This is a genomic window from Pseudoalteromonas sp. APC 3691 (assembly GCF_030408135.1).
Classification (GTDB): domain Bacteria; phylum Pseudomonadota; class Gammaproteobacteria; order Enterobacterales; family Alteromonadaceae; genus Pseudoalteromonas.
In genome coordinates this window covers 1-57,671 of sequence record NZ_JASDCB010000022.1, presented here as the reverse complement: position 1 = coordinate 57,671, position 57,671 = coordinate 1, and the positions used below count along the sequence as shown (strand labels likewise).

Here is a 57,671-nt window from a genome sequence, read left to right as displayed (position 1 = left end):
CCTTAATGACCAACTCCCTTTTAAAAGCTGCATTACCCTTAAGTCTAATTACTATTTTGTCGGGCTGCGGCTCTGATGATAGCTCAAGCTCTACAGGTTACATCCAATTGTATAACGGCTCTTACAATAGCCCATACACGCGTTTGTTTGTTGAAGAAACAGAGCGTTCAGGCGCTGATTTTGCCGATGTAACTACTCGCCATAACTACAGCACAGGTACTTATGATGTAAGTTTTGAATACCTAGATGCTAACGACAGCTATATAACAATTAGCGACCAAGAAATTTCTATTAAAGGTGACAAAACACAGTTAGTAGTAATGAGCGGCAACTTCGATGAACCTACATTTACAGAGCTTAGCGTACCTATCACAAGCGATACGGGTGAGTTTAACTTAGGGTTTTATAATATTGCAGGGGAAGACACTAACTACGATATTTACTTAGCAACTGATGATGGCGTATTTGAAAGCGCGACACTTTTTTCATCGGCTCAATATTTAAGTGAGTTAGACCTGCAAAGCATTGATGAAGGTTATTACACTATTTATATAACTCAAGCGGGCAGCAGTGATGTTGTGTACGAGTCGTCATCTGTTTATTTATACGACGAAGCAAGCTATGTAGCAATGATCCGCCCAAGTTATGCAACAGAAGAAGGCGGTATTACGCTTGATGTAGTAACCGATAATAATTACGTTACTGAGCTTAAGCACCAATCTGCGTTGGGGCAATTACGTTTTATAAATACGATTGATGACTACTCGCCAGTTAGCTTTTCGGCTACACGTGGCACAACTGTAAATACAACAAATACAGTCGCTAGTGATTCGTATACAGACTATGTTGAACTTTCGCCTAATAGTTACAGCGTAGCGATGTACGACGAAGAAGGCACAAAGCTTGCCGATAACTTTTTAATGACGCTAGAGCGTGAGCAAAGTGCGGTGGGTATTTTTTATAACGACGTTGATAACGGTCTACGTATGATGAGCGTTGAAGAAAACCTAACGCCAAGTAGTTACAGCCATACGGTATCGGTTGTAAACCTAATTGAAAGCTACGCAGGACAATCGGTTTCAGATGTTGATGTGTACTTTACACTTAACGGCGAAACGGTAGACGATACCAGTAACGTAGTTGATGGTTTAGATAGATACGATCAAGAAGAGCAAGTTGTAGATAACGAAATTTACACTGTTTATGCTGTATATGAAGACAACGGTCAGCAAATTGTGCTTATTCAACAAAGCGATATGGACTTTACACAAGAGGGTAATTACATATTGATTTTAGAGCATGATGAAACAACAAGCTCAGGTTATAAAATGACCCTAGAGCGCACTATCACCGATAGTGTTGAATAACCCTAAATATATTAAGTAGCGTAAAGCCTAAGTACTTTAAGTGCTTAGGTTTTTTTATCGAACAAAATTTACCTACTTATTAATAATTAGGTACACTCAGGGCATAATAATTAATAAGAGTGTGCCATGGATGATTTAGTTGGGTTAGCCGTTATAGTAATACTGGTTGTAGTTGCCGGTGCTATTTGCGGCTTAATAGCGCTAGTGCAGTTAAATGGATTAAAACAAGAAGTTGCTGTTTTGAGGGCCAAAGTAACACACTTACAAACACATAAACCGATATCGCAAAGTGAACCTCAAAGCGAAGCATCTACTGCTCAGGCAGCGCTTTCAAGGTCTGAGCCAATCGCTTATAAAGCACGGTCAAACTTAACGCCCCAAAGCGTGTCACCACCTGTAATAAATCAGCCATCAGCACCTCCTAAAAAAGCCAAACCAGCTAAAGCATCAGCCATAGAATTACTCTTTAATAAACTACGCGCAGGGTTTGAAGAGAACTGGATGACCTGGATAGGCGCAATAGCGCTTGCTTTTGGGGGCATATTTTTAGCTAAATACAGCCTAGAAGCTGGATTACTATCGCCTGTAATGAGGTTGAGTTTAGGCGGCTTATTTGGGCTTAGCTTAATTGCAGCCGCGGCTTATTTACATCATAAACGCATTGTATTTGAAGGCTTTAATAATTACATACCCGCAGCGCTTGCAAGCGGCGGGTTTATTACCTGCTTTGCTTTAACGCTTTTAGCTTACAGTAGCTACTATATGCTTAGCCCTACCGTGGCATTTTTTGCACTGGCAGTTATTGCGATTAGTGCAAGTGCAATGGCGCTTAGGTTAGGCCCATTATTGGCTGTATTAGGTATTATTGGTGCTTATAGTGTACCAATATGGGTTAGCACTGGCAGTGGTAACTTGTTTACATTATTTATGTATGTTGGCTTTGTAAGTTTGTCGGCTGCGTTAGTTGCACATAAAGTACAGCGAGCTTGGTTGTGGTATTTATTATGGGCAGGGCACATTGGCTGGTATTTAGTTGGTTTTACGCTACTTAAAATTAATACCGTTTGGTTGATGGGGACGTTTGCTTTACTTAGCATTGTAGGGTTAATTGCTATACCGCGATTGGGCTTAAAATTGAGTGTTATTGAGCACCGCCCGCACAGTTTAAAACGCTTAATTAAAGTGCTTCCTGATCATGCATTATTACTTGCCTTTATAGCGCCCTTAATATTTACCATGCTAATAAGTCACTTTGATATGCCGTGGCAAACAATCGGCGTGTTATGTATTGTACTGATGCTATTTTTAGTACTTAAAAATAGCCGCTGGGATATTTGGCAGGGCGTAGCGTTAGTTATTTCAACGCTATTAGTGATAGGCGCTGAACGCACGCATCTTTCGCCAAACCTATTTGATGACGCACTCTTTATATTCAAAAATGAGTATGGTTTGGGCTTATTACTCGGATTGTTACTTACCGCTTTTGGACTTTATTACGGTAAACAACAGATTAAGCGTTTAGCATTTCATGTTACGGGAGCATTTAGCGTATTTGTAATGATAGGGACCTTATATGCACTTATTCCTAATTCTGCGTTAAGTACTGCATATCCACTCTGGGCCGTTGTATTGTTTGTAGTGGCGGCTATTTTAATAAAGCTCGCGCAGCATAATACAACGCTATTTCAGCGTTTTACTTATTGGGTAGGCGCTAATGCCAATATTACGTTAGCAATTACCATGCTACTAAGTGACAGCGGTTTAACTATTGCACTTGCTGTACAAGTATTACTTATAAGCGTACTTATTAAACGCTATAGCGTGCCTATGCCGCATTGGCCTATAAAAGCCTTGGTTGCTGCGTTATTACTGCGCCTTACGCTTTCACCTTGGACGCCAAGCTACGATGCGCTAACAGTATTTGGTTTGCATTGGAGTATTGTGGTTTATCCGTTATGTATCGTGTTATTTTTTGCCGCAGCTAAGTGCTTTGACTCATCAAAACTTAAAATATGGCTGGAAGGTGCGGCGCTTCATTGTTTAGCGCTTTTTATTACCACCGAAACAAGTTATCAGCTAGTAGGGCATTATCCGCAATTTGATTCACTTAACTTTTACGAACAAATACTCCTTACCTGTAACTGGCTGGCATTAGGGTGTGTGTACTTACACAGAGCAAAACTTGCCGGTACTTTAGCTAAGTTATACCAAGTGGCGGGCTTTACACTTGCGGGGTTAGCAGGGCTTTTTGCTATTAAAATACTGCTTGACGACAACCCATTATTTGAATCACTTTACATAGGTGAGCTGCCAATATTTAACTGGTTATTACTATTGTGGCTAGTACCTGCAGGATTAACGCTTTGGCTGGCCAAGCTTGTAAAACCAATAAATGCTAAAGCTACGCCATTTATATTGGCCGTTGCGGGTGGCTTTATATTATTGGCAATAAACAGCTTTATTCGCCAATACTGGCAAGGTCCTTACATTTACTTATCAAAAGGCGCAAGTAACGCCGAACTTTATAGCTACTCTGTCATTTGGTTAGTAATGGGTGCGAGTACTGTTATTTTTGGTCATTTAAAAAACCAGTTATTAATACAAAAAGTAGGCTTAGGCTTACTAGCTGCAGTTATTGTTAAAGTGTTTTTAATTGATATGGCTAATTTGGAGGGGTTGCTTAAAGCGCTTTCGTTTATTGGTTTAGGGCTTTCGTTGGTGGGGCTAAGTTGGTTGTTCCAAAAGCTTAGAAGCCGAGTAAATCCAGTTTAACTTTATGAGCACTTTATAAAGCAAAGCCCAGTGAAGATACTGGGCTTTTTGTTTTACGCTATTACTTGATAGCTTTTAACTAGAATACTTTTAACTAGATCACTTTTTACTAGCTTATTATGTACTGTGATTAAGCAATGCTTTTAGTTTGCCCGGTTTAATTGGCTTACTTAAATAATGAATATTAGCAGCTTTAGTTTCTTGCTTAAGCTCGGTGTCGCGCACTGCGGTAATTAAAATAGCGGGTACCTGGCTTTGCCAAATTTCGCGCAGGGTTTTAATTAGCGTTATGCCATCGCAATCACTACCTAATTGATAGTCCATTAAAATAACATCGGGTGCGCGGTTTTGCTTAGCATGCGCCAGTACATTATCTACGTTATCAAACAAGGTGTAATTAGCTTGCCACTTTTTAAGTAAGCTTGCCATTGCTGCTAGGTTTTCAGGGTCGTCATCCACGGCAACAATATTAATGGCTGCACGGTTTTCTATTAGGCTGTTTGTCGTACTTTTTTGTTGCACAAACTGCTCATCGCCATAAGGTACTTCAATGCTAAAACGGCTACCTTTATTAGGCTCAGAATGCACATCAAGCGGCAAACTTAATAAGTCAGCCATACGTTTTACAACACCTAAGCCTAAGCCTACGCCTTTGTTATCGCCCGACTCAACACGGTAAAAGTCATTAAATATTTTAGCTTGCTCAACTTCGCTAATACCTGGGCCTGTATCCCATACTTCTATTCGTAAATTGTGTTTACGGTTTCTACAGGCAATTAATACACGGCCGTTATCGGTGTATTTAACTGCATTAGAGACCAAGTTTTGAATAATTCGGCGCAAATAGGTTATATCGCTGTGCACAATTTGTTGGTGTGAACGCACACTAAGTTTAAGCCCTTTATCACTTGATAAAATAGCGTATTCACTTTGCAGTGGCGCTAAAATATCTTCGATATAAAAGTGGCGAGGGGTTGGGGTCATAGCGCCTTGTTCTAGCTTGGCTATTTCAAGTAGTGCCGACATTAGATGCACGGTTGAATCGAGACTGTCGCCTAATTTTTCAAAGCTGTTTTGGTTAGTGCTGTCGAGTTGCTTTTCGTCAATGGCAGCAAGGTATAAACGTGCTGCGTTTAACGGCTGTAAAATATCGTGGCTCGCCAGTGCTAAAAAGCGCGTTTTACTGTCGTTGGCTTGCTCTGCTTCTCGTTTGGCTAAAGTCAGTGCTTGCTCGGTTTGTACACGGCTATCTATTTGAGCTTGTAAGTCTCTATTAATGGTTTGCACTTCTTGAGTTCGCGCTTCTATGCGGTTTTCAAGATCCATGTTTACTTCTTCAAGCGCATTTTGCGTACTTATGTGATTGGTAATATCCGAAAAGCTGGTAACAAATCCGCCATCGGGCAGCGGATTACCAATCATTTCGTATACTTGGCCATTACGACGGTGGCGAATAAAGTGATGCGAGCTGCCGTATTTTAAATGCTGCACACGTTTTTCTACTTGGCGCTCTATTTCGCCAGGGCCACATTCACCACGGTTAGCGTTGTATCTAATAATATCTTCTATGGGTTGGCCTACTTCTAAAAACCCTTCAGGGTAGCCGAACATTTCGCTGTAGCGCTTATTCCAAGCTACTAGCTTTAAATCTTTATCGACAACCGAAATACCGTGGCTTAAATTTTCGAGTGAGGTAAATAACAGATTTTGATTAAATTGCAGCGCTTGTGTGGTTTCGTCAAAAAAGTTTACAACTTCTTCAAACGCCATGCGCTTACCCGACGATACCGTGTGTATTAATGCTTGAGCCGACGATGCGCCCAGCACGCCTGTTAAAGCGCGTTCGCAGTAGGCTATAAATTCAGGCTCTGGGTGTGCGTTATTATCGCTTAAGTGATGGGCGAGTGCGTAATGGGCCAATACTTGTTGGCTGCGCTGAATACCTAAAAAGGTTTGTAGGAGTATTTTAAAGTCGTAAACAGTGGCTTTTACGTCTTTATTTAAGCGCCTTGATAAAATAGCCTGATCTTTAGGATTAACAAAAGCAGCTGCCTGAATTTTATCAATTAAGCGCTCCTCAGCCCCTAGTGAAAAACTAATATAACAACCAATATTTGCAAACAAAGCTATTAAGGTTCCACGCGTGATAAGTGTTTGTTGTAGCTCGCTATCAAGGGTTGTGCCGGCATCGAGTATTGGCAGCATTAGAAATAGTATCCAGCAAATAAAGCCAGCCACTAAACCTGCATAAACCCCATAAGCATGACCTTTTCGCCAATATAAACCACCCACAATAGAGGGCAGTAATTGTGTAACAAGTGAAAAAGCCACCAAGCCCATACTTGCCAGTGCACTGCTGTGGCCAAACCATTGTTGATAGAAATAAGCCAAAATTAATATGCCTGCAATAGCAAAGCGCCTTACTAGTAAAATACGAGACTTATAACTGGTGGTAATTAAGTTGCGTTTAAATTTACGACGTAGCATTAACGGTAATACCACATCGTTTGAAATCATCGTGCTCAACGTTAGCGTGGCTACCACTATCATTGCAGTAGCGGCAGATAAACCGCCTATAAATACAAAGGTGGTTAAAAAGGCATTGTCGTTAATTAAAGGTAGGGCAAGTACAAAGCTGTCGGGTGAATAGCCACTGCCAATTTCAGGATGAATAGCCGCTGTGGCAATAGGTAAAATCATTGCGGCGGTTAATAGTAAATACAGCGGAAAAGCCCAGCGAGCGGTAAGTAAGTGACGTTTATTTTGATTGTCGACCACGGTTACATGAAACTGACGTGGTAAACATATAATAGCCGCCGCAGCCATTAAAGACTGACCAATAAAGTTAAAACTAAAAAAGTTAAAGTTAGTCCAGTGATCCCAAATCGATTCGGTTACCTTATTTGCAGCGGTTTCGGGCAAGTTAAATAGTGTAAATACTGCAAGTCCAGCAACAGCAATAAGGGCAATCAGTTTAATCATTGATTCAAATGCAACAGCAAGCATTAACCCAGAACGATATTCAGTTACATCAACCTTGCGTGTACCAAAAAATATGGCAAACAAAGCCATAATTAATGTGGCAGAAAGCGCGAGCATATCACCGGATATTTTAGTACTACTTTGCAGCAGTAAAAAGCTGGTACTGAGCGCTTTTAATTGCAGTGCAATGTAGGGAATAGTCGCTAGTAACGCGATTACAGTAACCATAATCGCCGTAGTTTGGCGTTTGCCGTAACGAGCTGAAATAAAATCGGCAATAGTGGTTATATTTTGCTTTTTGCTTACTAATACCAGTTTACGTAAAAACCCTTGGCCGAAAAAAAACAACAAGGCAGGGCCAAGTAAAATGGGTAAATAACTCCAACTGCTGGTGGCCGCTGTACCTACCGAGCCGTAATAAGTCCACGACGTACAATAAATGCCTAATGACAGTGAATATACAAAAGGATGGTGGCTAATACGCTTTGCCAAAGGTGTTGTTTTATCGCCCCAGTTGGCAAGCCAAAACAGCACACCTATATAACTTAAAGCAACAATAATTAGTACGGCAGTCATGTTGTTATTAAACCTTATTATTTTAAATAGTTCCTCAACCCTATGAGGAATTAACACAATACCAGAACTCCTAGCGAGTGTGCGTGCAGATTTTTATTTCTAAATGGTATTTATTTTTTAAGTTGTTGAATTTAATTGGTTAAATTTAAATTTGTAATTGTATTAGACTAATGTCGCAGTATTAACTAATTTGTAACATCTCCTGTATTTTAAATATCCATAAATGATTAACTTTATGTAATTAAAAGGTTTTTGGTTTTTTAAATAAAATTCAATCTGCAGTTTACGTAAACGTTAACAAGCTGTTACGACTATGGTCTCAATTCAATATTTAACCAGCGTTGCTAAATTGGTAAGCGAAGATAAAAAACCACTCATCGCGATATTGCGGTGCTTAAAGGGGAAAACAAAAATGGCTTTTAAAGATGAAGAACAAGCAAAAGCTTATTGGGCAGAAAACATTTCACTGTTATTTAAACTATTAGCAGTGTGGTTTATCGTGTCTTTCGGCTTTGGCATATTACTGGTTGATGTACTTAATGAAGTACGTTTTTTTGGGTTTAAACTTGGCTTCTGGTTCGCCCAGCAAGGCGCGATTTATACCTTTGTTGCTTTGATTTTTGTGTACGTTTTCAAAATGAATACGTTAGATAAAAAATATGGCGTAGACGAATAGGAGCTAAGCAATGGATGTTCAAACACTCACGTTTTTAATTGTTGGTTTAAGCTTTGCGCTTTATATCGGCATAGCAATTTGGGCCCGAGCGGGTTCAACTAAAGAGTTTTATGTAGCAGGCGGCGGCGTACCTCCTCTTGCTAATGGTATGGCAACAGCCGCGGATTGGATGAGCGCCGCGTCGTTTATTTCAATGGCGGGTATTATTTCCTTTGCAGGTTACGATGGCAGCGTTTACTTAATGGGGTGGACTGGTGGTTATGTACTATTAGCTATGTGTTTAGCGCCTTACTTACGTAAATTCGGCAAGTTTACCGTGCCTGACTTTATTGGCGACCGTTACTATTCACGCACCGCGCGTTTAGTGGCAATTGTATGTGCCATATTCATTTGTTTCACTTACATTGCAGGGCAAATGCGTGGCGTAGGCGTGGTGTTTTCACGCTTTTTAGAAGTAGAAATAGAAACCGGTGTTTACATTGGTATGGTGATTGTATTTTTCTACGCCGTACTAGGCGGCATGAAAGGCATTACCTACACGCAAGTAGCGCAGTACTGTGTACTTGTATTTGCATACCTTGTACCAGCCATTTTTATCTCGATGATGATGACGGGTCACTTCTTCCCACAAACAGGTTTTGGTGCCACATTAATTGGCAGCGATGGCGTGTACGTACTTGATAAACTAGACGGCTTAAGCGCTGAGCTTGGTTTTGCACAGTACACCGAAGGCTCTAAGAGCATGATTGACGTGTTCGCTATTACTGGTGCATTAATGGTAGGTACTGCGGGTTTACCACATGTAATTGTTCGCTTTTTCACTGTACCTCGCGTAAAAGACACGCGTATTTCTGCAGCATGGACTCTTGTGTTCATCGCGATTGTTTATACCACAGCACCAGCGGTTGCCTCGTTTGCTCGTGTAAACATGATTGATACCATAAACGGTAAAGATGGCAGTGGTACAGAGTATGCAGAAGCACCAGGGTGGATTAAAAACTGGGAACGCACAGGTTTAATTACATTTGATGATAAAAACGGCGATGGCAAAATGTTCTACACGGCGGGTAAAATCACCGATCCGAACAGTGCTAACGAAGTAAACGTAGACCGCGACATTATGGTATTAGCTAATCCAGAGATTGCTAACTTACCAGCGTGGGTAATCGCACTTGTAGCTGCGGGTGGTATTGCCGCTGCACTGTCTACAACAGCAGGTTTACTACTGGTTATTTCAACCTCTGTTTCGCACGATTTACTCAAGCGAACTCTCAAGCCCGATATTACCGACAAGCAAGAGTTACTTGCAGCGAGGTTGGCAGCCATGGTCGCTATTGTTATCTCCGCGTACTTTGGTATTAACCCGCCTGGATTTGTGGCATCGGTAGTGGCATTTGCATTCGGCTTGGCGGCAGCGAGTTTCTTCCCAGCAATTATTATGGGTATATTCTCTAAAACAATGAACCGCGAAGGCGCAATTGCAGGCATGGTAACGGGTATTGGCTTTACCGCTGCGTATATCATTTTCTTCAAGTTTGTTAGCCCAGAGCTAAACAGCCCTGAAAACTGGTTCTTAGGTATTTCACCTGAAGGTATTGGCTTAATTGGTATGATTATTAACTTTGCAGTAGCTGCAATTGTTCTTAAGTTTACTAAACCTACACCAGTTGAAATTCAACTAATGGTTGAAGGTATTCGTAACCCTAAAGGATCGGCTGAAGCGCATGACCATTAGCCACAATTTATAAGTTACAGTTTAGAAAACATAAAGCACCAAAAGCCCGACTTTAGTCGGGCTTTTTATTTGTTTAATAAATAAGTACATTGGTGTTGTGTATACTTTTTAATGAGTACAACAATGAGTGTAGAGCAACAAGAAATAGCCCAATACGTTTGTTTGCAAGCGCCTTTTACACTGCTTGATAGCAGCGCATACGAATATTTTGTAAATCATCTTGATATTATTTACCTCACCCGCGAAAACCAAACGCAGTGGTTACAAAGTGAAAACCCTAAACTATTTTTAATTCGCTCTGGTTTGTACGACCTAGTTGATGGCAAGGGGGATGTTGTTACACGCTTAGCGCAAGGTGATTATTTTGGTTTTCCGTCGCTGTTAACCGGCGAAGCAATTCAAAATAGGTTAGAGGTACAAAAAGAAGGCATAGTGTATATGCTCTCTCAAACGCATTTTGATTATTTACGCCGAGAATACAAATCGTTTGAGCAATATTTTGTACGCGCTCATGCTAACCGGTTGTTGTCATCGCATTATAAAAGTAAAAACGATAGTTGGTCTGAACGTAAAATATCAGAGCTGATGACCCGCACAGCAATTACACTTTCGCCCGATGCAAGTATTAGGCAAAGCGCTAAAAAAATGAAAGAGCATGGTGTCTCGTCAATAATGATAACGCAGCACGCACACTTAGTGGGAGTTGTGACTGACCGCGATTTACGTAATCGAGTACTTGCTGACGAGGTAGACCCACAAGATGCAGTCAGCAGTATTATGACCGCCAAGCCCAAGTTTATATTTGAAAATAACCGGGTGTTTTCGGCGCTGCACTTAATGCTTAAATACAATATTCATCATTTGCCCGTGCTCGACGAAAACCATAACCCGATAGGAATGATAACCAGCACCGATTTACTGCGCCAACAAAAAAGTGACCCCGTACAGCTTATTGGGCGCATATACAAAGCGCATACTGTTACTGATTTAAAACGCTACGCAAAAGAAATCCCCGAACTTTTGCGTGGTTTTTCGTACAACATTGACGACATATCGCTAATTGGTAAATTACTCAGTGGTTTAACTGATGCGCTTACATCGCGCCTTATTCATTTATTTCAAGAAGAGCATGGCGCAGCGCCAACCAGCTTTAGTTTTATTTGCTTTGGCTCGCAAGCACGCGAAGAGCAAACTCTGCATTCAGATCAAGATAACGGCTTATTACTTCCAAACGACTTAACTCCCGAGCAACACGCTTACTTTAAAAGCATGGGGGAGTTTGTATGTGAAAACTTAGTTGAATGCGGCATTAGGCGTTGCCCAGGTAATATTATGGCAAGCAGCGATGAGTGCCGTATGAGCGTAAACGACTGGAGCGAGCGATTTTTTAAATGGATAAAAAGCCCAACGCCTGATGCAATGCTTAACTGTAAAATATTTTTTGACCTGCGATTTATTGAAGGCTCAAATACTTTATACACCGCTTTTTGCGAGCAATTAATTCGTATATCGCGTAACGACTTATTCTACGCCGCAATGGCAACCGACATAAGCAGCAACAGCGTGCCAATTGGTTTATTTAATAAATTTAAAACCGAAAAAACAAATCAAAATAATAAATATATAGATTTAAAAAAACGCGGTGTCGTAATTATAAATGACATAGTGCGGTTATACGCTTTAAAAGCGGGTATTAGGCGCGCCAACACACAAGAGCGATTAGACGCACTACTAAAACATAAACTGATCAGCAAAGAAGATATATATAACCTAAAAGACTGCTGGCGGTTCTTAACGCAGCTTCGCTTGAGTACACAAATAAACGAAGAGGGCTTACCGAGTAACTGCATTAACCCTAATAAATTAAACTCACTAGAGCGCCATCAACTAAAAGAAGCGTTTTACCTTGTTAAACAAGCGCAGCAAGCCGCCGCGTTTAAGTTTGCTCGCGGCAGTTTATAATGATGGATTACTAACATGGTAAAAAAGCTGCTCACTCGGTATTTAAAGCGCCGTAAATTACTAGGCAAAAATGCCTTACAACAACGTTATTTGGTGATTGATTTAGAGCTCACTGGACTTGATGCAAAACAGCACGAAATTGTATCACTAGCGTGGGTGATAATAGATAACCAATGTATAAAAATGAGCGAGTCGCAACACCTGATAAATAAAGACGTAAAAAGTTTAGCTCAAAGTCCTGTTTTTCATGGGATTAGTGATGATGCTATAGCAAAAGGGCAAAGCCTAAATAGTATATTAACGCAGTTAAGCAGACATTTTAGCGACTGTATTTTAGTGTTTCATAATGCCATGCTCGACTGGGGATTTTTAAAAATAGCGCTTAAAAATGCCAATATAACCACGCAACCTAAACTTATACTCGACACACTGCATATTGAGAAAAAACGCTTACTTCATCATTCAACTGAAATAAAACAAGATGATTTAACCCTTAGCATGTGCCGCACACGTTATGAGTTACCAAGCTATCATTGTCATCATGCTCTTACCGATGCACAAGCGACCGCCGAGTTACTGCTAGCCCAGTGCCATCAAATAAGCCGTGGCAAAGAGTTAAAAGTAGGCGAGTTGACGTAGGTTGGCTGTAGGCGGGGCTTTATGCCGCGCGAGATAAACTCCCGCCTACAATAAAGAGCAGTTTACTTTTATTGTTATCCGTATAACTATAGGTACAGTTACGTAATCATTATTTACTAATTACTTCAAGGAACGAACATGAAACTCATCACTACTATTTTCTTAACCTTATTCCCACTTATCACTTTTGCTAATTCAAGCTTGCCTGCTAATCGCCATATTGCAGTGCAGGGTACTGCAGAGGTATTAGCAAAGCCCGATATGGCTAAGATTTCTTTTGAAGTAATAAGCTTTAAAGACAAATCACTTGATGCTAAACGTGATGTTGATGATCGAGTAAATTTGTTACTTAAAGGATTAAGCAAGTACGGTGTTAAGGAGATGGATGTTTCTGCTACAAGCCTGTTAACTTACAATGATGACGACAAGTTTAATGTCGAGAGCGGTACAGCAATTAATGCAGGATATGTAGCAACAAGAACACTTAAAGTAACATTAAGAAATATTGAAAAGTTGAATGATTTTATCGATTTTGCATTAAGTGTAAAAATTAATGAACTGACGAATATTGAGCTTATGTCTTCAAAAGCCGCGCAGTTAGAAGCTGAAGCAACACAAGGCGCAATAGATAACGCTATAGTTAAAGGGGGTAAGCTTGCTAAAGCATTTGGCGCAGAGCTTGGAAAAATTTACAGCATTAATTCAAATTCTAACCGTTCAAGTTATGGTTATGGCGCAGATAATTTTGAGAGAATAGTTGTAACCGGTTCTAAAGTTACTAGAAATCCATTTGAGCAAGGTAGATACCTGCAAGAAACTATTACATTTAAATCATCAATAAACGTGGTGTTTGATTTAGAAGTAAATGAATAAGTTAAAATTTTCATTTCAAATACATTTTCATAATGTAAGCTGGCTTTAAGTTTTTGATTAATTTAAAGGTAGCCATATTATGAGCGATGAAAATAACACGTTAAAAGCACAAACTGAGGCAAAAATAGCAGCAGGGCGTAAAGGTAATCCTGATTTTATGAAAGGTGTTGATGAAACGATTGCACAGGCAAAAGCGTTTCAACAAGGTGCTAATGCACTTGATTTAAACCAAAGCGCACCAAGTTTTGAGTTACCAAATCAACATGGTCAATCGGTGCAGTTAACCGAGTTACTTGCTAAAGGACCTGTAGTTATTACCTTTTATCGTGGTAGTTGGTGTCCGTACTGCAATTTACAGCTCAAAGCGCTTCAAGTACGCTTGCCTGAAATTCACGCATTAGGCGCACAATTGGTGGCTATTAGCCCGCAAGTACCCGATGGCTCAATGAGCGATGATGAAATAAGTAAAATGGATTTTTTAGTGCTGAGTGATCAAAATGCCGATGTAGCAGCAAGCTACGGCGTAGCATGGCAAGTACCTACATTTTTACTAGAGCATATGCGAGTAGACCGAGGCCTAAATTTAGAGTCGGTTAATAATGGCAATAGTCGTGTTTTACCGATCCCCGCCACCTTTGTTTTAGATAAACAAGGTAAAGTGACTTGGCGTTATGTTGATGTTGATTATCGTACTCGTTCTGAGCCAGAAGATATAATTAGCGCATTAAAAAATTTAGTATAAAAAACTTAATTTAAAAAGTCAGAACCATCAAAGAGCTTGCAATGCGTAAGCTCTTTAACCTTAATTTAAAGTTTCTAATGCTTCCCTCTTATAATCAGATGCAAGGTCGATTACAATACAGACATCTAAAAGGCGTATTGCCTTTATCTGCACGCTAAGAGAGTGGATTTTATATTTCATGGCAATCAAACTTGCAATTAATGGTTTTGGTCGTATTGGTCGAAATATTGTCCGCGCGTTATACGAGTCTGGTTTGAGCGACGATATAAAAATTGTTGCGATTAACGAACTTGCTGATCCTGAAGCTATTGCTCATTTATTAAAATACGACACATCCCACGGTCGTTTTTCTTTTCCTGTAAAACTTGGTGAAGACACCATTAGTGTTGCAGGCGATACCATTGCACTTTTTTGTGAAGAAAACCCAATTGAATTACCTTGGCAAACGCTCGATGTAGACGTTGTACTTGAATGTACGGGTGTTTATCACTCGCGTGAACATGCGCAGCTACATATTACTGCAGGCGCTAAAAAGGTGTTGTTTTCACACCCGGCTGATAACGATGTTGATGCTACGATTGTGTATGGCATTAACGACGATGAGCTTAAACGCGAGCACACAATTGTGTCTAACGGCTCGTGTACAACTAACTGTGTTGTGCCGGTTATTAAAGTATTAGATGATGCATTTGGTATTGAGTCGGGCGCTATTACAACGATTCATGCGTCGATGAACGATCAACAAGTGATTGATGGTTATCATCATGATTTACGCCGTACTCGCGCTGCAAGCCAATCAATTATTCCAGTTGATACAAAGCTCGCCCGTGGTATAGACCGTATTTTACCTAAATTTAAAGGCCGTTTTGAAGCCATCGCCGTACGTGTTCCTACTATAAATGTAACGGCAATGGATTTAAGTGTAACGGTTAATACCGATGTAGATTTAAACGCAGTAAATAACGCACTTAAAGCACAAGCAAAAGACCGCTTAGAAGGTATTTTAAGTTATACCGAAGAGCCGCTTGTATCGGTTGATTTTAATCACGACCCACATTCTTGTATTATTGATGGCACACAAACACGTGTTAGTCACAAACGACTGATAAAGTTATTGGTATGGTGTGATAACGAATGGGGTTTTGCTAATCGCATGCTCGACACAGCGCGTGCTATGATGGCAGTGAATAAGTAATTTATTAATATAATAATTTTAAACGTATTTTTCAGGTTCAGTATCGTTAACTAAGGAGATGTTCATGTCGGTCATAAAAATGGCAGATTTAGATTTAAACGGCAAACGCGTATTAATTCGTGAAGATTTAAATGTACCAGTTAAAGCAGGTAAAGTGACGTCAGATGCGCGTATTCGTGCAGCACTACCTACTATTAAATTAGCGCTTGAGATGGGTGCTAAAGTAATGGTTATGTCACACCTTGGCCGTCCTACGGAAGGGGAATATGATGAAGAGTTTTCGCTAGCACCTGTCGCTGATTACTTAAACGATGCCCTTGAGCAAACTGTACGTTTAGAAAAAGATTACCTAAACGGTGTTGATATTGCTGATAACGAAGTTGTTGTTTTTGAAAATGTGCGCTTTAACAAAGGCGAGAAGAAAAACGACGAAGCCTTATCTAAGCAACTTGCAGCACTGTGTGATGTATATGTAATGGATGCATTTGGTACGGCTCATCGTGCACAAGCATCTACCCATGGCGTTGGCTTATTTGCTGATGTGGCATGTGCAGGTCCATTGTTATCAGCTGAGCTAGAAGCGTTAGGCAAAGCACTTGATAACCCAGCGCGTCCATTAGTAGCGATTGTTGGTGGTTCTAAAGTATCTACTAAGCTAACCGTTTTAGATTCACTTTCTAAAATTGTTGACCAATTAGTTACTGGCGGCGGTATTGCAAATACCTTTATTGCTGCATCAGGTAGCCCAGTTGGTAAATCGCTTTACGAACCTGATTTAATGGATGAAGCGAACCGTTTATGTGCAGCAGCGATTGCTAATAATGGTGAAATTCCGGTACCGACTGACGTAGTTGTTGGTAATGAGTTTTCTGAGTCTGCTGTAGCTACGCTTAAAGATGTAAGCGAAGTGACAAGCGACGATATGATTTTTGATATTGGTCCTGATACAGCGAGCAAGCTTGCAAAAATTATTGCAAATGCGGGCACTGTTGTATGGAATGGCCCTGTTGGCGTGTTTGAGTTTGACCAATTTGGTAATGGTACTCGTGCTATTGCTCAAGCAATTGCTAACTCAAATGCGTTTTCGATTGCTGGTGGTGGTGATACCTTAGCCGCAATTGATAAATACGGCATTGCCGATAAAGTTTCTTATATTTCTACTGGTGGTGGTGCGTTCTTAGAGTTTTTAGAAGGCAAAAAACTTCCAGCAGTTGAAATGCTAGAGTCGCGCGCTAAGTAATTTTAGTAGCGTAAGGTGAGGGTTAATAGCCCTCACCGACAATTAATTATTAAATACCTCTCACCCTAATTTAATAGTTAATTTAGACGGAATATTACTGCAAAGCAGTGGTTTTTCGTGGCGTTGTTATAACGCCAAACTAACACATCCGTTCAAACTAGATGGTAGGGAACTACTGTCGATAAATTGGAGAATACCCAATGGCTTTAATCAGTATGCGACAACTTTTAGATCATGCAGCAGAGCATGGTTACGGCGTACCTGCTTTTAACGTTAACAATCAAGAGCAAATGCGCGCAATAATGGAAGCGGCTGACAAAACAAACAGCCCAGTAATCGTTCAGGGATCAGCTGGTGCACGTGCTTATGCTGGTGCTCCATTTATTCGTCATATGATTTTAGCAGCCGTTGAAGAATGGCCACATATCCCCGTTGTTATGCACCAAGATCACGGCACATCGCCAGGTGTATGTCAGCGTTCAATTCAGCTTGGTTTTTCATCAGTAATGATGGATGGCTCGTTAATGAGCGACGGTAAAACCCCTTCAAGCTACGAATACAATGTAGAAGTAACGCGCGAAACTGTTGCTATGGCGCATGCCTGTGGCGTATCGGTTGAAGGCGAGCTAGGTGTGCTTGGTTCACTAGAAACAGGTGAAGCTGGCGAAGAAGATGGTGTTGGCGCAGAAGGGTTACTAACCACTGAGCAAATGCTAACAGATCCTGAAGAAGCGGCTGACTTTGTAAATAAAACACACGTTGATGCACTTGCAATTGCCTGTGGTACTTCACACGGTGCTTATAAATTTACTCGCCCACCAACCGATGACATTTTAGCGATTGATCGTATTAAAGCGATTCATGCGCGTATTCCTAACACGCATTTAGTGATGCATGGTTCGTCTTCTGTTCCACAAGAATGGTTAGAAATTATTAATCAGTATGGTGGCGAAATTCCAGAAACTTATGGTGTGCCGGTTGAACAGATTGTTGAAGGCATTAAGTTTGGTGTTCGTAAGGTAAATATTGATACCGATTTACGTTTAGCATCTACCGGTGCAATTCGCCGTCATATGGCGCTAAACCCATCTAATTTCGATCCACGTAAATACCTAGCTGAAGCAACTAAAGCAATGACAGAGATTTGTGTTGCACGCTATAACTCGTTTGGTACTTCTGGTCAGGCTAGTAAAATTAAGCCAATTTCACTTGATGAAATGCACCTTAAATACTTAAGCGGCGAACTTGATCCTAAAATTAGATAATAAGTCTATTTTAAAATAAATAGTTTAAAAGCCAGTAACCCAGTTGCTGGCTTTTTTAATGCCTGTACTTTTATATTACAGGTTACTGCCTCTGTTGATCAGATCACTGTATTACCAATACCTTACTTTGGGATCACGCATTTACTAACACAGCCTTTTCGGATCATTACTTTACTAAGCCAAATACACTTTTGCGCTATTTTAGCCTCTGAGATAATTTGATCGTTATTTATTTGTACAAACAATCAACAACTTATGGCTTTGACTAGGTACAACTCTGATCTGAGAGTAGATCGGCTTGGTAAAAATCTGATCCTTTATTTGGGGCTTAGTAAAATTTAGATCTATTTTTAAACGTATTGATTGTTACACAGGCGGGTTTGTTAATTTTAAAATAGCTTTAAAGTTACTTTTAAACGATCGATCTGTAAAAAAGTATTGGTTAGTAAAACAATGATCCCAGCTAATTTTGTATTATTTAATGATTTAACTAGCGACAAAAAGTAGATAATTTCAAAAATTAGCTATTTTATAAATTTATCGTAAATCTCTAATTATTACGTTAAATATTAAAAAGGTTTTAAAAATATGACGTTAATGAGGTTTTTTGTCACTAATTTGTGTTTTTTTTACCACCATTTTAATTTACACGTTACACTTTCATAAAAATGTCATACTTAGTCATAATAATGAAAACTAATTCGATAGCGTAAGAGATAAATTGGAATGTCACGTAAAGTACTAGTCGTAGATGACGAAGCTCCTATCAGGGAGATGTTGGTTTTTGTTTTAGAGCAAAATGGATTTCAAGCAATTGAAGCAGAAGATTACGACTCTGCTATTGCAGCTATGGTTGAACCTTACCCAGATATGGTTTTACTTGATTGGATGTTACCAGGTGGAAGCGGTATTCAAATTGCTAAAAAGTTTAAGCAAAACGAACACACCCGCCAAATCCCAATTATTATGCTTACAGCCCGTGGCGAAGAAGAAGACAAAGTACGCGGCCTTGAAGTAGGTGCTGACGACTACGTCACTAAGCCATTTTCTCCTAAAGAGCTTATGGCACGTATTAAAGCGGTTATTCGCCGTGTATCGCCAACCTCATTAGAAGAGGCTATTGAAGTACATGGCCTGCGTTTAGATCCTATTTCGCATCGTGTTACCTCAGAAGGTAACGAGCTTGATATGGGGCCAACCGAATTTAGATTACTGCACTTTTTTATGACCCACCCAGAGCGTGTTTATAGTCGTGAACAACTGCTTGATCACGTATGGGGAACTAACGTTTACGTAGAAGATCGCACGGTTGATGTGCACATTCGTCGCCTACGTAAAGCAATTGGCCCACTTGGACACGACCGTTTAGTGCAAACTGTACGTGGTGCTGGGTATCGTTTTTCAAGTAAGCTGTGATCAGCTTAAAGCTTAGCTAATGTGTGAAATATGCATGTATTACTACTCTAAGGTAAAGTGAGTGTATGTATCGAGTTGTTAATAAGCAGGCGTTAGTAAAGCGCCTGTTTATCTATTTTTTACCCTTACTATTAATTGGTGTGCTGGTTGGCGCGCCATTTTTACTTTTATTTTTAGGATCTTTTTCCCTCCTTATTTGGCACTACCATCAACTTTATCGTTTGAGCGATTGGCTACTTAATCAACGTAGCTTTAATCCACCAGAGGGCGAGGGTGCATGGGAGCAAGTGTTTGAAGGTATTTATCATCTGCAGCACCGTAATCGTAAAAAACGTAATGAGCTTGCTGATTTAATTCGTCGCTTTCGCGATGGAGCTGAAGCAGTACCTGATGCGGTTGTGGTATTACAAAACGATTTAAGTATTGTGTGGTGTAATCAATTAGCGCTTAAAGTGCTTGGCCTGCAGTGGCCAACCGATCATGGTCAGCGTCTTGATAATTTAATTCGCGAACCTAAGTTTGCTAAATACATGCACAAAGGCGAGTTTGATGATGCGCTTGAGCTGGATAATGGTCATAGCGTTGAACAGGTACTTGAGTTTAGGGTAATGCCTTATGCAAGCACGCAACTTATGGTTGTTGTGCGTGATGTAACGCGCTTAAAACAGCTAGAACAGATGCGTAAAGACTTTGTAGCCAATGTGTCACATGAACTACGTACGCCGCTTACAGTGGTTACAGGGTATCTTGAGATGATGGAAGGTGACATGATGCCGCCGCCAGCAATGTGGAACAAAGCGCAAAATACCATGCTTGAACAATGTAAGCGCATGGATAGCTTAGTCAGCCAGTTACTATCGCTTTCACGTATTGAGGGTGCACGGCGTCAAGACAACGATAAAGCTATAAACGTACCGCAATTACTTGGTTATATTCACACTGAAGCAAATTCAATTAACCAAGACAAAGGCCATGAGCTTATTTTTAATATTGATAAAACCCTTGATATTAAAGGCTCTGAGGATGAACTGCGTAGTGCGTTTTCTAATTTAGTATTTAACGCGATTCATTACACAAAACCCGGTGGCAAAGTGGAAGTATGTTGGCAGCGCAAAAACAATAAAGCATGTTTTAGTGTTACCGATAATGGTGATGGTATTGCGCCTGAGCATATTAACCGTTTAACTGAGCGTTTTTATCGTGTTGATAAAGCCCGCAGCAGAACAACAGGTGGCTCAGGTTTAGGGCTTGCGATTACAAAACATGTGCTAACGCGCCACGATAGTAAATTAAATATTAGTAGTGAAGTTAACAAAGGTTCGTGTTTTTCTTTTGAATTTTCAATAGATAAGATAGTTTCGCTAGCTAAGTAATTAGGCTGAAAAGCAAAGTCATAAAAGTGTCATTTAAGAGTAATGTAACTGTCATGTACTCACTTTAGAGTGGGCAGCAGTTAGAAAATGGGACGAACAAACCGGAGAACCCTACATGAAATTTAAAAACTTAGTTGCCGCAATGGGTGTGGCTGTTACAACTTTCGTATCTGCACAAGCAGTTGCTTTAGACCAAGATATTCCTGAGTATCAAAAAATTAGTGGTGTTTCAGGTAACTTCTCATCAGTAGGTTCTGACACTTTAGCCAACATGATGACGTTCTGGGCTGAAGAGTACAAACGTATTTACCCAAATGTAAATATTCAAATTCAAGCGGCAGGTTCTTCTACTGCGCCACCGGCACTTACCGAAGGTACAGCTAACCTAGGTCCAATGAGCCGTAAAATGAAATCTAAAGAAATCGAAGCGTTCGAAAAACGTTACGGTTACAAACCAACAGAAGTACGTGTAGCTATTGATGCACTTGCAGTATTTGTACATAAAGATAATCCAATTGAAGGTCTTCGTATTGACCAAGTAGATGCGATTTTTTCATCTACTCGTAAATGTGGCGCATCAGAGCAAGTTAACCGTTGGAGCGATGTTGGTTTAACAGGTGACTGGGCAGCTAAAGACGTTCAACTTTACGGACGTAACTCAGTATCAGGTACTTACGGTTACTTTAAAAAGAAAGCACTGTGTAAAGGTGATTTCCGTAATAACGTAAATGAGCAACCAGGCTCTGCATCGGTAGTACAGTCAATTTCATCTTCATTAAATGCAATTGGTTATTCTGGTATTGGTTATAAAACATCGGGCGTACGTACAGTACCGCTAGCTAAAAAAGGCGATAACTTTGTTGATGCAACACTTGATAACGTTGCGCAAGGTAAATATCCGCTATCGCGCTTTTTATATGTTTATGTGAATAAACACCCGAATAAGCCGCTATCACCTATGGAAGAACAATTTTTAAGAATGGTACTTTCAAAAGATGGTCAGCAAATTGTAGAAAAAGATGGTTATGTACCTCTTTCTGCAAAGCTAGTAAAAACAGAACTTAAAAAGCTTGGTTTAAATTAATAAACTATAAGCAATAAAAAACCGCTCATTGAGCGGTTTTTTTGTGTCTAAAACTAAAAACTTTAAGGAATTAAATATTACCTAATTTTTCGGCTTGTACTTTACACTGATTGTAGCTCTCAACACATTTACCAGAGCATACTTGTTGCTTTAAGCTATCAGCTGTTGTTTGCTGTTCACATGTACTTTCACATTGGTAATTTTGTTGAGCACACTGATTCATTTCAGGGTTTTCAACTTGGTTTTGGCAACCTACTAATAGTGCAAAAGTAAGGGCGACTACGCTTGTTTTTATTAAAGTGTGCATGCTTCTTATCCTTAAAATGGAGTCGCAATAATATTAAATTTCGACTTGAATATTGTCGATCAATCTAACACCACCAAAATAGGCTGCGGCTAAAATAACAAATTGAGTATCTTCGATTGTAGCAGTTTTTAATGTATCTCGTTGAGCAATCTCAAAATAGTCTGGCTTTAGGCCTGCTTGCTCTAAACTTTGTTTAGCTAAGCTTTCAAGTTTTACGAAGTCTTTATCGCCACTTTTAAGTTGCTCAGCGCACGTATTAAGTGCTTTAAATAATACGGTTGCTGTCGCTTTTTGCTCGTTCGATAAGTAACCATTACGCGAGCTCATAGCAAGGCCAGAAACTTCTCGCATTGTAGGTACACCAATAACTTCAACCGGAATTGATAAGTCGCGTGCCATGGTTTTAATTACTTGCAGTTGCTGAAAATCTTTTTCACCAAAGCAGGCGTAGTCTGGTTGTACAAGGTTAAATAACTTAGTCACTATTGTGGCAACGCCTCTGAAGTGACCAGGACGTGAGCCACCACAGTAACCTAATGAAATATCAGGCACATCTACAAAGCTTTGTGCACCAAGTCCATTTGGATAGATTGTATCTACACTTGGGGTAAATACAATATCAGTGCCTAGTTCAGCAAGGCCTTGCTTGTCTTCATTTAGCGTACGAGGGTAGTTATCTAAATCTTCGTTAGCACCAAATTGCATTGGGTTAACAAAAATACTCACAACGACTTTATCGGCTAAGTTTTTTGCTTTTTCTACTAGCGAAAAATGCCCACGGTGCAAGTTGCCCATCGTTGGCACAAGTGCCACGCTAAGACCAGCTTGGCGCCATGCTTTAATTTGACTACGTAACGATCTAATTTCAGTAATTGACTGCATTATTTAAACTCGTGTTCAGCGCTTGGAAATGCGCCATTTTTAACGTCTGTACAATACTTTTGAACGGCTGCAGGCATATTGCCTGTTTCGAGCAAAAAGTTTTTAGAAAATTTAGGAATGTAACCTGCGGAAATACCAACAAGGTCATGCATTACCAGTATTTGGCCATCAGTTAAGCTGCCCGCACCAATACCAATAGTTGGTATGCTTAGGGCATCAGTAATGCGTTTTGCCAATGCACTTGGAATACACTCGAGTACTAATAATTGTGCGCCAGCAGCTTCTAGTGCTTTTGCGTCATCAATCATTTTTTGTGCTTTGTCTTCTTCGCGACCTTGTATTTTAAAGCCACCAAATACATGTACTGACTGTGGTGTAAGGCCTAAATGCCCACAAACTGGAATACCTTGTTGAGTAAGCGTTTTAATGCTCTCGTAAAGCCATTCTCCGCCTTCAAGCTTAATCATGTTTGCGCCAGCGCGCATAAGTTCAGCTGCATTTTTACAAGTATCACTTACGCTTGAGTAGGTCATAAACGGTAAGTCAGCAATTACAAATAATTCGCGGCTACCAGCGCGTACACAGCGGGTATGATATGCAATATCTTGATTGGTTACGCCAAGGGTGTCATCGCCGCCTTGTAGTACCATACCCAAAGAGTCACCCACTAAAATAACTTCAACGCCGTTATCATGAAATAACTTTGCAAAACTAGCGTCGTAGGCTGTTAATGCAGTAATTTTGTTATTTTCTGCTTTCATTTTATTTAAAGTAGAAACGGTTATTTTAGACATAATATCCTCGCAGGCAAAAGCCTAGGTTAATTACAGAGGTAATTGTTGTAAGTCGTTGAGCGGTAAATTATTTGCAATGGTTTTTAATGCAACGCCGCTAGGTAAAATAAGTTCAGGTGCAAGCTCTAATAGCGGATAAACCACAAACTCGCGATTATTCAAACCATAATGAGGCACGGTTAAGCGCGCCGTATTTATAATTTGATCACCAAATAATAGAGTATCTATATCAAGAGTGCGTGGACCCCAACGCTCAGCTTTTCTTACTCGACCATGCTCAAGCTCAATGCTTTGTGTTAAATCAAGTAATTGCTCTGGCTTAAGGGTCGTTTTAATACACGCTACTGCATTGATATAGTCAGGTTGATCTTGTGGGCCCATAGGCTTACTAGCATAGTAATGCGATACGCTTATAAATTCACAATTGGGCAGCTTTTTAAGCGCGATTACCGCATTATCAAGCTGCTCTTTTGGTAAGTTTAGGTTGGCACCTAAACCCAAATAAACACAGTACATGTTATTACTCAGCTGGCTTTTTAGTAGGTCGACGGCGCCTTCGCGGCTTAGGACCACCTTGATGACCTAAGTTTTTAACCATCTCTTTTTGGCCGTTTATATCTTGGCTTAAGTATTGTGTCCACCACTGGGCAAGCTCAGTATGCTGTGTTTCGCCTGCGTCTACGCGTAAGAGTAAAAAGTCGTAGGCGGCTTTAAAGCGAGGTTGCTGCGTTAGTCTGTAAGCACGTTGGCCTGCGCGTTTATCTAAGCGGTGCTGAATATGCCAAATATCGCGGGCGCCTAGAGTAAAGCGTTTAGGAACCGCAATGTGTTGTGAGTTATCGCTGAGTACTTTATTCATTGCTTGTGCGAAAGCGTCGTATTCTGCAAGTTGCTCTTGGCTTTGAATCTTTTTAGTACGTTCAAGCAGCGGAAACCAAAGTAGTGCGGCAAAAATAAACGCGGGTGTTACTTTTTTATCAGCATTAATGCGCTTGTCAGTATTTTGAAACATTTGCTGAATAAGCGTGTGTTCTAAGCCACTTGGGTTTTTATCTAAGATTTTATCAAGCTCAGGAAACAGTGAGCGGAATAAGCCGTATTTACGCAGCATTAAAAAGTTAGCTTCGGCCTTGCCGTTTAAAAACAGCTTAAGAATTTCTTCAAATAAACGTGCTGGCGGAATGTTATCAAGCAAACTTGCAAGCTCGCTAATTGGCTTTTCACTTTTAGGCGCAATGCTCATATCAAGTTTAGTAGCAAAGCGAACTGCACGTAACATACGAACAGGGTCTTCGCGGTAACGCGTTTCAGGGTCGCCGATTAGCTCAATTTGTTTAGCTTTAATTGCCGCTAAGCCGTTGGCGTAATCGTGAATACTAAAATCTTTGATTGAGTAATAAAGTGCATTGATTGAAAAGTCGCGGCGCTCTGCATCTTCTTCAATACTGCCAAATACGTTGTCACGTAGTAATTGGCCTTCATCGCTTGATTGGCTTATTTGATTTTTGTCTTCTTGCGCTTCGTGATGGCCACGCATAGTCGCCACTTCAATAATTTCACGGCCAAATACAATATGTGCTAAGCGAAAGCGACGGCCAATAAGGCGACAGTTTCTAAATAGTTTTTTTACTTGATCTGGCGTCGCATTAGTAACTACGTCAAAATCTTTTGGCTGTTGGCCTAACAATATATCGCGAATACAACCACCAACAAGGTAGGCATCGTAGCCACCGTCTTTTAAGCGGTATAATACTTTGATTGCATTTGGGCTAAATTGTTTGCGAGAAATACCATGCTCACCACGAGTGACAACAATAGGTTCACTGCTTACAGAAGCGCTTTCGGCACTGGTATTCGGGCCGATTATTTGTCGGCAAAATTGAAAAAGCTTGGAAATAATAGTCTGTCTCCTAGAAGGTGTGATTGACTCTGCATCGCAATCAAAAGTTACAGCAAATAAGGCGGTTATAGCCCAGTACAAGCTGTTTGACGTAATTAGCATATATTTAGGCGGCTATCATATACCAGCAGGGTTTAAAAATTAAGTTGATGTGTTGAAATTAAGCCGTTTTTAGCTATTTTATTTACTTAAATGTGTAAATTGGACTTTCTGACTACGTGGATGCTGAGAAATTTGTATTTCGGATACTTGTGGTACCTGTTTTAAGCTAAAGTTTTTAATTCCCCAAGCGATTAATTGTTCAATATTTAAATCGATTAAATCAGCTATAACAGGCAACCCTAAAAACTCAAATGCACTAATTAAAGCAGGCTTTGGATTTTGTTTGCTAATGGCGGGAGCATAGTTTTGTTTAGATAATTTGAAACCAGGCTTGGCAACCGCTAAAGGTAAATGAGCAAATTCAGGCACAGGGCTATTTAGTTGTTTAAACAAACTAATTTGCCTTGCGGTTGGCTCAATTAAATCAGCGCCTCTTACAATTCGATTAATCCCTTGATCAATATCATCGACGACCACAACAAGTTGATATGCAAATAAGTCATCGCTGCGTTTAATTAAGTAATCTTCATGGGAAAGGGCGCTATTTACCGTTATATCACCTTGAATTAAATCATTAAATTGAGTCGTTGGATGTTGCTGAACTAAGCGAAGCGCACCGGACTCCGTATTATGGCTAAGTGCTTGGCAATGCCCTTGATAAATACCGCCAATGGCTTTTATTTGTTTGCGAGTACAGGTGCAACCATAAACAAGGTTTTGTTTTAAAAGTGAGTGGGTAATATCTTGGTATAAAGGCAGACGCTGCGTTTGATATACAACAGGTTCGTCCCAGTGAAGGGCGTAGGCATGTAAGGTATTAAGAATATCGGAGTCGGCGTTTTTAACCACGCGCGTAGTGTCAATGTCTTCAATACGAACTAACCAATCTCCTTGGTTAGCTTTTGCATCTAGATAACTACCCACAGCCGCTACAAGTGAGCCAAAATGTAATGGCCCAGAAGGAGACGGTGCAAAACGACCGCGATATTTACGCATAGGCGCAGTAACGGCTGTAGGAGACATAACTAATTAATAAGTATTAATTAGCCGCGTCCAGATTGCTTTTCTTTGATTTCTGCAAGTGTTTTGCAGTCTACGCATAAATCGGCAGTAGGACGTGCTTCTAAGCGACGTATGCCAATTTCGATGCCACAAGACTCACAAAAGCCAAAATCATCTTCTTTAATCAAATTAATTGTTTTTTCAATTTTTTTGATTAATTTACGTTCGCGGTCACGAGTACGAAGTTCTAAAGAGAACTCTTCTTCTTGTGCAGCGCGGTCAACTGGGTCAGGAAAGTTAGCAGCTTCGTCTTGCATGTGCGATTTAGTACGATCAACTTCGTTACGTAAGTCATTACGCCAAGTTTCTAAAATCGCTCTAAAATGAGCACGTTGTGCATCATTCATGTACTCTTCGCCTGGTTTTTCTTGGTATGGTTCTAAACCGGCTTGAGCCAATAAACCATGTTTCTTTTGGTCTGGCATAACTCTCTCCTAAATCCTTAATTTAATGCCTCAGCATTAGCCGGCGGTATAAATAACAGAATCTTATATCCTAGGCAAATTTATTTTTAATTAATCGAATTAGCTTCAACCATGCTTACTGAGTAAAAAGTGTATTAATAGTCTATTTACACTTTTAATTAATTCACATATTCGCTTTCTAAAACTTGCCTTGTTATGTGGGCAAAAGCTTTAAAAACAAGTTAATTTTTATAATTCACTTTGTATAACTTTTTTTAATTTGAGTACTTTGCTTATTTTGCAAATTACGCTTAGTTCAATCCCTTGGTTTAATACACTATTGTGCAAATACTATTTTTTTATGAAGTAAAACTTCATTAGCAGAAATTGTGGCCTTGTATGCTAATACTTCAACGCCGGCTATTATTGCTTGGCTTAATAGCGTGGCGTATTTTTTATCAATATGCGCAGCTGCACTTACTGTATTTATTCCTTCATGCAAAACAGCGAACAGTAATACTGCTCGGTGGCCTTGTTCGATCATTTCTATTAGTTCGCGAATATGTTTTTGTCCGCGCAGTGTTTGCGCATCAGGAAAGTAGCCTTGCCCGCTTTTTGGTGCATCTTCGCTTAATAATGTGACTGATTTAACTTCTACATAGCAATCAGGCTTATTTTTGTCTTTGAGTAAAAAGTCGATTCTGCTGTTTTCGCTGCCGTACTTTACTTCGCTTTGCAATTGACTGTAGTCGAGTAGCTCGCTTATCACATTATTGTTTATTGCTTCTTCTACTACTTTATTAGCCACCGCTGTATTTACACAAATAAGCTGCGATAAGTTATTTTGCGTAAGCTCTAATGAATGCGGGTATTTTCGTTTTACGTTATCGCTTGTTGAATAAAAAGCAGCAAAACCCGGCTCAGCGCATCCCGTCATTTTACCTGTATTAGCACAGTGGGCGGTAAATTCGCTGCCATCACTTAGTTGTAAATCAGCTAAAAAGCGTTTGTAGCGCTTTAATAAGGTGGCTGGTTGCAGCGTTGGCGTGTACTTCATAATAACTTCCAAAGTGTAAATACTGCACAGCAGTGTGATTTATGTTATTTATCTCAAGCTGTTGGGAACTTAAGCGCTCTATAGTAAACTCGGTGGCACATTTAAGTGCAAGGGTATTCTAACATGAGTGAAAAATTTGTTGTTCAACTAAGCGAACAAGCAGCAGCGAGTCATTGGGGCGATAATGCGTCATTGTCTTTTAATGAGCGCGGTGCAACTGTTCATTTGTCTGAGCAAGAAACATTGAAAAATGTTCAAAAAGCTGGTCGTACTATTGCAATCCAAGGTATTAAAAACGTTGAATTAGCAGGCGATGCTTGGTGTACAGAAAGCCAGTGGGCTTTTTATCAAGGCTTTGTAACACCAAAATCGTTAAACGGTGTTGAGTTTGTTGATAACGCACAATCAGATATTAAAGAACTTGCTCACTTAAAAACGTCAGCAATTTGGGCACGTGAAATGGTTAACGGGACAGCCGATGACATTTACCCAGAAAGCCTTGCTGAAAAAGCGGCTGAGTTTATTCAATCATTAGCGCCTGAGCATGTAAGTTACCAAATTATTAAAGGTGATGCGTTACTAGAACAACAGTGGATTGGTATTCATGCTGTTGGTCGCGGTAGTGTTCGCCCGCCAGTATTGCTTGAGCTTGATTACAACCCAACAGGCGACGAAAATGCACCAGTAAGTGCAGCGCTTGTAGGTAAAGGTATTACGTTTGACTCAGGTGGTTACTCAATTAAATCAAGCGAAGGTATGCTTGGTATGAAGTGCGACATGGGCGGCGCTGCAACAGTAACTGCAGGTTTAGCATTGGCTATTAACCGTGGTATTGAAAAACGTATTAAACTGTTTTTATGTTGTGCTGAGAACTTAATTTCAGGTCATGCATACAAATTAGGTGACATTCTTACTTATAAAAATGGCACAACAGTTGAAATTGTAAACACGGATGCTGAAGGTCGTTTAGTACTTGCTGATGGCTTAATGGCAGCTGGGGAGACTGGCGCTCCACTTATTATTGATGCAGCAACACTAACTGGTGCAGCGCTTGTTGCTGTTGGCCAAGAGTACAATGCATTATTTGCACTTGATAAAGAACTTGTACGTGAAGTTGAGAGTTTTGCATCTCAAGAAATGGAAGCTGCTTGGCCACTGCCTCTTGAAAAATGGCATCAACAAAACTGCCCATCTCCTTATGCTGATACGGCAAATAGCCGTGCACAAAAGGGTGGCGGTTACGGCGGCGCATCGAATGCTGCAGGCTTTTTATCGCGCTTTGTGCCAAATGATGGCAAAGGCTGGGTACACATCGATTTAGCGGCTGCATTTAACATGGGCAGTACAAGCCAATGGGCAGCGGGCGCAACAACGCAAGGTATGCGTACGGTTGCTCGTACTTTACAAGAAAAAGCATAATATTTACTAAATTACGCTTTTTACACTAAAAATAGGCACCCTCGGGTGCCTATTTTTTAATTTACAGACAAGCAATTTTATTTCATTTACGGTAAAATCCGTCGCCAATACCTGTTTGAGTTTAATTTTTGCTTAACTCTAAGCTGCGCTCAAATCTTATATCCACCACTGGGGTTTCTAATTATGTCAGATAAGTGCTACATCACAGCTCAACAGCTGCTTGAAGATTCGTTCCGCGTAGCGGCACAAGTATACCAAGATGGCTTTCGTCCTGATTTTATTATTGGTATTTGGCGAGGTGGTGCACCGATCGGTATTGCTGTTCAAGAGTATTACGATTACAAAGGCATTGAGACTGACCACATTGCAGTACGTACATCGTCTTATTACGGTATTGGTAAGCAGTCGAAAGAAATTAAAGTACACGGCTTACATTACATTGTAGAGAACGCAAATGCAGGTGATTCATTACTAATTGTTGATGATGTGTTTGACTCAGGTCGTAGTATTGTTGCATTAAAAGAAAAGCTTTCAGAGCTTATGCGCTTAAACTTGCCACGTGATATTCGTATTGCATGTCCGTACTACAAGCCAAAAAACTCAAAAGTAGACACTGTTCCAGATTATTATATTCATGAGTCTGAAGAGTGGTTAGTGTTCCCGCATGAACTATCGGGTTTAACACCGGATGAAATTATTGCTGGTAAATCTGATCTTGCGAAAATTCATGACATTTTGCTAGAGAAGTAATTAGTAATTTGTATAAATAAAAAAAGGCCGTTAAGGCCTTTTTTTATTTTAAAGCTGAGCAAAGCTATCTACATATTCACTTAGCTTTGGAATATCGACGGCTTGTAAGCCATCGTTACTTCTAAGTACCAAGCCTTTTTCTACGAGTTCTGTAACAACACGTCTGTAAGCTCGCTCAGTGGTAGCAAAGCGTTCGGCTTCAGCATTTACAGTTGGGTAGGCTCTAAGTAGCGTAGGGTTGTTGTTCTCGGCCCTTAGTAAGCAATCTTTAGCTATGTTATAGCTAAGTGGTAGTAATAACTTATCTAAATTGATTTTTTGGTTTTCCTGAAACTTAGCCGCAATAGTTTGTGCGGTGTATAAGCTTAGTTCTGGTTTTTCAAGCAGTAGAGCACGCCAATGCCTTAATTCAATAAGGTTATAAGTTACATCGCTAAAGCACGTTACCGTATATATACACGGATTATTATTTAGCGCTTCTATTTCACCAATAAGGGTGTTGTTACAATCCAATTGTCCTAACAGCAGGCGTCGTCCATTACCTACGTCGTAACTAAACGACACAGTGCCACTGCGTACAAGCACAAGCTTGCTTAAAGGCTGATCTTGATGGATCAGGACTTCTTTTTTTGATTGTTGATAGCTACTACCGGCAAAGGTTAAAAGCTGATCAACCAGGTAACTAGAAAAATGGTATTGAAACATCAATGTGCTCTTCGGACATTTGTCCTATTTATTACATCTTAATGACGATAGCATTAAGACACTAAGAATTTACGCTAACTTGCTATTAATATAATTAGCTTTGCTAAGAGTATTATTTTACCTTCATTTCCCGTGTAATGATTTAAGAATTTGCTGGTATTTTCCGGCAAACTTTTTCAGGTTTTTTAAGCAGGTTAGCTTTTTTATTTTGTTGTAACTTTGCAATACTTATAAGTGCCATAAGCTAGCAGTACATGTAATGCTAACCTAAAGGCTAGGAGAGAACAATTGAGTTGGGAATATTTAGGTTATATTGCATCAGCTTTATTGGTTGCATCGTTAACAATGACAGATGTAGTAAAACTACGTTGGTACAACATGTTTGGTTGTATTGTATTTACTGCATACGGTGTTGCCATTGGCGCAGTGCCTGTTATTTTTACCAACGGCTTATTGTCGCTTGTAAATTTATACCACATTATAAAAATATATCGCCAACCTAAAGTTGAAGACGCTAAAAGCTAAAATAAGTTATCTGCACAAAGTAAGTTAATGGTTTTAATTAAAATCAAAAACTTTAGTTTTTGTGCAGTCCAGCTTGAAGCGTATATAGATAATCTCATATCACTCTACATAACTTATCTTGATGATCCTTTGAACCATTCTGTAACCTCCTATTTGAAAGGTGATTACCATAGGTTTTAATACGTCGAACGTTAGCTAATACCAACCTGCATAAATCTTTGATCAATTTAACGAATTAAATTGCACTATAACGTCGTTAAAAATTTTTTATTTAGAACAACTAGATACAAAAATTTTTGCCTAGTTCTAGCGTAATTTTCTCAACGTTAAATAGACCCCGTATATAAGCAGATTGGTATAAACTCTGTTCGCGGTTAATAAATATATAAATAAGTGCTTCAAAAAATTCCATAAAAAAATCCGATAACAGTAAACTGCTATCGGATTTTTATCTGTTATAACAACCTGCTTATATATGGGGCTATTTAACTCGTTAAATATTTACGCAGGTTGGTACTATGGTATTTAGGTATTTACGCTTTTTCTAAATCTTCAACGTCACCTAAGCCAGCAGTTAGTTCTTCAAGTAATTGCTTTATCTCTTCAGAAGCTAAAATAAAGTCAGCATCAAGTTTTAAAGCCATATCTTCTTTAGGAATATCTGCGTTTTCTTCTTTTAGAGTTTCAGAGTAGCTTAAACGTTTGATAGAGCCATCGTTTTGTAGCATAAACTTAAGACGCTCTTGCCAATCAAGTGCAAGTTTAGTTACGCGTTTACCACTTTCTAAATGCGATTTAACTTCATCACACGATAGGTCATGACCTTTGAGCTTTACTTGTGCGCCGCTGTCGTCTGCTTCTTCAAGTTCAGCGTCTGAGCCAATAGCAAAGCCTTCTGGTGTACTAAAGTTAGTTAACCAATCAGTTAAAAACACATCTAAATCGTAGTTAGCAAACGCAGGTACAACCGGAAGCGTTCCTAGCGATTTACGAAGTAGTGCTAGTAGCTCTTCTGCTTTATTAAAGCTGCCACTATTTACAACAACCCAACCGTTTTCTTGGTCAATAAAGGCAAATTGTAAGCTCGACTTTTTAAATGCTTGAGGTAGAAGAGTATGAAGAATGTTTTCTTTTAATTCGTCTTTTTCTTTCTTTTTAACTGGGCGGTTTTCTTCAGCTTCTATCAGATCAACTTTCTCAGCGACTAGTTCGTTGATAACAGAAGCAGGGAGTACTTTTTCTTCACGTTTAGCGCAAACTAAAATACTTTTTTGAGAAAAGTGAGCTAGCGTTTCGCCGTGTTTTCCAAATGCTTTTGTCCAACCAAATGTTGCAAGCTCTTGACCAGTACATGGGCGAAATAAATCTTGCTCTAATGCTTTATCAAAATCTTCTTGAGTGTATGAAACGTCTTGCTTAAAGCGGTAACAAATAAGGTTACTAAACCACATAGGGGAATTGATCCATTTAAAAATTTGTACAATCATAGCAATAAAAACAGTATCTCGAAATGACTGATTTGTTACCGTTGAATATGAACAAATTTAACGCATGTAGTTTTATTTATTCATATTTATCAAAAATAGGCAGTGGCTTAGCCATGTTCTTCGGAAATTGAATATAGTAACGCAGACCTCTGCCTGGTTCACTCGTTGCATCAATCGATCCACTTAGGGTTTGCTTAACTAAATTAAGCATTATATGGGTACCTAATCCGCTACCGCCTTCATCGCGCTTGGTAGTAAAAAATGGGTCGAATAATTTTTTCAATTGCTCGTTGGTAACGCCATTCCCATCATCTTTGTAATCAATAGTTAAATTGGTGTCATCTGCGCTGATTTTAATATCCATTACACCGTTACTTTTACCTTCAAAGCCATGAATAAGTGAGTTCATAATTAGGTTAGTAAAAATTTGGCTTATAGCCCCTGCGGGTAAATTTAAAACTAAATCATCTGGGCATTCTAATTTTATAGTATGAGATGTCTTTTTTAATTTTGGGTGCAGTGAGCGTATGACTTCGTTAGTGTAATCTTTGAAGTTAATTGTTCTCACTGCCTCACTGGCCTGATCGACCGCTATTTGTTTAAAGCTAGCAATAAGTTCAGAGGCTCTATCTAAATTAGTTGTTAGTAAGCTAGCGCTTTGCTTCGCTTCGTTAATGAATTCTTCTAGTGCTTTTGGCGAAAGCGTTTTTTCGGTATAAGCGTTTTCGAGTTTATTTAAGCGTTCTTGTAAAAATGATATTGCCGTTACACCTATACCAATAGGGGTGTTTATATCGTGTGTAATACCTGCGACAAGTCCACCTAGCGCGGCCATTTTTTCTGTGCCTAATAAACGTTCCTGTGCAAGGCTCAACTCTTCTATATAACGCTGAGATTCAGTTTGCTTTGTAATTAGTTCTTGTTCTGTACTTCGGCGTAAATCAACTTCTTCTGTGAGTACAATTTTTTGTTTTTCGAGTTCGTACTTTTGCTGCTGTAAATCCATCATTGCTTGGCTTAAATTTGATGTTTTACGGGCTACATCTTGTTCAAGTTGTATGTTGTGCTGATCGAGCTTTTCGTTACTTATAATGAGTTCTTTTTGGGTGTGTTCCAGCTCTTTTCTATACTGAACTACTTTATCAATTAGTTTGTTAAACGACTGCTCCATCACTTTTAGTTCGTTATGCTCCTCTGTTTCTATTTCTATGTGTTGACCTTCTAGCTCATCCAGTTCTAAATTTTCTAGCTGCTCAGTGAGCTCAGCTAAAGGGTCTGTAAGAAGTTTTCTAAATGCCATTAAAAATAAAATGATCAAAAAAGTGGTTTTAATCATTGCGTTACCAATCAAAAAGTAGATTGATACCATAATGCGGCTAAAAACAACTTCTCGACTTGAGAATAAGGTAACGTCGCCAACTTGGGTTGCACGGCCTGAAAATTCGAAAATAAGTGGAAAGGTATAACCAAATAAACCCGATTTACTATCTTCTAAAATTACTTCTTCTTGTACTAATTGTTGGTTATATAGTTTATGTATATCGAGCGAACGTCCTAGTTGTGAAATAATTTCACCGCTGTCATCTCGAACTATAATCCCTTCAATCATGGGGATGGCGAGTAGACCTTCTGCTGTTGTAATTGTTTGCTTGGTATTAAGTTCCCAAATAGCGCGTGTTAAGCTGCGACTAAAGGTTTTTTGTAATGTACTCAATTCATCACGGATATAGTCTTTAGTATTAACGTATTCAGCAAGCACTTGTCCGCAAGTCACTACAAAGGTAAGCAAAAAATAGACGGATAAAACGCTAGTCAGCAGCTTCTTAGAAAGACTTTTTTGTAACATGAGTGACTTGTTCATCCTTTATTATTTTTGTAACGTTACGATAGTAATTTAAAAGTTAGTCAATAAACCTCTAAAAATAAATAAAAAAGTTAAAATTTAACAAGATAAGCCCAAAAAGCAGGCGTGTAGCATCAAAGCAATTAAAACAAGCTATGAGTTAGTAAGTTTGTTATCTATTAAGTATTTAAGGTTTTATTGGTATTTGCCTTGGTTAATTATATCTTAAACGGATTTATTCTATATTTATCATTGTATTAAATTATTAATGCGCTGAGTGCTTGGAGGCGTGTTAAAGTGTCTAAAATGCGAAGGAAGGTATTTTAGTAACCTTTTAATAAATTTGATGGTTGTGTAGTAGTAAACATGATGAAATTTTCGATATTAGTCTGTGACGATTCTGCAGTCGCCCGTAAACAAGTTGTGCGGTGTTTGAATGAATGTATAGACGCTCAAATACAACAAGCTACAAATGGAGCGCATGCTCTAGAACTTTTACGGGCACAAAGCTTTGATTTGCTATGCTTAGACCTCACGATGCCCGAAGTTGATGGTATACAAGTACTCGAGACTATAAAAACAGAAAAAATAGAGTGTTTTGTTTTAGTTATTTCCGCCGATATACAAGAGAAAATGAAGCAACGAGTCGCTCAACTTGGCGCAATAGACTTTATCGATAAACCTATCAATAAATCTAACTTAAACGAAATATTGCATAAATTTGGCATTCATTAGGTTTTTTCATGTTAAAAAAGGATGTTTTATCTTTTGATTTAGGGTTGACAGCATAGCCTTTGTTAAGGCAGTCTTAACATATGAAAACAATTAATCGCGTACTGACCATAATTATTACAACCATCATTCTTACTGGATAGTGGCATAGGTCGGTGCAACAAATTTAAAGGCCTGTGTTCACTTAGAACACAGGCCTTTTTTCGTTTTATGGGATGAGGAACATAAACAATGCGAGTTTTAAAATTTGGTGGGTCTTCGCTTGCCGACTATGCATGCTTACAACAGGTAGCTCAGCTAGTTAAAGCACAATTAAAAGATGAAATGTTATTGGTACTTTCTGCTCCCGGTGGAATGACCGATTCGCTAGTTGCACTTGCAAGTGCCGCAGAGCAAGGCTCAGATTTTTCGCAGCAATGGCAAGCATTGGTTAGCCGCTGTGAAGGTTTAAAAGCTGACGTTGAAAAAAGTGGTGGTGTAGTTACAAGTTGGCCAAACTTAGGCGAGCTTAAAAATAAACTAGATGGCGTGTCACTTATACAGTGTTGCCCTGATCAGGTTCGCGCATTTGTGATTAGCTTTGGAGAGCGCGTGAGCGTTTCTTTAATGCAGGCTTTATTGAGCTCGCATGATGCAAGATACTTAGAAGCAACCAGCTGCATTGCTTCAACGGGTGGCTACATTGATGCAGAGGCTGATTTAGTAACAAGTAAAGCGCGCTTTCAAGCTGTGCTTAAAGAAAGCCCTGCAACTATTTATATCATGCCTGGTTTTACAGCGAGTAATGATAAAGGTGAGCTTACAACGCTTGGTCGTAATGGCTCAGATTACTCAGCAGCAATTGCAGCAGCATGTTTAGAAGCTGAAATTTGCCAAATTTGGACAGACGTTGATGGTGTATACAGTGCTGATCCTCGTTATATTAAAAAAGCGACTAAAGTAGATTTTTTATCTTATAAAGAAGCGATGGAGCTTTCTTACTTTGGTGCAAAAGTACTTCACCCTAAAACAATTTTACCATGTGCTAAAGCGGGCGTGCCGTGCGAAATTAAAAATACGCATAACCCAGACGCACAAGGCTCATTAATTGGTAACGATTATTCATCAGATGAGCCAGTAAAAGCGCTTTCGAGCCTACAAGACCTTGCAATGTTAACTGTTTCAGGGCCAGGCATGAAAGGCAAAGTAGGTATGGCGTCTAAGGTATTTAACGCGCTTGCTCACGATAACGTATCAATTGTATTAATCACTCAGTCATCATGCGAGTTTAGCATTAGCTTTTGTGTGCACGAAACAGACCTAGCACTTGCACTTGACGCGCTACAAACTGCATTTGAGCTTGAGTTACAAGCAGGGCTTATTGAGCCTGTACAAGTGCAGCGCAATTTAGCCATTGTTACTTTAGTGGGCGATAACATGCGCGCGCACCGTGGCTTAGCGGCTAAGTTTTTTGCATCTCTTGCACAAGCTCAAGTAAATATTGTGGCAATTGCACAGGATTCTACAGAAAGTGCTATTTCTGCGGTAATTGATGGTGAGTTATGTAACGACGCCGTGAAAATATGCCATGAAAACTTTTTCACGCATGTGCCGTCAATTGATGTGTTTTTACTAGGTTGTGGCTTAGTAGGGCAAGAGCTTATTAATCAGCTTGAGCGTCAGCAAGCGTGGCTTGAAAAACGTAATATTAAACTTAACTTGTATGGTGTTGCTAACTCTCGTCAATTACACCTAGATAGTGAAGGTATTGCTTTTGGCGATTGGCAGCAAAAATTGGCCTCATCTGAGCAGGCATTTGATTTAAAACTAGTAGAGCAGTTTGTTAAGCAAAATCATTTAGTAAATCCTGTACTTGTTGATTGTACGTCGTCGGATGCACTTGCTGCGCAGTATGTAGACTTTTTAAATGCAGGTTTTCATGTGGTTGCTGCCAATAAAAAAGCAACAACAAGCTCATACACGTATTACCAAGATTTAATTGCAGCAACGCAAAAGAATAATCGTAAATTTTTATACGAAACAAACGTAGGTGCAGGCTTACCAGTAATCGACAACTTACAGTCATTATTTGGTGCGGGTGATGAGTTATTAGAGTTTAGCGGTATTTTATCAGGTTCACTTTCGTATATGTTTGGCGCACTTCAAGATGGTTTATCACTTTCTGAGGCAACTATTAAAGCCAAAGAAAGCGGTTTTACTGAGCCCGATCCTCGTGATGATTTATCGGGTACCGATGTAGCACGTAAGTTATTGATCATTGCTCGCGAAGCCGGTATGAAATTAGAGTTAAGCGATATTGAAGTTGAGTCTGTATTACCATCAGGTTTTGCACAGGGCGATAGCGTTGATGAGTTTATGGCAAAACTACCAAGCTTAGATGCTGATTTTAACAAGCTTATTCAAAGTGCTGCTAGTGAAGGCAAAGTACTTCGCTATGTAGGCACAATTAAAGAAGGCCACTGTAAAGTAGGTATTGAAGCAGTAGATGCCAAACATGCACTTAGTGTCATTCGTGATGGTGAAAACGCGCTGGCTATTTTAAGCCAATATTATCAGCCACGTCCGTTTGTAATTCGTGGTTATGGCGCTGGCTCAGAAGTAACAGCCGCAGGTGTATTTGCTGATATTTTAAAAACGTTATCGCGCTAGGAGATCGTTATGATTGAAGTATATGCTCCGGCGTCTATTGGTAATTTTGCTGTAGGTTTTGATGCACTTGGCGCAGCGCTTGCGCCAATTGATGGCAGTTTATTAGGCGATGTAGCCGTTGTAAGCGCAGCACCAAGCGACGAATTTATTTGCACAGGCGAGTACGCTCACAAGTTACCAAGTGATGCTAATGAAAATTTAGCGTACCAGTGCTTAGTGCATTTTAGAGCGCATGTTGCGCCTAATATGCCAAGCGTAAAGCTCGAGCTTAAAAAGAACTTACCAATTGGATCTGGACTTGGCTCTAGTGCGTGTTCGGTTGTGGCTACTTTTGCTGCCCTTGATAAGTTTGCAAAAACTAATTTAAGTCAGGTTGAGCTTATTGAACTGATGGCTGACTTTGAAGCTGTAGTAAGCGGCGGTCGTCATTACGACAACATCACGCCATGTTATTTAGGTGGTTTGCAGTTAACTGGTGATTTAATTCCTGATAAATCAATTACACTGCCTGTTGATGAAAACTGGTACTACGTTGCTGCGTTTCCTGGTTTTTCGCTTAATACCGCAAAAGCGCGCTCTGTTTTACCAAAAGAGTTGAGCATGCATGCAAGTGTTGAGTTTGCTCAGCGTTTATCGGCATTTAGTAGCTTGCTGTTAACTAATCGTTTTGACGATGCGCTAAGCATAATGAAAGATGAAATAGCAGAACCTTACCGCGCACCGCTTATTAAAGGTTTTAGTGAAGCCAAAGCAAGCTTGCCAGCGCTGGGCGCTGAAATAGTCAGTATTTCGGGCGCAGGACCCACCTTGTTTAGCGTATGTAAAACACTTGAAGCTGCACAGCAATGCGCGCAGTGGTTAGAAACCAATTACATTAACGAGCAAGGCTTTTGCCACATTTGTAAATTAGATAACGACGGCACGCGTCAACTAACAGTTTTATAGGATAGGTAGTCATGCAATTACATAATTTAAAAGATAGCTCACAAAAAGTGTCGTTCGTTGAAGCCGTAAAAACAGGTTTGGGTCGTAACCAAGGTGTATTTTTTCCAGAATCACTAGCCCCACTGTCCGATGTTGATGCATTGCTTGATATGGACTTTGTTACGCGCAGCGGCAAAATATTATCTCACCTAATTGGAGATGAGCTACCAAGCGATACTGTGGCACAAATGGTTAAAAATGCATTTAACTTTCCCGTTAAGCTGGTGGAAGTACAAGATAACACATACTGTTTAGAGCTGTTTCATGGTCCTACACTTGCGTTTAAAGACTTTGGTGGTCGCTTTATGGCAGAGTGTTTAACGCAGTTTAATAAAGATGAAAAAGTAACTATTTTAACAGCAACATCGGGCGATACCGGTGCAGCTGTAGCGCATGCTTTTTACAATAAACCAAATATCGACGTAGTAATTTTATACCCTAAAGGCAAAATTTCACTTGCTCAGCAAAAGCTATTTACTACGCTAGGTAACAATATTCATTGTTATGCAGTTGAGGGCAGCTTTGATGATTGCCAAGAGCTAGTTAAAAATGCCTTTTTAGATGAAGAAGTTAAATCAACACTTGGGCTTAACTCAGCTAACTCAATTAATATTAGCCGTTTAGTTGCTCAGGTTTGTTACTACTTTGAAGCCATTGCACAGTTACCGAAAGAAAAACGCGCAACAGCGCATATATCAGTGCCTAGTGGTAACTTTGGTAATGTGTGCGCCGCAATGATTGGTGCGGTTATTGGTTTACCTGTAGGTAAATTAAGCGCAACAACAAACCAAAACGATACTGTGCCGCGCTTTATGCTTGATAAAAACTGGACGCCAAATGCAACACTTGAGTCGCTTTCAAATGCGATGGATGTAAGTAAGCCAAACAATTGGCCGCGTGTACAAACAATGTTAGATAATAACTGGTTTAGCTACGATAATTTTTATTCAACAAGCGTAAACGAGCAAGACACGCAAGCCGTGATGAAAAAAATTCAACAAACTGGCTATATTGCAGAGCCTCATACTGCTATTGCTTACCAAGGTCTTGTTGAAAATCGTGCACCTGGTGCCGCGGGTATCTTTTTAGCGACCGCTCATCCTGCTAAGTTTAAAGAAAGCGTAGAGGGTATTCTAAATATTGAATTAGGTATGCCAAAACCACTTGCTGATGCACTAGCAAAACCATGCCTAGCAAGCGATATGAACGCCGATTACGACGCGTTACGTACCGAAATACTTGATAAACTAGGCTAAGTTAAATTACAAGAAAAAGCGGCTTGAGCCGCTTTTTTTATAACTTTAAACGGATGAATACATTTAGTTATATTTACTAATTAAATGTAGTAAATATAATTCATTTAAAATTATTATGGCTTTATAAAAAAATATCATCTTAAAAGGGCTGTGAAATAGTTTCAATCCCTGTTTAAATATCCTCAACTTAAGAGCGTAGGCAAAGAGTCGTTTAAAGCGTACAATAAAGCCTCTAAAAAACACCATACACGTTGCCCTAGGAGACCCCAATGTTAGAACGTAGCATGAATATTTCGGATTTTGATCCAGAGTTATTTGACGCGATAACCAAAGAAACTGCTCGCCAAGAAGAGCATATCGAACTAATCGCTTCAGAAAACTACTGTAGCCCACGCGTACTAGAAGCGCAGGGTTCACAGCTTACAAACAAATACGCAGAAGGTTACCCTGGCAAACGTTATTATGGCGGTTGTGAGCATGTAGATGTTGTTGAGCAATTAGCAATTGACCGTGCTAACGAATTATTTGGTTCTGACTACGCTAACGTACAGCCACATGCTGGTTCGCAAGCAAATGCAGCTGTTTTTCTAGCATTATTAGATGCTGGCGATACTGTACTAGGTATGAGCTTAGCTCATGGTGGTCACTTAACTCACGGTTCTCACGTAAGTTTTTCTGGTAAGCTTTACAACGCAATCCAATACGGACTAGATGAAGCTACGGGCGAAATTGATTATGCACAAGTTGAAGCACTAGCACTTGAGCACAAACCAAAAATGATCATTGGTGGTTTCTCAGCGTACTCAGGTATTGTTGATTGGGCTAAATTCCGTGAAATTGCTGACAAAATCGGTGCTTATCTGTTTGTTGATATGGCTCACGTTGCGGGTTTAATTGCGGCAGGCGTTTACCCAAGCCCAGTTCCTCATGCACACGTTGTAACTACAACTACGCATAAAACACTTGCAGGCCCTCGTGGTGGTTTGATTATTTCTGCATGTGGCGACGAAGCAATCTACAAAAAGCTTAACAGCGCTGTTTTCCCTGGTGGTCAAGGCGGTCCTTTATGTCATGTTATTGCAGCAAAAGCAGTGGCATTTAAAGAAGCACTTCAACCAGAGTTTAAAGTATACCAAACACAAGTTGTTAAAAACGCAAAAGCAATGGTCGCAGTTATGCAAGAACGTGGCTACAAAATCGTATCTGACAAAACTGAAAACCACTTATTCTTACTCGATTTAATCGACAAAGATATTACTGGTAAAGATGCAGACGCAGCCCTTGGTAACGCTAATATCACCGTTAATAAAAACTCAGTGCCAAACGATCCACGTTCACCGTTTGTAACATCTGGTTTGCGTATTGGTTCTCCTGCAATTACTCGCCGTGGTTTTAAAGAAGCAGAATCAAAAGAGCTTGCTGGCTGGATTTGTGACGTACTAGATAACATCACTGATGAATCTGTACAGGCGCAAGTTAAAGAAAAAGTTAAAGCAATTTGTGCAAAATTACCTGTTTACGCTTAATTGCATAAGCAGCAGTAATTGAGAGCACATAGGCTAAGGGCCTGTTTATCTTTCGAGGTTTAATTTGCAGTAGTATGTTTGGTTTTTAGGCAAGGCAGAGTCTATGTAGTGTGGTTACTCCACACAAATAGGCGATAACGCAGCATAAATGCCAAACATGCACTGCCCTCGGGTTCGTCCTAGGGGCGATTTACTCTTTGTTGCTCGGTTTTTACTTAGCCCACTAGGTTACAAACCTCGCGCCGCGATTAAATCGCCCCTAGATAGAACAAATTTAATCCTGAAAGGTCAACAGGCCCTATTTTTTTGCTAAGATAAAAGACCGCTATTTAGCGGTCTTTTTTGTTTTAAAACGGAAGTACCGAGCTATGCATTGTCCATTTTGTACCGCAAAAGATACTAAAGTTATTGACTCACGCCTTGTTGGCGGAGGCCATCAAGTTCGCAGGCGTCGTGAGTGTAACGACTGCCACGAGCGCTTTACTACATTTGAAGGCGCTGAACTGGTTATGCCTCGTGTTATTAAACAAGACGGCAGCCGCGAACCATTTAACGAAGATAAATTATTAAATGGCTTAAATCGCGCACTCGAAAAACGCCCAGTGAGCACAGAGCAAGTAGACGAAGTTGTGAATATAATAAAATCGCAGTTGCGTGCTACAGGCGAGCGAGAAATTTCAAGCCATTTGGTTGGTGAATGCATTATGGAAGCCCTCAAAAAGCTCGATAAAGTAGCGTATGTAAGATTTGCCTCTGTTTATCGCTCGTTTGAAGATATACGCGAATTTGGCGAAGAAATTGCCCGCTTAGGGGAGTAACAATGCAAAGCCAAGTTCCTTTTACTGAACATGATGAAATGTATATGGCACGCGCCATAGAACTTGCCAAAAAAGGCCGGTTTACTACCACACCTAACCCTAATGTTGGCTGTGTTTTAGTTAAAAATAATCAAATAATTGGTGAGGGTTTTCATCAATTAGCAGGTCAAGGCCATGCAGAAGTAAATGCACTGGCTGTCGCTGGAAAAAATGCACAAGGTGCAACGGCTTATGTAACGCTTGAACCGTGTAGTCATTATGGCCGTACGCCACCGTGCGCCGAAGGCTTAAAAGCTGCCGGTGTGGTAAAAGTAATTGCCGCTATGGTTGATACAAATCCACAAGTTGCTGGCAAAGGCCTTAAAATACTGAGCGACGCGGGTATTGACGTTGCTTACGGGTTACTCGAATCACAAGCTCGCGCACTTAACGTTGGCTTTTTTAAGCGTATGGAACAAGGCTTACCTTATGTGATTTGCAAAATGGCAGCGAGTATTGATGGTAAAACGGCGCTTAAAAATGGGCAAAGTAAGTGGATCACAAGTCCTGCTGCTCGACAAGACGTACAATTATACCGAGCGAAAAGCTGCGCTATTTTAACCGGTGCCGATACAGTGCTAGTAGACGATGCTAAACTTAATGTGCGACTAAGTGAGCTGCCTTGCACACTGCCTACTGATTTGCCGCTTCGCCAGCCCGTGCGTGTTATAATTGACTCTCAAAACCGTTTAACACCTGACCTTGCTTTATTTGAAATCCAAAGTGATGTAATAATATTTACGACTAAGGTTGATAAATCATTGCAATGGCCGCATTTTGTAAAGCATATTGAAGTCAGTGAAAGTAACGGTAAAGTTGATTTACAAGCCGTTTTAGAAAAACTTGGGCAACTGCAGTTTAATAATGTTTGGCTTGAAGCTGGCGCAACACTTGCTGGTAAAATGACAGAGCTTAATTTAGTTGACGAGTTTGTTTTTTATTTAGCGCCTAAACTAATGGGCCATGATGCAAAAAGTTTAGTTAATTTTCCTGAATTGACGAGTATGCAAAACACCGTTGATTTAACATTTAATGAATGTGCGCGCATTGGTGACGATTTACGTATCACCGCGTCAAAACTCATTAAAATCACTTAATAAAAAGAGTAGTGCTATGTTTACTGGGATAATAGAAGCCACAGGCAAAATTGCTTTATTACAAAAAAAACAAGGCGACTTAGCCATTCGTATCCAAAGTACTGATCTTGATATGACAGACGTAAAGTTAGGTGACAGCATTGCAACTAATGGTGTTTGCTTAACTGTAGTTGATAAACATATTGATGGTTTTAGTGCGGATTTATCTAATGAGACGATTAGTTTGACCGGTTTTGCTCACTATGCTTTAGGACAAACGGTGAATCTTGAAAAAGCCATGCAACCTGTTTCTCGTTTAGGCGGTCATTTAGTGTCTGGCCATGTTGATGGTATCGCAACAATTACAAGTATTACAGCAAACGCCAGAGCAACAGAATATTGGCTTACAACTGACGAAAATTTAATGAAATACATTCCTTACAAAGGTTCGGTATGTATTGATGGTATAAGCCTGACAGTAAACGCTGTAGAGGGTAATAAATTCAAATTAACAATTGTCCCACACACGAGTGAGCAAACCACAATTGCTCATTTTAAAGTAGGTACCCAAGTTAATTTAGAAGTCGATCAAATTGCACGTTATTTAGAGCGCCTTATAAAGGGTGCAGAGCAACCAACGGGCTCTGATATTTCGATGAGCTTACTCGCTAAAGCGGGTTTTATTAAATAACGAAACTGACAACTTACACGAGCAAATTTATGAATTTACACAGCGCGCAAGAAATCATCGACGATATTAAAGCCGGTAAAATGGTTATTTTAATGGATGATGAAGATAGAGAAAACGAAGGCGATTTAATAATAGCTGCTGAGCATATTAGCGCAGAAGCGATTAATTTCATGGCTACCCATGGCCGTGGTTTAATTTGTTTAACCATGACGCAAGAGCGTTGCGAGCAACTTGATTTACCGTTAATGGTTAAAAACAATGGTGCAGCATTTTCGACTAACTTTACAATGTCGATAGAAGCATCAAAAGGTGTTACAACCGGTATTTCAGCAGCAGATAGAGCGCGTACAGTGCAAGCGGCTATAGCTAAAGGCGCAGTCCCAAGTGATATTGTTCAGCCTGGACATATTTTTCCTATTATGGCGCAACCTGGTGGCGTATTAACTCGCGCAGGACACACTGAAGCTGGCTGTGATTTAGCGCGTTTAGCTGGGCTTGAAGCATCATCTGTTATTGTTGAAATACTTAATGCTGATGGCACTATGGCACGCCGCCCTGATTTAGAAGTTTTTGCGAAAGAGCACGATATTAAAATTGGCACCATTGCTGATTTAATAGAATACCGCAACTTAAACGAAACAACAATTGAGCAAGTAGCAAAATGTAAGTTACCAACTGTTCATGGTGAATTTGATTTAGTTACTTACAAAGACACAATTGACGGCCAATTACATTACGTATTGCTCAAAGGCGATATAAAAGATCAAGAGCCGACAAATGTACGTGTACATTTGCAAAGTACCTTTAACGATATTCTACTTTCAGACAGAAGTGCTGACCGTAGCTGGGGCCTTTCAGAAGCAATGGCTTATATCGCTAAAAATGAAGGTGCTTTAGTTATTTTAGGTAAGCAAGAAAGCACTGAAGAGTTAGAGGCAACTGTGAAAGCATTTGCAGCAGCTGATGCCGGCGAAAGCGTTACGCCACGTAAATTCAAAGGTACATCTCGTACTGTTGGCGTAGGCTCGCAAATACTTGCCGATCTTGGAATTAAACAAATGCGATTAATGAGTCGCCCTAAAAAGTACCATGCACTTTCGGGCTTTCATTTAGAAGTTGTTGATTACGTTGAGCCACAATAAGCATCACGCTTAAACTAGGCTATTATTTTATTTTTATGGTATGATGCGCAGCAATTTTTGCGCAATCGCAACCGCTTGAACTTATTTTTAGGGTTATCAAATGAAAATTATTGAAGGTAATAAGTACGCTCCAGGCAAAAAATTTGCCATTGTCATTTCTCGTTTTAATGACTTTATTGGTAGCAGCCTCCTTGCAGGTGCTGTTGATGAGCTAAAACGCACAGGTGGCGTATCAGATGACGACATTACCGTTATTTATGTGCCAGGCGCGGTAGAATTACCTTTAGCGGCTAAACGCGTTGCGGCAAAAAAAGAGTATGATGCAATCATCGCATTAGGCGTAGTGATCAGAGGTGGTACACCACACTTTGACCTAGTTGCTGGCGAATCAAACAAAGGTCTTGCGCAAGTATCACTTGAGTATGATATCCCGGTTGCATTTGGCGTATTAACCACAGAAAGCATTGAACAAGCAATTGAGCGTGCTGGCACCAAAATGGGCAATAAAGGCGGCGAAGCTGCTTTAGGCGCGCTTGAAATGGTTAATGTGTTAGATAAAATTTAAGTTTAAGGAATTTTTGTGAAACCAGCAGCAAGACGTAAAGCACGTATCTTAGCACTCCAAGCCGTTTATTCTTGGCAAATAAGTGGCAATTTAATTGCCGATATCGAACAACAAATGTTGATCGAAACAGACGTTACTAAAATTGATGTTGAATACTTTAAAGATCTAGCGACGGGTGTTGCTGTAAATTACAAGCAACTAGACGAAGCTGTATCACCACATTTAACACGTCCGTTTGATGACTTAGATATGGTTGAGCGTGCAATTTTACGTTTAAGCAGCTATGAGCTTAAGTTCCGTGAAGACGTACCTTATAAAGTTGCTATTAACGAAGGTATTGAGCTGGCCAAAATTTTTGGCGCTGAAGACAGCCATAAATTTGTAAACGGTGTACTTGATAAAGCTGTTAAGCATTTACGCAAGTAAGTAAACCGTTAAAGAGGGGAGCCGGCATAGGCCGGCTTTTTTGTGTATGAAGGAATTTGAATTAATTAACCGCTACTTTAAAGGTCGCGGTATCACCCGTCGTGATGTAAACCTAGGTATAGGGGATGATTGCGCTTTAGTAACCGTTCCACAAAACTGCCAACTTGCCGTTACAACAGACACTCTTGTTGCTGGCGTACACTTTTTTGATGATATTTCCCCTCGTGCATTAGGTCACAGAGCGCTTGCTGTTAATTTAAGTGATTTAGCGGCCATGGGCGCTGAGCCAACTTGGGTTTCAGTTGCGTTAACTTTGCCAAGTATTGACCCACAGTGGATTGAAGAGTTTACTGATGGCATGCATGAAATTGCTGAATATTTTAATGTGCAGATTATAGGTGGCGATACTACTCAGGGGCCATTAACTATTACTATTTGTGCGAAAGGGACTGTGCCCGAAGGTACTGCACTTCGTCGTAGTGGCGCAAAAGTGGGTGATTGGATTTATGTTACGGGTCCGCTAGGTGACGCTGGACTTGCAATTGAGTCTCGCAAGCAAGGTATAAGTATTGAGCCAGAGCATTTAAAGTACGTAAATAAACGCTTTGACTTTCCAACCCCACGTGTTGCTGCAGGGCAGGTATTACGAGGCCTAGCATCATCGGCTATTGATGTGTCGGACGGCTTAATCGCTGATTTAAGTCATATACTCGATATGTCACAAGTAAGTGCAGTGGTGAATATTGAAAGTATTCCAACTTCAGATGCGATGCAAGCAAGCCTTGATTTTAATCAGCAGCTGCCATTTATTCTCAGTTACGGTGATGATTACGAATTAATTTTTACGGTCCCTGATAGCAATAAAAGTATGTTAGAAATAAAGCTACGCCAGTATGGTGTAGATGCAACATGCATTGGCCAAGTTAAAAGTGGCGATGGCCAAATTGAGCTTTTACACAACGGTGAAAAGTTTGATTTTGAACCGCAGGGTTTTGAGCACTTTGCAAAGGAGCTGGTTTGAACAATAACCGCAAGTTTAATTTAAAGCGTCCACATCAGTTTTTTGGTCTGGGCTTTGGGACTGGGCTTGCCCCTAAAGCGCCCGGTACATTTGGTACATTTGCTGCATTGCCATTCATTTTTATGACCATGTATTATCCGTTATGGCTGCAAATTGTATTTGCCGTTGTGATCAGTATATTTGGTATATGGGCGTGCGGTAAAACGGCTGATGATTTAGGCGTGCACGATCATCCTGCTATTGTATGGGATGAAGTGGCGGGTTATTACATCACTATGATTGGCGCAGCACTTAACTGGCAAACATTACTCGTAGGTTTTTTGTTATTTCGCTTTTTTGATATAGCAAAACCCGGCCCAATCCGTATGCTAGACAAACGAGTACATGGCGGTTTAGGTATAATGGCCGACGATATACTTGCGGGTATTTTTTCGCTTATATGTTTACAAGCGTTAATAAAAGTGGGTTTACTGCCCTTTTAATTTTTATATTTGATTTGTTTAACTAGGTGGCAGCAATATGATGCGATTTTTACTGGTTTGTGTACTTATGTTGTGCGCGACGCCAAGTTGGGCTTCAATTACTGATTACGTAGTTAAGCAATGGAATATAAAAGATGGCCTACCGTCGCAATCACTTAAAAGTGTTGTGCAAGATCAGCAAGGCTATATGTGGCTTGGTACGCAATTTGGTTTAAGCCGTTTTGATGGTACAACATTTACAAATTACAACACGCAAAATAGTCCATTCTTGCCTAGTAATGGTGTTAATAAGCTTTTAGTCGATTCTAGTGGTTTGTTATGGGTAGGCACTAAAAGTGGCTTGGTAGTTATTAACCCAGCCACATTTGCAGCACAAGAATTTAATATTAAAGGTCCAGTAAGGGATATTCTTGAGGACTCTAAAGGTAGCATATGGATTGCGGCCAACGGCTTATACTATGTAGATAGAGGGCAAGTTGATTTACGCACTGAAGTAAATGGTCCTCTACCTATTGTTAATGCTACTGTGATCACACAAATAGTTGGCTCTGTTAGCCAAATGGCACTCTCTCCTGAAGGCATTTGGCTGGTTAATGATCGTCATTTATTACGCCTTACAAAAAACTCATCAGATTTTTCTAAACTACGTTTAGAGCTTACCGCAAAAATATCTTTACCAGAGCGCTTAGCGCAAACCATAGTGCACGATTTATCATTTTTAAATGGTAATTTGTATATAGCTTCTGAGCTAGGTGCATACTTTTTAGATTTAGATGACGAGCTAAGACCTTTTCCTCTACCTAATGCAAATAACTCAGCCGTTTATAAGTTTATGAGTGATACCGATGGTGGCTTGTGGGTTTCGACCTATGGACGCTTATTATTCAGAGATAAAACCGGTGAGTGGCAATGGGTAGAGCCTAGCCAACTCGATCAAAGTATATGGTTTGCTGATATTTTTAGAGATGATAAAAATAACGTTTGGTTAGCAAGCTTTAGTGAAGGCTTGTGGCTTGCTCATGAAGGACGAGTCGAAAGGCATTCAGCAGTTTCAAACATGACCGAATCTGTTATGGCTATTAGCCAAGCACCCGATGGTAAACTGTGGGTTGCGAATAAAAGCGGCATTGGTTATTTCGATTTAGATAAAAGTTTTATTAATTTAGTCCCAAGTAGTAAATATGGATACGCATCAGTACACGATCTACAATTTGATGGTGAGCGATTATATATAGCCACAGGGCGCGGCTTATTTGTTTTTGAAAACAAGACACTTTACACCGTCCCAGGTCGAGCACTTCGCGATAATCCGGTATTTGCAATAAGTCGCTCTAGTAAAGGCGGCTTTTGGATTGGTACCGGACGCGGTTTATATCGATTAAATTATGCTGGTTTAACGCCTTTTGCCTATAACGCTTTTTTAGGTAGTAAGTTTATTACCTACGTATTAGATAAAACAAACTTTGGTGTGATTGGTACTAGTAAGGGCGCATATTACTTTACAGACCGTGGCATTGAAAAAATTGGCGACCAAACAACACTTGAAAGCGCATACGTAACTAGCGTGCTACATATAGATGGCGTGGGTATTTTAATCGGCTCTCTTAACGACGGGCTTTTTTACAGAAGTACGCAAGGGCAATGGCGTCAGCTCGATGCAGCTAATGGTTTACCGTATGGTTCTATATTTAGCCTAGAATATGATGAAAAGTTAAAGCATGTTTGGGTAAGCACCATGAAAGGTGTTTACAGAATGCCTGTAGAGCAATTTAAAACAGAAATAAAAAGCTTAAAAGTTGAAGAAGTAATTTCATCTTTTGACCGTCAACTTGATGGTAAAGCGAATCAATGTTGTAGTGGACTTGGGCATGATGCGGTAGCAGACACCGGAAATTCTATTTGGTACCCAAGCTTACAAGGTGTTGTTGAAATACCTAAAAATGTAGAGCTATTTGGTGTGCTTGCATTAAAGCCAACAATAGAGACAATAACAACGCCACTTCGTCATTTAACTACCGCTGCGCTTGGTAAAAAACCATCATTAGAAACAGACGAGCGTGATATAACGCTAACTTACACAGCTATTGATTACTATGCACCAAACAGCATTGAATTTAGATATAAACTAAGTGGCTTAGATAGTGATTGGCGCTATGCAAATACGCGACGTGAAGCTATTTATACTAACTTGCCTCCTGGCTCGTTTTTGTTTCAATTAGAAGCTAAGCGCCAAGGTGAAGACTGGGCTAAAGCGCAAGATGTAGAATACGGTTTTGTAGTGCCTGAGCGCTTTGACGAAACAATTTACTTTAGGCTTTTAATTACCAGTGGTTTTATTTTGCTTTTTTATCTCATTTTTTGGGTGTTTAGAGCACAAGAGCGCAGAAAACAAGAAGCATTAGAGGGCTTAATCACTGAGCGTACCTTAGAGCTTCGCCAAGCTAATGATAAATTAGGCCAAGTGAATTCACAGCTTAAATTAGTGAGTCACTCAGATGAGCTAACAGGGCTACGTAGTCGCCGCTTTTTGTTTGATCAACTCCCTAAAGATATTGAGCACTTTCAACGTAATTCACAGTCGCTGCAGGCACAAGGTAAGTCACTGGTGCTGGTAATTATTAACTTTGATAACTTCAGCCGTATTAACGATGCGTATGGCCCAATTGCAGGTGATAGCTGCTTACAGCAAATGGCTGCATTGTTAAATTCGCGTACGCAGGGCTCTGACTATGTGGCACGTTGGAGTGGTGATGAGTTTTTACTATTATTACGTGATTTTAAATGCAATAAAATAGACAGCTATGCTTCAGATCTTTGTAAAGTAATAGCGGCTAATTCATTCCAATTACCAAATGGAAAAACAACTAATATCACGGCATCAATTGGTTGGTCATTTTATCCATTACCACTTTTGGGTGGGCAGGTAATTAGCTGGGAGACATCTATTAACCTAGCAGATATTTCATTGCACCAAGTTAAAAAGCGCGGTGGTGATGGTGTTGCAAATATTACGTTTGATGATCAGCTTGATGCATTTGAGTTTGAACAAAATTCTAACGTTGATCAACAATTAGGTATTTTACAAAGCAATGGCCTAGCTGATATTAAAGTGTGGATGCGCTGATCAGCAATATTTGATATTAAAAAGGAGCCTAGGCTCCTTTTTTAATATGCTCAACTTTAGATGTATAGGAAGTTAATTAATAAACGCTTTAATAGCGGTTAATATTCCTTGCTCGCCTAACCCCATTTCATCGTGCATTTCATCTTGAGTGCCGTGTTTAATAAACTCATCAGGAATACCTAAGTTAAGGATATTAATATCAGTTTTTTGCGTTGCTAAGAATTCGTTAACTGCAGAGCCGGCACCGCCAGCAATCGCATTATCTTCAAGCGTAACAATTACATCGTGGCTAGTTGCAAGCTCATTTAAAAGTGCGGTATCAAGTGGTTTAATAAAACGCATATTAACAAGCGTTGCATCTAATTCATCTGCAGCAAGCTGTGCATTTTCAAGTAATGTACCGAACGATAAAATGGCAATTTTACTGCCTTTCTTAATTGTATCTGCCTTACCTATTTCAAGCAGTTGCATAGTGCTTTCAATGTCTGCAGTACCTGCACTACCTCGAGGATAACGAACTGCAACAGGGCAGTTTGCTTTATAACCGGTGTATAGCATTTGGCGGCATTCGTTGGTATCGCTTGGTGCCATAATTACCATATTTGGAATGCAGCGCATAAAGCTTAAATCGTACGCACCTTGGTGAGTTTCACCATCGGCTCCAACAATACCAGCGCGGTCAATGGCAAATAATACAGGTAAGTTTTGCAGTGCAACATCATGTATTAATTGGTCATACGCACGTTGTAAAAAGCTTGAGTAAATAGCAACAACAGGTTTTAAACCTTCACAGGCAAAGCCAGCGGCTAAAGTAACGGCATGCTGCTCAGCAATAGCTACATCAAAGTATTGATCTGGATGCTCTTTAGAAAAACGTACCATGCCTGAACCTTCGCGCATTGCAGGCGTGATAGCCATTAACTTACTGTCTTGTTCGGCCATATCACATAACCAATCGCCGAATACTTTTGAAAAAGTAGCAGCACTAGGTTTAGATTTAGGTAGGCTAGTTGTGCTCGGATCGAATTTTGGTACACCATGATAGCCAATAGGATCGGCTTCAGCCGGTTTGTAGCCCTTACCTTTTTGGGTTTTTATATGTAAAAGCTGTGGGCCTTTTAAATTACGCATATTACGTAATGTATCTACAAGCATGTTTACATCGTGACCATCAATGGGACCAATGTAATTTAGGCCTAATTCTTCAAAGAAGGTACCCGGGATCATCATGCCTTTAATGTGCTCTTCCATTTTACTGGCAAGTTGCTTTACCGGAGGCACTCCTGAGAGTAACTTTTTACTACCTTCACGAATGTTAGTATAAAAGCTACCTGATAAAATTCGAGCAAAGTGATTTGTTAATGCGCCAACATTTTCAGAAATCGACATTTCGTTATCATTTAAAATAATAAGCATGTCTGATTTTACATCACCTAAATGATTCATCGCTTCAAATGCCATGCCTGCGGTTATAGCTCCGTCACCAATAATGGCTACAGACTTTCGACCTTTACCTTCTTTTTGTGCAGCAATAGACATACCTAAGGCAGCTGAAATAGAGGTGCTTGAATGGCCTACGCTAAACGTATCGTATTGGCTTTCATCGCGAAAAGGAAAAGGGTGTAAACCGTCTTTTTGGCGAATGGTGTGCATTTGCTCGCGACGACCAGTAAGAATTTTATGCGGATAAGCTTGATGACCCACATCCCAAACTAGGCGATCGTCTGGAGTGTTATAAACATAATGCAGGGCAACGGTTAGTTCAACCGTCCCTAAACCAGACGCTAGATGACCGCTACTTTGCGATACTGAGTTGAGTAAATAATCGCGCAGCTCATTGCTAAATGCAGGGAGTTTGTCTTGCGCTAAGTCACGCAATTGGGCTGGCTCGTCAACCAAATTAAGTAATGGATACTTGCTACTATCAAGTGTCATGGTTTTATATATATCCTTCGCTAACATTAATTAATTCAAAGCTTTTACGAATAATTAATGTTGAGTAATAATGTCAGTGCTAATTGCAATACGTATGAGCAAAAATTAGTGGTCACGCTCAATTAGATAATTTGCTAGCGACGCAAGAAGTGTTGTGTCAGCATCTATATTTGCTAACGCTTCATGGGCTTGTTGTATTAAATTTTGCGCCTTTTCTTTAGCGCCTAGCATACCTAATAACGCCGGATATGTCGCTTTATTCGCGGCAATATCGGAGCCTTGTGGCTTTCCTAAAATAACTGTATCGCCTTCAACATCTAAAATGTCGTCGTGTACTTGAAATGCTAGCCCTATAGCATACCCAAAAACACTTAAATTTTCTAAGGTTTGTTGATCAGCCTTTTCACTGCACAGTGCACCAAGTGTAATTGCGCAATTAATTAGAGCTCCGGTTTTTAGCTTATGTATTCGCTCAAGCTCTTGTACGGTAATTACTTTATCAGTTGCTGCTATATCAAGGCCTTGTCCGCCAACCATACCCTGAAGGCCTGATGCGTGGGCAAGTGTAGCAATCATTTTTACTTGTGTTTGCGATGAGCATTCAAATTTGTGATTCGCAATAAGCTCAAAAGCAAGAGTTTGAAGAGCATCACCGGCTAAAATTGCATTTGCCTCGCCAAACTCTATATGACAAGTAGGGCGTCCGCGGCGTAAGTCGTCATCATCCATTGCTGGTAAGTCATCATGGACTAACGAATAGCTATGAATACACTCAATTGCAGCAGCAAGTACGTTTAAGTCTTGATGGTTTGCGCCGAGCATTTTACCTGTGGCATAAACTAAAAATGGACGTAATCTTTTACCGCCATTAAATAATCCATACTGGGTGGCGTTATTTACCGTTTCTTCTGTATCGAGAGGCTGGTTAAAATGCTGTTGTAAGGTCGCTACTACATCTTTTTGAGCACGTTCAATATGATTTTTTATGCTCACAGCTATTCCATATCATTATCAAAATTTGTAAGTACTGACTTTTCGCCATTTCCCATCAAAATTGATACTTTTTGTTCTGCTTGCTGTAATTTCCCTGATGAAGCACTTGCTAATGCAATTCCACGCTCAAATTGCTTTAACGATTGCTCAAGCGATAAGTCACCTTGTTCCATGTCACTAACGATTGTAGATAATTCTTCTAGTGCTTGTTCGAAACTTAAGTTTTCAGGTTTTTTAGTCGCCATCTTTATTTCAGCTTACATAATAAATTTAGGGGTCAATTTTAGGGGGAATGCTAAACTAGGTCAAAGGATGATATTGGTTTTTTACCTTTATAACGTTAAATTATATTTCAAGTGCATTAATAAAGCCTTAATGGCGGTCTGTTGGTTTAATAAATCAATTGATAATTAGGTAGCCTTTATAACTTGATCTAAGATAGTGCTAAAGGCTGCTTTTTATGTTTATTTATAAAAATGGCTTAAGCAATTCAATATGTTGCCGATAAGCAGTTAATAATAAAAGTTTATGATAAGGCCATTAAGCATGAAACTTCTGGAGGAAATGTGGATTTAGCAACCATAATCGGGATCCTAGGCGCAATTGGCTTAATTGTCATGTCTATGTTTATGAGTAGTAGCGGTGAAATGGCTATGTTTTACAATACCCCGTCTGTGGTTATTGTATTTGGTGGTTCACTCTTTATTGTTTTATCAAACTTCACTATGTCGCAATTTTTGGGGATAGGTAAAGTTGTTGCCAAAGCGTTTATGTTTAAAATCGAAACGCCAGAAATACTTATCGAAAAAGCAGTAGAACTTGCGGATTCAGCTCGTAAAGGCGGTTTTTTAGCACTCGAAGAAGCTGAAATTCCAAACCCCTTTATGCGCAAAGGCGTCGATATGCTCGTTGATGGCCACGACGCAGATGTAGTTCGCGCTACACTTCAAAAAGATATTTCTCTAACCACGACTCGCCATGAATTGGGCGCGGGTTTATTTAAGTCGTTAGCTGATATAGGGCCTGCAATGGGTATGATTGGTACTCTAATTGGTTTGGTTGCAATGTTGTCTAACATGGATGACCCAAAGGCAATTGGTCCGGCAATGGCAGTAGCACTATTAACAACTTTATATGGCGCGTTTTTAGCCAATGTCGTGGCAATTCCTATTCAGGTAAAACTTGAACTGCGTAAAGACGAGGAAGCTATGAATCAGCGTTTAATTTTGGATGCTATTTTAGGTATACAAGATGGTCAAAATCCAAAAGTAATCGAAGGTATTTTGAAAAATTACTTAGCTGAATCTAAACGCAAAGTAGATACCGAGGAGTAACTATGTCTGATCAAGAGTGCAAATGTCCACCACCAGGTCTACCTGCATGGATGGGAACGTTTGCCGATTTAATGTCACTTTTAATGTGCTTTTTTGTACTCTTGCTCGCGTTTTCAGAAATGGATGTACTTAAGTTTAAACAAATTGCGGGCTCTATGAAGTTTGCTTTCGGTGTGCAGAATAAAATTGAAGTAAAAGACATCCCTAAAGGGACCTCTGTTATTGCCATGGAGTTTACCCCAGGCAAACCAGAGCCAACCCCAATAGAAACCATTCAGCAGCAAACAGTCGAAATGACTCAACAAATGTTAGAGTTTCAGGCTGGCGATGAAAGCTCAGCAGGCGGCAGGCAAGAACAGCGCGGGGATAAACGCGGTGGCGAATCTCGTAGTACCTCACAAGAAGAATCTTCTGAGCAAGCAACTTCAGCAGCCGATCAGGAACAAACTAACGAGCTTGTTAAAAAGATAGCGCAGCAGCTTGAAAAGCAAATAATCGATGGCGCAATTGAGCTTGAGTCTTTAGGGCAGCAAATAATTATTCGCATTAGAGAGAATGGTTCATTTCCTTCAGGTAGTGCATTTTTACAACCTAAGTTTAAACCTATAATTCAAGATATCGGTGTGCTGTTAAAAGATGTACCTGGTGAAATAACAGTATCTGGCCATACAGATGATTTTCAGGTATCGAATGAGTTATATATTAACAATTGGGACCTATCATCAAAGCGGGCAGTAGCCGTTGCCAGTGAGCTACAAAAAGTTCAAGGCTTTGATAAAACCCGAATGATGGTGGTTGGTCGAGCTGAAACACGACCACTTGTACCGAATGACACCGATGAAGATCGCCGCAGGAATCGCCGAGTAGAAATATCTATACTACAAGGTAAAGCAAAAGAGTCAGCTCCTATAGATGTAAGATAACTTTTATTGGCAAACACACTTATTTATCATAAAGTATGCTTTCTTTAACAAATGTAACGGAATAGTTTATGAAAAAGGTCGATAAGTTTAGTCATATGCCAGGAAATGGCGGTGGTAATGACGATGATGAAAAAAAACTTGATTAACTCTAATGCCTGAATGGTTTTTAAAGACTATATTGATATTAGATACTAGTTGGGTGTTTATTTTAAGCCCTGCTATTTTCATCTTTTATTTTAGAAAAGATTATTTGGCCCTGCGTTTCGCTTTAATTACAGCCGCTTTTTTTTTATATGGAACCATTATTCATCCTTACTTGAAAGAGTTTGATAATGGGATTTATGTTTATCGATACCTTGTTTGGGCCCTTAATGATATTGCTTGGATGGCACTCATCGCATATCTGGGTTTAAAAGATAAGGTTTATTTATGGCAATGCGTATTAGGTCAATTGGTTGTTATTATGGCACCAATTTTACAGCTATTTAGATTAGTCGACCGCCATTTATGGGATCTTTCTTATAGTACATACATTTATAAAACCTTATTGCCATTTATTAATATAGGCACCGTTGTTGTTTGTTATCTTCCGCTTATTTATATTTTAACAAAAGACAAAAAAAGCCCAGCTAGCACGGCTAGCGCATTTTAATCCCAGACTCTAGCAGGGTTGAGCGGTAATCATCGTCTAGCCCTGCCATTTTCTTTTTCCTCGCCATACTTGCTGACTTAGATGCATCTTGTTTAAAAAGCGCCATGGCTATCTTTCGCATTACATTAAACATTAATGGCCCTTGAAGTTTGCGTATTCTCGATTCATC

Annotated in this window: 49 protein-coding genes and 1 pseudogene; 34 read left to right on the top strand and 16 right to left on the bottom strand. The window is 39.9% G+C overall.

Annotation, left to right across the window (positions count from 1 at the left end; genetic code table 11):
• The first annotated feature begins 5 nt into the window (after positions 1-5).
• Together QL998_RS09340 and QL998_RS09335 are read left to right on the top strand one after the other, a co-directional pair.
• Positions 6-1,367 (top strand): hypothetical protein, encoded by a 1,362-nt coding sequence (locus QL998_RS09340; protein ID WP_024600652.1) that lies wholly within the window; start codon positions 6-8, stop codon positions 1,365-1,367.
• A gap of 126 nt (positions 1,368-1,493) precedes the next feature.
• Positions 1,494-4,139: a DUF2339 domain-containing protein gene (locus QL998_RS09335; protein ID WP_290192558.1), complete on the top strand. Its 2,646-nt coding sequence runs from the start codon at positions 1,494-1,496 to the stop codon at positions 4,137-4,139.
• A gap of 117 nt (positions 4,140-4,256) precedes the next feature.
• Here QL998_RS09335 and QL998_RS09330 read toward each other — a convergent pair whose 3' ends face one another.
• Positions 4,257-7,697: a PAS-domain containing protein gene (locus QL998_RS09330; protein ID WP_170072686.1), complete on the bottom strand. Its 3,441-nt coding sequence runs from the start codon at positions 7,695-7,697 to the stop codon at positions 4,257-4,259.
• Between the two features lie 412 nt (positions 7,698-8,109).
• On the opposite strand from QL998_RS09330, the gene QL998_RS09325 reads away from it, so the two are divergent.
• The 12 genes from QL998_RS09325 to QL998_RS09270 all read left to right on the top strand — a co-directional run bounded on the left by QL998_RS09325 (position 8,110) and on the right by QL998_RS09270 (position 21,897).
• On the top strand, positions 8,110-8,373 hold the full coding sequence (locus QL998_RS09325; protein ID WP_007377498.1) for a DUF4212 domain-containing protein: 264 nt from the start codon (positions 8,110-8,112) through the stop codon (positions 8,371-8,373).
• 10 nt (positions 8,374-8,383) lie between these two features.
• Positions 8,384-10,108 carry a sodium:solute symporter family protein gene (locus tag QL998_RS09320; RefSeq protein ID WP_290192557.1) on the top strand — a complete coding sequence of 575 codons (1,725 nt, stop codon included), beginning with the start codon at positions 8,384-8,386 and terminating at the stop codon, positions 10,106-10,108.
• A 123-nt stretch (positions 10,109-10,231) separates the two neighbouring features.
• Positions 10,232-12,070 carry a DUF294 nucleotidyltransferase-like domain-containing protein gene (locus QL998_RS09315; RefSeq protein WP_024598982.1) on the top strand — a complete coding sequence of 613 codons (1,839 nt, stop codon included), beginning with the start codon at positions 10,232-10,234 and terminating at the stop codon, positions 12,068-12,070.
• Positions 12,071-12,085: 15 nt separating this feature from the next.
• On the top strand, positions 12,086-12,709 hold the full coding sequence (locus QL998_RS09310; protein WP_024598981.1) for a 3'-5' exonuclease: 624 nt from the start codon (positions 12,086-12,088) through the stop codon (positions 12,707-12,709).
• Between the two features lie 138 nt (positions 12,710-12,847).
• A complete protein-coding gene (locus QL998_RS09305; protein WP_024598980.1) occupies positions 12,848-13,582 on the top strand; it encodes an SIMPL domain-containing protein in 735 nt (244 codons plus the stop codon).
• Between the two features lie 79 nt (positions 13,583-13,661).
• Positions 13,662-14,324: a peroxiredoxin-like family protein gene (locus QL998_RS09300; protein WP_024598979.1), complete on the top strand. Its 663-nt coding sequence runs from the start codon at positions 13,662-13,664 to the stop codon at positions 14,322-14,324.
• 178 nt (positions 14,325-14,502) lie between these two features.
• Positions 14,503-15,519, top strand: a complete 1,017-nt coding sequence (gene epd / locus QL998_RS09295) for an erythrose-4-phosphate dehydrogenase (protein WP_024598978.1) — start codon at positions 14,503-14,505, stop codon at positions 15,517-15,519.
• A 64-nt stretch (positions 15,520-15,583) separates the two neighbouring features.
• Positions 15,584-16,759, top strand: a complete 1,176-nt coding sequence (locus QL998_RS09290; RefSeq protein ID WP_024598977.1) for a phosphoglycerate kinase — start codon at positions 15,584-15,586, stop codon at positions 16,757-16,759.
• Positions 16,760-16,959: 200 nt separating this feature from the next.
• Positions 16,960-18,024, top strand: coding sequence for a class II fructose-bisphosphate aldolase (gene fba, locus QL998_RS09285; protein WP_007587174.1), 1,065 nt, complete (start codon positions 16,960-16,962; stop codon positions 18,022-18,024).
• Positions 18,025-18,750: 726 nt separating this feature from the next.
• Complete coding sequence (phoB, locus tag QL998_RS09280) at positions 18,751-19,440, top strand: phosphate regulon transcriptional regulator PhoB (RefSeq protein WP_006791869.1); 690 nt, start codon at positions 18,751-18,753, stop codon at positions 19,438-19,440.
• 65 nt (positions 19,441-19,505) lie between these two features.
• Positions 19,506-20,813 carry a phosphate regulon sensor histidine kinase PhoR gene (gene phoR / locus QL998_RS09275; RefSeq protein WP_024598976.1) on the top strand — a complete coding sequence of 436 codons (1,308 nt, stop codon included), beginning with the start codon at positions 19,506-19,508 and terminating at the stop codon, positions 20,811-20,813.
• Positions 20,814-20,928: 115 nt separating this feature from the next.
• On the top strand, positions 20,929-21,897 hold the full coding sequence (locus tag QL998_RS09270) for a phosphate ABC transporter substrate-binding protein PstS family protein (RefSeq protein ID WP_024598975.1): 969 nt from the start codon (positions 20,929-20,931) through the stop codon (positions 21,895-21,897).
• 70 nt (positions 21,898-21,967) lie between these two features.
• On the opposite strand, the gene QL998_RS09265 is transcribed toward QL998_RS09270, so the two are convergent.
• The 8 genes from QL998_RS09265 to sfsA all read right to left on the bottom strand — a co-directional run bounded on the left by QL998_RS09265 (position 21,968) and on the right by sfsA (position 28,405).
• Positions 21,968-22,204, bottom strand: coding sequence for a hypothetical protein (locus tag QL998_RS09265; RefSeq protein WP_024598974.1), 237 nt, complete (start codon positions 22,202-22,204; stop codon positions 21,968-21,970).
• A 33-nt stretch (positions 22,205-22,237) separates the two neighbouring features.
• Positions 22,238-23,086: a pantoate--beta-alanine ligase gene (panC, locus tag QL998_RS09260; protein ID WP_024598973.1), complete on the bottom strand. Its 849-nt coding sequence runs from the start codon at positions 23,084-23,086 to the stop codon at positions 22,238-22,240.
• Positions 23,086-23,880, bottom strand: a complete 795-nt coding sequence (gene panB / locus QL998_RS09255) for a 3-methyl-2-oxobutanoate hydroxymethyltransferase (RefSeq protein WP_007587166.1) — start codon at positions 23,878-23,880, stop codon at positions 23,086-23,088. Before panB ends, panC begins: the two co-directional genes overlap by 1 nt.
• Positions 23,881-23,910: 30 nt before the next feature.
• Positions 23,911-24,396, bottom strand: coding sequence for a 2-amino-4-hydroxy-6-hydroxymethyldihydropteridine diphosphokinase (folK, locus tag QL998_RS09250; protein ID WP_024598972.1), 486 nt, complete (start codon positions 24,394-24,396; stop codon positions 23,911-23,913).
• Positions 24,397-24,400: 4 nt separating this feature from the next.
• Positions 24,401-25,882 carry a polynucleotide adenylyltransferase PcnB gene (gene pcnB / locus QL998_RS09245; protein WP_024598971.1) on the bottom strand — a complete coding sequence of 494 codons (1,482 nt, stop codon included), beginning with the start codon at positions 25,880-25,882 and terminating at the stop codon, positions 24,401-24,403.
• 78 nt (positions 25,883-25,960) lie between these two features.
• Positions 25,961-26,905 carry a tRNA glutamyl-Q(34) synthetase GluQRS gene (gene gluQRS / locus QL998_RS09240; protein ID WP_024598970.1) on the bottom strand — a complete coding sequence of 315 codons (945 nt, stop codon included), beginning with the start codon at positions 26,903-26,905 and terminating at the stop codon, positions 25,961-25,963.
• 20 nt (positions 26,906-26,925) lie between these two features.
• The gene (dksA, locus tag QL998_RS09235; protein ID WP_002962671.1) at positions 26,926-27,369 is read right to left on the bottom strand and encodes an RNA polymerase-binding protein DksA; all 444 of its coding nucleotides are present in this window, start codon (positions 27,367-27,369) and stop codon (positions 26,926-26,928) included.
• A gap of 316 nt (positions 27,370-27,685) precedes the next feature.
• Entirely contained in the window at positions 27,686-28,405 is a 720-nt protein-coding gene (sfsA, locus tag QL998_RS09230; RefSeq protein WP_024598969.1) for a DNA/RNA nuclease SfsA, read from the bottom strand.
• A gap of 123 nt (positions 28,406-28,528) precedes the next feature.
• Between sfsA and pepB the strand changes: the two genes are divergently transcribed.
• Positions 28,529-29,824: an aminopeptidase PepB gene (gene pepB, locus QL998_RS09225; RefSeq protein WP_024589754.1), complete on the top strand. Its 1,296-nt coding sequence runs from the start codon at positions 28,529-28,531 to the stop codon at positions 29,822-29,824.
• A gap of 183 nt (positions 29,825-30,007) precedes the next feature.
• Positions 30,008-30,574, top strand: coding sequence for a phosphoribosyltransferase family protein (locus QL998_RS09220; protein ID WP_007377478.1), 567 nt, complete (start codon positions 30,008-30,010; stop codon positions 30,572-30,574).
• A 48-nt stretch (positions 30,575-30,622) separates the two neighbouring features.
• On the opposite strand, the gene QL998_RS09215 is transcribed toward QL998_RS09220, so the two are convergent.
• Positions 30,623-31,279, bottom strand: coding sequence for a Crp/Fnr family transcriptional regulator (locus QL998_RS09215; protein ID WP_002962665.1), 657 nt, complete (start codon positions 31,277-31,279; stop codon positions 30,623-30,625).
• Positions 31,280-31,567: 288 nt separating this feature from the next.
• Between QL998_RS09215 and QL998_RS09210 the strand changes: the two genes are divergently transcribed.
• A complete protein-coding gene (locus QL998_RS09210) occupies positions 31,568-31,804 on the top strand; it encodes a YgjV family protein (protein ID WP_002962663.1) in 237 nt (78 codons plus the stop codon).
• A gap of 533 nt (positions 31,805-32,337) precedes the next feature.
• Here the strand turns inward: QL998_RS09210 and rdgC are convergent.
• Together rdgC and QL998_RS09200 are read right to left on the bottom strand one after the other, a co-directional pair.
• Positions 32,338-33,255 carry a recombination-associated protein RdgC gene (gene rdgC, locus QL998_RS09205; RefSeq protein ID WP_024599872.1) on the bottom strand — a complete coding sequence of 306 codons (918 nt, stop codon included), beginning with the start codon at positions 33,253-33,255 and terminating at the stop codon, positions 32,338-32,340.
• Positions 33,256-33,367: 112 nt separating this feature from the next.
• Entirely contained in the window at positions 33,368-35,137 is a 1,770-nt protein-coding gene (locus tag QL998_RS09200; protein ID WP_024599871.1) for an ATP-binding protein, read from the bottom strand.
• 363 nt (positions 35,138-35,500) lie between these two features.
• Here QL998_RS09200 and QL998_RS09195 point away from each other — a divergent pair, with 363 nt between their 5' ends.
• From QL998_RS09195 to QL998_RS09130, 14 genes are all read left to right on the top strand, one after another.
• On the top strand, positions 35,501-35,869 hold the full coding sequence (locus tag QL998_RS09195) for a response regulator (RefSeq protein ID WP_007587152.1): 369 nt from the start codon (positions 35,501-35,503) through the stop codon (positions 35,867-35,869).
• A 228-nt stretch (positions 35,870-36,097) separates the two neighbouring features.
• Positions 36,098-38,515: a bifunctional aspartate kinase/homoserine dehydrogenase I gene (gene thrA / locus QL998_RS09190; protein ID WP_024599870.1), complete on the top strand. Its 2,418-nt coding sequence runs from the start codon at positions 36,098-36,100 to the stop codon at positions 38,513-38,515.
• Between the two features lie 9 nt (positions 38,516-38,524).
• Complete coding sequence (thrB, locus tag QL998_RS09185) at positions 38,525-39,460, top strand: homoserine kinase (protein ID WP_024599869.1); 936 nt, start codon at positions 38,525-38,527, stop codon at positions 39,458-39,460.
• An 11-nt stretch (positions 39,461-39,471) separates the two neighbouring features.
• On the top strand, positions 39,472-40,755 hold the full coding sequence (thrC, locus tag QL998_RS09180) for a threonine synthase (RefSeq protein ID WP_024599868.1): 1,284 nt from the start codon (positions 39,472-39,474) through the stop codon (positions 40,753-40,755).
• A gap of 269 nt (positions 40,756-41,024) precedes the next feature.
• Positions 41,025-42,281, top strand: coding sequence for a serine hydroxymethyltransferase (gene glyA, locus QL998_RS09175; protein ID WP_024599866.1), 1,257 nt, complete (start codon positions 41,025-41,027; stop codon positions 42,279-42,281).
• A gap of 368 nt (positions 42,282-42,649) precedes the next feature.
• On the top strand, positions 42,650-43,099 hold the full coding sequence (gene nrdR, locus QL998_RS09170; RefSeq protein ID WP_002961761.1) for a transcriptional regulator NrdR: 450 nt from the start codon (positions 42,650-42,652) through the stop codon (positions 43,097-43,099).
• Positions 43,100-43,101: 2 nt separating this feature from the next.
• On the top strand, positions 43,102-44,235 hold the full coding sequence (ribD, locus tag QL998_RS09165; protein ID WP_024596292.1) for a bifunctional diaminohydroxyphosphoribosylaminopyrimidine deaminase/5-amino-6-(5-phosphoribosylamino)uracil reductase RibD: 1,134 nt from the start codon (positions 43,102-43,104) through the stop codon (positions 44,233-44,235).
• 16 nt (positions 44,236-44,251) lie between these two features.
• Positions 44,252-44,905, top strand: a complete 654-nt coding sequence (locus tag QL998_RS09160) for a riboflavin synthase (RefSeq protein ID WP_024596291.1) — start codon at positions 44,252-44,254, stop codon at positions 44,903-44,905.
• Positions 44,906-44,934: 29 nt separating this feature from the next.
• Complete coding sequence (gene ribBA / locus QL998_RS09155; RefSeq protein WP_024603846.1) at positions 44,935-46,047, top strand: bifunctional 3,4-dihydroxy-2-butanone-4-phosphate synthase/GTP cyclohydrolase II; 1,113 nt, start codon at positions 44,935-44,937, stop codon at positions 46,045-46,047.
• Between the two features lie 100 nt (positions 46,048-46,147).
• A complete protein-coding gene (gene ribE / locus QL998_RS09150; RefSeq protein WP_002961753.1) occupies positions 46,148-46,612 on the top strand; it encodes a 6,7-dimethyl-8-ribityllumazine synthase in 465 nt (154 codons plus the stop codon).
• Between the two features lie 15 nt (positions 46,613-46,627).
• On the top strand, positions 46,628-47,038 hold the full coding sequence (nusB, locus tag QL998_RS09145) for a transcription antitermination factor NusB (protein WP_002961751.1): 411 nt from the start codon (positions 46,628-46,630) through the stop codon (positions 47,036-47,038).
• Positions 47,039-47,084: 46 nt separating this feature from the next.
• On the top strand, positions 47,085-48,059 hold the full coding sequence (thiL, locus tag QL998_RS09140) for a thiamine-phosphate kinase (RefSeq protein WP_024596289.1): 975 nt from the start codon (positions 47,085-47,087) through the stop codon (positions 48,057-48,059).
• Positions 48,056-48,541: a phosphatidylglycerophosphatase A gene (locus QL998_RS09135; protein WP_182196916.1), complete on the top strand. Its 486-nt coding sequence runs from the start codon at positions 48,056-48,058 to the stop codon at positions 48,539-48,541. The genes thiL and QL998_RS09135 overlap by 4 nt, the downstream gene beginning before the upstream one ends.
• Positions 48,542-48,578: 37 nt before the next feature.
• Entirely contained in the window at positions 48,579-51,665 is a 3,087-nt protein-coding gene (locus QL998_RS09130; RefSeq protein WP_182196924.1) for a ligand-binding sensor domain-containing diguanylate cyclase, read from the top strand.
• 72 nt (positions 51,666-51,737) lie between these two features.
• Here QL998_RS09130 and dxs read toward each other — a convergent pair whose 3' ends face one another.
• The 3 genes from dxs to QL998_RS09115 form a co-directional block, all read right to left on the bottom strand.
• The gene (gene dxs / locus QL998_RS09125) at positions 51,738-53,600 is read right to left on the bottom strand and encodes a 1-deoxy-D-xylulose-5-phosphate synthase (RefSeq protein WP_010554578.1); all 1,863 of its coding nucleotides are present in this window, start codon (positions 53,598-53,600) and stop codon (positions 51,738-51,740) included.
• 105 nt (positions 53,601-53,705) lie between these two features.
• Positions 53,706-54,593, bottom strand: coding sequence for a (2E,6E)-farnesyl diphosphate synthase (ispA, locus tag QL998_RS09120; RefSeq protein ID WP_182196926.1), 888 nt, complete (start codon positions 54,591-54,593; stop codon positions 53,706-53,708).
• A 2-nt stretch (positions 54,594-54,595) separates the two neighbouring features.
• Entirely contained in the window at positions 54,596-54,838 is a 243-nt protein-coding gene (locus QL998_RS09115) for an exodeoxyribonuclease VII small subunit (RefSeq protein WP_002961738.1), read from the bottom strand.
• Positions 54,839-55,159: 321 nt separating this feature from the next.
• Between QL998_RS09115 and pomA the strand changes: the two genes are divergently transcribed.
• From pomA to QL998_RS09100, 3 genes are all read left to right on the top strand, one after another.
• Positions 55,160-55,927, top strand: coding sequence for a flagellar motor protein PomA (gene pomA, locus QL998_RS09110; RefSeq protein WP_007587114.1), 768 nt, complete (start codon positions 55,160-55,162; stop codon positions 55,925-55,927).
• A gap of 2 nt (positions 55,928-55,929) precedes the next feature.
• Entirely contained in the window at positions 55,930-56,850 is a 921-nt protein-coding gene (locus tag QL998_RS09105) for a flagellar motor protein MotB (RefSeq protein ID WP_007587113.1), read from the top strand.
• A 151-nt stretch (positions 56,851-57,001) separates the two neighbouring features.
• Complete coding sequence (locus QL998_RS09100) at positions 57,002-57,502, top strand: hypothetical protein (protein ID WP_290192556.1); 501 nt, start codon at positions 57,002-57,004, stop codon at positions 57,500-57,502.
• On the opposite strand, the pseudogene QL998_RS09095 reads toward QL998_RS09100, so the two are convergent.
• Positions 57,489-57,671, bottom strand: a pseudogene (locus tag QL998_RS09095) (ISAs1 family transposase); the annotation flags it as partial. The gene QL998_RS09100 and the pseudogene QL998_RS09095 overlap by 14 nt on opposite strands.

Bases quoted from the DNA above. Each gene is read 5' to 3' on its own strand.
- QL998_RS09340 (WP_024600652.1), top strand. From the start codon at position 6: ATGACCAACTCCCTTTTAAAAGCTGCATTACCCTTAAGTCTAATTACT.
- QL998_RS09335 (WP_290192558.1), top strand. From the start codon at position 1,494: ATGGATGATTTAGTTGGGTTAGCCGTTATAGTAATACTGGTTGTAGTT.
- QL998_RS09330 (WP_170072686.1), bottom strand. From the start codon at position 7,697: ATGACTGCCGTACTAATTATTGTTGCTTTAAGTTATATAGGTGTGCTG.
- QL998_RS09325 (WP_007377498.1), top strand. From the start codon at position 8,110: ATGGCTTTTAAAGATGAAGAACAAGCAAAAGCTTATTGGGCAGAAAAC.
- QL998_RS09320 (WP_290192557.1), top strand. From the start codon at position 8,384: ATGGATGTTCAAACACTCACGTTTTTAATTGTTGGTTTAAGCTTTGCG.
- QL998_RS09315 (WP_024598982.1), top strand. From the start codon at position 10,232: ATGAGTGTAGAGCAACAAGAAATAGCCCAATACGTTTGTTTGCAAGCG.
- QL998_RS09310 (WP_024598981.1), top strand. From the start codon at position 12,086: ATGGTAAAAAAGCTGCTCACTCGGTATTTAAAGCGCCGTAAATTACTA.
- QL998_RS09305 (WP_024598980.1), top strand. From the start codon at position 12,848: ATGAAACTCATCACTACTATTTTCTTAACCTTATTCCCACTTATCACT.
- QL998_RS09300 (WP_024598979.1), top strand. From the start codon at position 13,662: ATGAGCGATGAAAATAACACGTTAAAAGCACAAACTGAGGCAAAAATA.
- epd (WP_024598978.1), top strand. From the start codon at position 14,503: ATGGCAATCAAACTTGCAATTAATGGTTTTGGTCGTATTGGTCGAAAT.
- QL998_RS09290 (WP_024598977.1), top strand. From the start codon at position 15,584: ATGTCGGTCATAAAAATGGCAGATTTAGATTTAAACGGCAAACGCGTA.
- fba (WP_007587174.1), top strand. From the start codon at position 16,960: ATGGCTTTAATCAGTATGCGACAACTTTTAGATCATGCAGCAGAGCAT.
- phoB (WP_006791869.1), top strand. From the start codon at position 18,751: ATGTCACGTAAAGTACTAGTCGTAGATGACGAAGCTCCTATCAGGGAG.
- phoR (WP_024598976.1), top strand. From the start codon at position 19,506: ATGTATCGAGTTGTTAATAAGCAGGCGTTAGTAAAGCGCCTGTTTATC.
- QL998_RS09270 (WP_024598975.1), top strand. From the start codon at position 20,929: ATGAAATTTAAAAACTTAGTTGCCGCAATGGGTGTGGCTGTTACAACT.
- QL998_RS09265 (WP_024598974.1), bottom strand. From the start codon at position 22,204: ATGCACACTTTAATAAAAACAAGCGTAGTCGCCCTTACTTTTGCACTA.
- panC (WP_024598973.1), bottom strand. From the start codon at position 23,086: ATGCAGTCAATTACTGAAATTAGATCGTTACGTAGTCAAATTAAAGCA.
- panB (WP_007587166.1), bottom strand. From the start codon at position 23,880: ATGTCTAAAATAACCGTTTCTACTTTAAATAAAATGAAAGCAGAAAAT.
- folK (WP_024598972.1), bottom strand. From the start codon at position 24,396: ATGTACTGTGTTTATTTGGGTTTAGGTGCCAACCTAAACTTACCAAAA.
- pcnB (WP_024598971.1), bottom strand. From the start codon at position 25,882: ATGCTAATTACGTCAAACAGCTTGTACTGGGCTATAACCGCCTTATTT.
- gluQRS (WP_024598970.1), bottom strand. From the start codon at position 26,905: ATGTCTCCTACAGCCGTTACTGCGCCTATGCGTAAATATCGCGGTCGT.
- dksA (WP_002962671.1), bottom strand. From the start codon at position 27,369: ATGCCAGACCAAAAGAAACATGGTTTATTGGCTCAAGCCGGTTTAGAA.
- sfsA (WP_024598969.1), bottom strand. From the start codon at position 28,405: ATGAAGTACACGCCAACGCTGCAACCAGCCACCTTATTAAAGCGCTAC.
- pepB (WP_024589754.1), top strand. From the start codon at position 28,529: ATGAGTGAAAAATTTGTTGTTCAACTAAGCGAACAAGCAGCAGCGAGT.
- QL998_RS09220 (WP_007377478.1), top strand. From the start codon at position 30,008: ATGTCAGATAAGTGCTACATCACAGCTCAACAGCTGCTTGAAGATTCG.
- QL998_RS09215 (WP_002962665.1), bottom strand. From the start codon at position 31,279: ATGTTTCAATACCATTTTTCTAGTTACCTGGTTGATCAGCTTTTAACC.
- rdgC (WP_024599872.1), bottom strand. From the start codon at position 33,255: ATGTGGTTTAGTAACCTTATTTGTTACCGCTTTAAGCAAGACGTTTCA.
- QL998_RS09200 (WP_024599871.1), bottom strand. From the start codon at position 35,137: ATGTTACAAAAAAGTCTTTCTAAGAAGCTGCTGACTAGCGTTTTATCC.
- QL998_RS09195 (WP_007587152.1), top strand. From the start codon at position 35,501: ATGATGAAATTTTCGATATTAGTCTGTGACGATTCTGCAGTCGCCCGT.
- thrA (WP_024599870.1), top strand. From the start codon at position 36,098: ATGCGAGTTTTAAAATTTGGTGGGTCTTCGCTTGCCGACTATGCATGC.
- thrB (WP_024599869.1), top strand. From the start codon at position 38,525: ATGATTGAAGTATATGCTCCGGCGTCTATTGGTAATTTTGCTGTAGGT.
- thrC (WP_024599868.1), top strand. From the start codon at position 39,472: ATGCAATTACATAATTTAAAAGATAGCTCACAAAAAGTGTCGTTCGTT.
- glyA (WP_024599866.1), top strand. From the start codon at position 41,025: ATGTTAGAACGTAGCATGAATATTTCGGATTTTGATCCAGAGTTATTT.
- nrdR (WP_002961761.1), top strand. From the start codon at position 42,650: ATGCATTGTCCATTTTGTACCGCAAAAGATACTAAAGTTATTGACTCA.
- ribD (WP_024596292.1), top strand. From the start codon at position 43,102: ATGCAAAGCCAAGTTCCTTTTACTGAACATGATGAAATGTATATGGCA.
- QL998_RS09160 (WP_024596291.1), top strand. From the start codon at position 44,252: ATGTTTACTGGGATAATAGAAGCCACAGGCAAAATTGCTTTATTACAA.
- ribBA (WP_024603846.1), top strand. From the start codon at position 44,935: ATGAATTTACACAGCGCGCAAGAAATCATCGACGATATTAAAGCCGGT.
- ribE (WP_002961753.1), top strand. From the start codon at position 46,148: ATGAAAATTATTGAAGGTAATAAGTACGCTCCAGGCAAAAAATTTGCC.
- thiL (WP_024596289.1), top strand. From the start codon at position 47,085: ATGAAGGAATTTGAATTAATTAACCGCTACTTTAAAGGTCGCGGTATC.
- QL998_RS09130 (WP_182196924.1), top strand. From the start codon at position 48,579: ATGATGCGATTTTTACTGGTTTGTGTACTTATGTTGTGCGCGACGCCA.
- dxs (WP_010554578.1), bottom strand. From the start codon at position 53,600: ATGACACTTGATAGTAGCAAGTATCCATTACTTAATTTGGTTGACGAG.
- QL998_RS09115 (WP_002961738.1), bottom strand. From the start codon at position 54,838: ATGGCGACTAAAAAACCTGAAAACTTAAGTTTCGAACAAGCACTAGAA.
- QL998_RS09105 (WP_007587113.1), top strand. From the start codon at position 55,930: ATGTCTGATCAAGAGTGCAAATGTCCACCACCAGGTCTACCTGCATGG.
- QL998_RS09100 (WP_290192556.1), top strand. From the start codon at position 57,002: ATGCCTGAATGGTTTTTAAAGACTATATTGATATTAGATACTAGTTGG.